This is a genomic window from Pyxidicoccus sp. M6, from assembly GCF_055568925.1.
Window position 1 is genome coordinate 3410154 of sequence record NZ_CM145714.1, and the last position, 57671, is coordinate 3467824.

45 protein-coding genes (1 of these 45 only partly in view) are annotated in these 57671 nt (G+C 68.6%); 24 read left to right on the forward strand and 21 right to left on the reverse strand.

Annotated features, from left to right (window positions below; translation table 11 throughout):
* Both ACVTJA_RS14225 and ACVTJA_RS14230 read left to right on the forward strand, forming a co-directional pair.
* Positions 1 to 949: the end of a Calx-beta domain-containing protein gene (locus ACVTJA_RS14225; RefSeq protein WP_465836903.1), read on the forward strand. 2780 nt of this gene lie to the left of the window's left edge; the window shows 949 of its 3729 coding nt (coding positions 2781-3729); its start codon lies beyond the left edge, outside the window; its stop codon occupies positions 947 to 949.
* A gap of 375 nt (positions 950 to 1324) precedes the next feature.
* Entirely contained in the window at positions 1325 to 2905 is a 1581-nt protein-coding gene (locus ACVTJA_RS14230; RefSeq protein WP_465836904.1) for a hypothetical protein, read from the forward strand.
* An 86-nt stretch (positions 2906 to 2991) separates the two neighbouring features.
* Here the strand turns inward: ACVTJA_RS14230 and ACVTJA_RS14235 are convergent, their stop codons facing one another.
* A complete protein-coding gene (locus ACVTJA_RS14235; RefSeq protein WP_465836905.1) occupies positions 2992 to 3564 on the reverse strand; it encodes a hypothetical protein in 573 nt (190 codons plus the stop codon).
* Between the two features lie 337 nt (positions 3565 to 3901).
* Between ACVTJA_RS14235 and ACVTJA_RS14240 the strand changes: the two genes are divergently transcribed.
* Entirely contained in the window at positions 3902 to 4318 is a 417-nt protein-coding gene (locus ACVTJA_RS14240; RefSeq protein WP_465836906.1) for an STAS/SEC14 domain-containing protein, read from the forward strand.
* 18 nt (positions 4319 to 4336) lie between these two features.
* On the opposite strand, the gene ACVTJA_RS14245 is transcribed toward ACVTJA_RS14240, so the two are convergent.
* Entirely contained in the window at positions 4337 to 5584 is a 1248-nt protein-coding gene (locus ACVTJA_RS14245) for a sterol desaturase family protein (RefSeq protein WP_465836907.1), read from the reverse strand.
* A 66-nt stretch (positions 5585 to 5650) separates the two neighbouring features.
* Here ACVTJA_RS14245 and ACVTJA_RS14250 point away from each other — a divergent pair, with 66 nt between their 5' ends.
* On the forward strand, positions 5651 to 6238 hold the full coding sequence (locus tag ACVTJA_RS14250; protein ID WP_465836908.1) for a Crp/Fnr family transcriptional regulator: 588 nt from the start codon (positions 5651 to 5653) through the stop codon (positions 6236 to 6238).
* Positions 6239 to 6289: 51 nt separating this feature from the next.
* Here ACVTJA_RS14250 and ACVTJA_RS14255 read toward each other — a convergent pair whose 3' ends face one another.
* The 5 genes from ACVTJA_RS14255 to ACVTJA_RS14275 all read right to left on the reverse strand — a co-directional run bounded on the left by ACVTJA_RS14255 (position 6290) and on the right by ACVTJA_RS14275 (position 10671).
* Positions 6290 to 6874, reverse strand: coding sequence for a hypothetical protein (locus ACVTJA_RS14255; RefSeq protein ID WP_465836909.1), 585 nt, complete (start codon positions 6872 to 6874; stop codon positions 6290 to 6292).
* 152 nt (positions 6875 to 7026) lie between these two features.
* Complete coding sequence (locus ACVTJA_RS14260) at positions 7027 to 7215, reverse strand: hypothetical protein (RefSeq protein ID WP_465836910.1); 189 nt, start codon at positions 7213 to 7215, stop codon at positions 7027 to 7029.
* A 12-nt stretch (positions 7216 to 7227) separates the two neighbouring features.
* Entirely contained in the window at positions 7228 to 8190 is a 963-nt protein-coding gene (locus ACVTJA_RS14265) for a VOC family protein (RefSeq protein ID WP_465836911.1), read from the reverse strand.
* A gap of 239 nt (positions 8191 to 8429) precedes the next feature.
* Positions 8430 to 9641 carry a hypothetical protein gene (locus ACVTJA_RS14270; protein WP_465836912.1) on the reverse strand — a complete coding sequence of 404 codons (1212 nt, stop codon included), beginning with the start codon at positions 9639 to 9641 and terminating at the stop codon, positions 8430 to 8432.
* A gap of 127 nt (positions 9642 to 9768) precedes the next feature.
* Positions 9769 to 10671: a LysR family transcriptional regulator gene (locus ACVTJA_RS14275; RefSeq protein WP_465836913.1), complete on the reverse strand. Its 903-nt coding sequence runs from the start codon at positions 10669 to 10671 to the stop codon at positions 9769 to 9771.
* A gap of 136 nt (positions 10672 to 10807) precedes the next feature.
* On the opposite strand from ACVTJA_RS14275, the gene ACVTJA_RS14280 reads away from it, so the two are divergent.
* The gene (locus ACVTJA_RS14280; RefSeq protein WP_465836914.1) at positions 10808 to 11266 is read left to right on the forward strand and encodes a hypothetical protein; all 459 of its coding nucleotides are present in this window, start codon (positions 10808 to 10810) and stop codon (positions 11264 to 11266) included.
* Positions 11267 to 11390: 124 nt separating this feature from the next.
* The gene (locus tag ACVTJA_RS14285) at positions 11391 to 12776 is read left to right on the forward strand and encodes a DUF1254 domain-containing protein (RefSeq protein ID WP_465836915.1); all 1386 of its coding nucleotides are present in this window, start codon (positions 11391 to 11393) and stop codon (positions 12774 to 12776) included.
* 328 nt (positions 12777 to 13104) lie between these two features.
* Here the strand turns inward: ACVTJA_RS14285 and ACVTJA_RS14290 are convergent, their stop codons facing one another.
* Entirely contained in the window at positions 13105 to 14715 is a 1611-nt protein-coding gene (locus ACVTJA_RS14290) for a patatin-like phospholipase family protein (protein ID WP_465836916.1), read from the reverse strand.
* Between the two features lie 439 nt (positions 14716 to 15154).
* On the opposite strand from ACVTJA_RS14290, the gene ACVTJA_RS14295 reads away from it, so the two are divergent.
* The 3 genes from ACVTJA_RS14295 (at position 15155) to ACVTJA_RS14305 (ending at position 18087) form a co-directional block, all read left to right on the forward strand.
* The gene (locus tag ACVTJA_RS14295; RefSeq protein WP_465836917.1) at positions 15155 to 15502 is read left to right on the forward strand and encodes a hypothetical protein; all 348 of its coding nucleotides are present in this window, start codon (positions 15155 to 15157) and stop codon (positions 15500 to 15502) included.
* A 5-nt stretch (positions 15503 to 15507) separates the two neighbouring features.
* Positions 15508 to 17157, forward strand: a complete 1650-nt coding sequence (locus ACVTJA_RS14300) for a hypothetical protein (protein ID WP_465836918.1) — start codon at positions 15508 to 15510, stop codon at positions 17155 to 17157.
* A gap of 111 nt (positions 17158 to 17268) precedes the next feature.
* Positions 17269 to 18087: a WD40 repeat domain-containing protein gene (locus tag ACVTJA_RS14305; protein WP_465836919.1), complete on the forward strand. Its 819-nt coding sequence runs from the start codon at positions 17269 to 17271 to the stop codon at positions 18085 to 18087.
* A 33-nt stretch (positions 18088 to 18120) separates the two neighbouring features.
* Here the strand turns inward: ACVTJA_RS14305 and ACVTJA_RS14310 are convergent, their stop codons facing one another.
* Entirely contained in the window at positions 18121 to 18735 is a 615-nt protein-coding gene (locus ACVTJA_RS14310; RefSeq protein ID WP_465836920.1) for a QsdR family transcriptional regulator, read from the reverse strand.
* 151 nt (positions 18736 to 18886) lie between these two features.
* On the opposite strand from ACVTJA_RS14310, the gene ACVTJA_RS14315 reads away from it, so the two are divergent.
* From ACVTJA_RS14315 to ACVTJA_RS14330, 4 genes are read left to right on the forward strand one after another with little or no spacing between them, the layout of a single operon-like run.
* Positions 18887 to 20977, forward strand: a complete 2091-nt coding sequence (locus ACVTJA_RS14315) for a 3-hydroxyacyl-CoA dehydrogenase NAD-binding domain-containing protein (RefSeq protein WP_465836921.1) — start codon at positions 18887 to 18889, stop codon at positions 20975 to 20977.
* A 21-nt stretch (positions 20978 to 20998) separates the two neighbouring features.
* Positions 20999 to 22177 (forward strand): acetyl-CoA C-acyltransferase, encoded by a 1179-nt coding sequence (locus ACVTJA_RS14320; RefSeq protein WP_465836922.1) that lies wholly within the window; start codon positions 20999 to 21001, stop codon positions 22175 to 22177.
* A 2-nt stretch (positions 22178 to 22179) separates the two neighbouring features.
* Positions 22180 to 23385: an acyl-CoA dehydrogenase family protein gene (locus ACVTJA_RS14325; RefSeq protein WP_465836923.1), complete on the forward strand. Its 1206-nt coding sequence runs from the start codon at positions 22180 to 22182 to the stop codon at positions 23383 to 23385.
* 12 nt (positions 23386 to 23397) lie between these two features.
* Positions 23398 to 24540 carry an acyl-CoA dehydrogenase family protein gene (locus ACVTJA_RS14330; RefSeq protein ID WP_465836924.1) on the forward strand — a complete coding sequence of 381 codons (1143 nt, stop codon included), beginning with the start codon at positions 23398 to 23400 and terminating at the stop codon, positions 24538 to 24540.
* A gap of 403 nt (positions 24541 to 24943) precedes the next feature.
* On the opposite strand, the gene ACVTJA_RS14335 is transcribed toward ACVTJA_RS14330, so the two are convergent.
* The 3 genes from ACVTJA_RS14335 to ACVTJA_RS14345 all read right to left on the reverse strand — a co-directional run bounded on the left by ACVTJA_RS14335 (position 24944) and on the right by ACVTJA_RS14345 (position 28438).
* Positions 24944 to 25507: a protein kinase domain-containing protein gene (locus ACVTJA_RS14335; protein ID WP_465836925.1), complete on the reverse strand. Its 564-nt coding sequence runs from the start codon at positions 25505 to 25507 to the stop codon at positions 24944 to 24946.
* Between the two features lie 226 nt (positions 25508 to 25733).
* Complete coding sequence (locus ACVTJA_RS14340; RefSeq protein WP_465836926.1) at positions 25734 to 27524, reverse strand: serine/threonine protein kinase; 1791 nt, start codon at positions 27522 to 27524, stop codon at positions 25734 to 25736.
* Complete coding sequence (locus ACVTJA_RS14345) at positions 27521 to 28438, reverse strand: DUF2381 family protein (RefSeq protein WP_465836927.1); 918 nt, start codon at positions 28436 to 28438, stop codon at positions 27521 to 27523. Before ACVTJA_RS14345 ends, ACVTJA_RS14340 begins: the two co-directional genes overlap by 4 nt.
* A gap of 728 nt (positions 28439 to 29166) precedes the next feature.
* Between ACVTJA_RS14345 and ACVTJA_RS14350 the strand changes: the two genes are divergently transcribed.
* The 4 genes from ACVTJA_RS14350 (at position 29167) to ACVTJA_RS14365 (ending at position 32193) form a co-directional block, all read left to right on the forward strand.
* Positions 29167 to 30516, forward strand: a complete 1350-nt coding sequence (locus ACVTJA_RS14350) for an AHH domain-containing protein (protein WP_465836928.1) — start codon at positions 29167 to 29169, stop codon at positions 30514 to 30516.
* Positions 30517 to 30525: 9 nt separating this feature from the next.
* Entirely contained in the window at positions 30526 to 31092 is a 567-nt protein-coding gene (locus ACVTJA_RS14355) for an imm11 family protein (RefSeq protein ID WP_465840386.1), read from the forward strand.
* 89 nt (positions 31093 to 31181) lie between these two features.
* Positions 31182 to 31376: a helix-turn-helix domain-containing protein gene (locus tag ACVTJA_RS14360; protein ID WP_465836929.1), complete on the forward strand. Its 195-nt coding sequence runs from the start codon at positions 31182 to 31184 to the stop codon at positions 31374 to 31376.
* A 343-nt stretch (positions 31377 to 31719) separates the two neighbouring features.
* A complete protein-coding gene (locus tag ACVTJA_RS14365; RefSeq protein WP_465836930.1) occupies positions 31720 to 32193 on the forward strand; it encodes a hypothetical protein in 474 nt (157 codons plus the stop codon).
* Positions 32194 to 32732: 539 nt separating this feature from the next.
* Here ACVTJA_RS14365 and ACVTJA_RS14370 read toward each other — a convergent pair.
* The 4 genes from ACVTJA_RS14370 to ACVTJA_RS14385 form a co-directional block, all read right to left on the reverse strand.
* Positions 32733 to 33128, reverse strand: a complete 396-nt coding sequence (locus tag ACVTJA_RS14370) for a hypothetical protein (RefSeq protein ID WP_465836931.1) — start codon at positions 33126 to 33128, stop codon at positions 32733 to 32735.
* A gap of 456 nt (positions 33129 to 33584) precedes the next feature.
* Entirely contained in the window at positions 33585 to 35279 is a 1695-nt protein-coding gene (locus tag ACVTJA_RS14375; protein WP_465836932.1) for a long-chain fatty acid--CoA ligase, read from the reverse strand.
* 36 nt (positions 35280 to 35315) lie between these two features.
* Positions 35316 to 36731, reverse strand: coding sequence for an aldehyde dehydrogenase family protein (locus ACVTJA_RS14380; RefSeq protein WP_465836933.1), 1416 nt, complete (start codon positions 36729 to 36731; stop codon positions 35316 to 35318).
* Positions 36728 to 38716 carry an FAD-dependent oxidoreductase gene (locus tag ACVTJA_RS14385; protein ID WP_465836934.1) on the reverse strand — a complete coding sequence of 663 codons (1989 nt, stop codon included), beginning with the start codon at positions 38714 to 38716 and terminating at the stop codon, positions 36728 to 36730. Before ACVTJA_RS14385 ends, ACVTJA_RS14380 begins: the two co-directional genes overlap by 4 nt.
* 159 nt (positions 38717 to 38875) lie before the next feature.
* Between ACVTJA_RS14385 and ACVTJA_RS14390 the strand changes: the two genes are divergently transcribed.
* Positions 38876 to 39553, forward strand: coding sequence for a LysM peptidoglycan-binding domain-containing protein (locus ACVTJA_RS14390; RefSeq protein WP_465836935.1), 678 nt, complete (start codon positions 38876 to 38878; stop codon positions 39551 to 39553).
* A gap of 143 nt (positions 39554 to 39696) precedes the next feature.
* A complete protein-coding gene (locus ACVTJA_RS14395) occupies positions 39697 to 40686 on the forward strand; it encodes a hypothetical protein (RefSeq protein ID WP_465840387.1) in 990 nt (329 codons plus the stop codon).
* 3 nt (positions 40687 to 40689) lie between these two features.
* Here ACVTJA_RS14395 and ACVTJA_RS14400 read toward each other — a convergent pair whose 3' ends face one another.
* Positions 40690 to 42672, reverse strand: a complete 1983-nt coding sequence (locus tag ACVTJA_RS14400; RefSeq protein ID WP_465836936.1) for a PAS domain-containing sensor histidine kinase — start codon at positions 42670 to 42672, stop codon at positions 40690 to 40692.
* A gap of 249 nt (positions 42673 to 42921) precedes the next feature.
* On the opposite strand from ACVTJA_RS14400, the gene ACVTJA_RS14405 reads away from it, so the two are divergent.
* From ACVTJA_RS14405 to ACVTJA_RS14415, 3 genes are read left to right on the forward strand one after another with little or no spacing between them, the layout of a single operon-like run.
* The gene (locus ACVTJA_RS14405; protein ID WP_465836937.1) at positions 42922 to 45549 is read left to right on the forward strand and encodes a P-loop NTPase family protein; all 2628 of its coding nucleotides are present in this window, start codon (positions 42922 to 42924) and stop codon (positions 45547 to 45549) included.
* A gap of 1 nt (position 45550) precedes the next feature.
* A complete protein-coding gene (locus tag ACVTJA_RS14410) occupies positions 45551 to 48355 on the forward strand; it encodes a hypothetical protein (RefSeq protein WP_465836938.1) in 2805 nt (934 codons plus the stop codon).
* Between the two features lie 39 nt (positions 48356 to 48394).
* Positions 48395 to 50017, forward strand: coding sequence for a S8 family peptidase (locus ACVTJA_RS14415; RefSeq protein ID WP_465836939.1), 1623 nt, complete (start codon positions 48395 to 48397; stop codon positions 50015 to 50017).
* A gap of 21 nt (positions 50018 to 50038) precedes the next feature.
* Here ACVTJA_RS14415 and ACVTJA_RS14420 read toward each other — a convergent pair whose 3' ends face one another.
* Together ACVTJA_RS14420 and ACVTJA_RS14425 are read right to left on the reverse strand one after the other, a co-directional pair.
* Positions 50039 to 51247 carry a right-handed parallel beta-helix repeat-containing protein gene (locus ACVTJA_RS14420; RefSeq protein ID WP_465836940.1) on the reverse strand — a complete coding sequence of 403 codons (1209 nt, stop codon included), beginning with the start codon at positions 51245 to 51247 and terminating at the stop codon, positions 50039 to 50041.
* Positions 51248 to 51374: 127 nt separating this feature from the next.
* Positions 51375 to 52061, reverse strand: a complete 687-nt coding sequence (locus ACVTJA_RS14425) for an SDR family oxidoreductase (protein ID WP_465836941.1) — start codon at positions 52059 to 52061, stop codon at positions 51375 to 51377.
* A 138-nt stretch (positions 52062 to 52199) separates the two neighbouring features.
* Here ACVTJA_RS14425 and ACVTJA_RS14430 point away from each other — a divergent pair, with 138 nt between their 5' ends.
* Positions 52200 to 53054 carry a tetratricopeptide repeat protein gene (locus ACVTJA_RS14430; protein WP_465836942.1) on the forward strand — a complete coding sequence of 285 codons (855 nt, stop codon included), beginning with the start codon at positions 52200 to 52202 and terminating at the stop codon, positions 53052 to 53054.
* A 108-nt stretch (positions 53055 to 53162) separates the two neighbouring features.
* Positions 53163 to 53819: a glutathione S-transferase family protein gene (locus ACVTJA_RS14435; protein ID WP_465836943.1), complete on the forward strand. Its 657-nt coding sequence runs from the start codon at positions 53163 to 53165 to the stop codon at positions 53817 to 53819.
* A 60-nt stretch (positions 53820 to 53879) separates the two neighbouring features.
* On the opposite strand, the gene ACVTJA_RS14440 is transcribed toward ACVTJA_RS14435, so the two are convergent.
* Both ACVTJA_RS14440 and ACVTJA_RS14445 read right to left on the reverse strand, forming a co-directional pair.
* Complete coding sequence (locus ACVTJA_RS14440) at positions 53880 to 55163, reverse strand: hypothetical protein (RefSeq protein WP_465836944.1); 1284 nt, start codon at positions 55161 to 55163, stop codon at positions 53880 to 53882.
* Position 55164: 1 nt separating this feature from the next.
* A complete protein-coding gene (locus tag ACVTJA_RS14445; protein WP_465836945.1) occupies positions 55165 to 57582 on the reverse strand; it encodes a TonB-dependent receptor in 2418 nt (805 codons plus the stop codon).
* Positions 57583 to 57671 lie beyond the last annotated feature (89 nt).

Consider the following 57671-nt stretch of genomic DNA (forward strand, 5'->3'; position numbering starts at 1 on the left):
GCCGGGCACCGACACGGGCCGTTTCACGGTGACCCGTACCGGAGCGACCACCTCGGCGCTCACGGTGCGGTATGCCCTGTCCGGAACGGCGGCGGAGACGGACTACGTCGCGCTGCCGGGCACGGTGACGATTCCGGCGGGCGCGGCTTCGGCGAACGTGGTGCTCACGCCTTCGGACGATGCCCTCGTCGAAGGCAAGGAGACCGTCGTCCTGACGCTGTCGGAGGACGCGGCGTACCAGGTGCACACCAGTGTGTCCGCGACGGCGTCGCTGCTGGATGACGAGCAGCCCGTCGTCACCGTGACGGCGACGGACGCGGAGGGCGCGGAGCCCTCGAATCCGGGGGCCTTCACCGTGACTCGCACGGGACCGACCTCCGCGCCGCTCACGGTGTTGCTGGTGGTGGGCGGGAACGCGTTGGGCACGAGTGACTACCAGGCCCTCGCCACTTCGGTGGTCATTCCGCAAGGCGCGGCCTCGGCGGTGCTGGCGGTGCAGCCCACGGATGACGCGCTCGTGGAGGGCAAGGAGGGCGTCACCGTCACGCTGGTGGCGGATGCCGCGTACCAGCTCGCCACGAGCACCGCGGCGACCGTGTACCTCTTCGACGACGAGAAACCCGAGCTGCGCCTCGCCGCGACGGACTCCGCCGCCGGTGAGGCCAACGCGAATGGCGGCCTGTTCACCGTGACGGCCGTTCCGGCTCCGAAGGCGGACCTGGCCGTTACCTTCACGGTGACGGGGACCGCCACCCAGGGCACGGACTACGCGGCGCTCACCTCGCCGCTGAGCATTCCGGCCGGAGCCACGTCGGTGACGCTGCCCGTCACGCCCATCGACGATGCGGTGAAGGAGGGAAGCGAGACGGTGGTGGTGACGCTCACCGCGACCACCGGCTACACCGTGGGCACGTCGGGCGCGACGGTGTCCATCGCCGACAACGACTGACGAACGCGTGTCATGGGCTCCTGCCCCGGAGCGGATGTGCCGGGGCAGGAGCCCTCGCGTTCTCAATGTCTCATCGCACGGAGGCAAACGGATGGCGCCCGCGGCGCTACACGTATCCGGGCGGGTTGCTTCCTGGCGTGACGCGGGTGTGTTCCATCGAGACGCAGCTTTTCGGGAACGAGGGCTCATTCCGACACGCACCGCGTGTGCGTGCTTGCGGGCGAGAAGTGGCTCGCCGCTTGCTCATGCGCCTGCGCGCTGGCCAACCCCGGCCAACACACATGCGCAGCAAGAAAGGTCGCGATGAGGAACGCTCGTCCTGATGTGCTCGGTGTCTCGAGATTTCTCGCCATATCAACGGCGCTCGCAGCGGGCTTGTTGTGGAGCCCCGCCTACGGGCAGACGCCGCAAACCCAGACGTACAACTACACGGGCGGGCTGCAGACCTTCACCGTGCCGGCGAATGTGGCGGCGCTGACCGTCAGGGCGGTGGGGGCTCGTGGTGGCAATGCGTTCAACAACTCCAATGCGGGTCTGGGCGCTTCGCTCCAGGGCACCTTCAGCGTGACGGCCGGTGATCAACTGACGATTTTGGTGGGCGGCCGTGGCGCGGACGGCACCAACGGCGGCGGTGGTGGTGGCACCTTCGTGTGGCGCGGCACGGGCGCCGCGTCCGCCTCGGCGCTGCTGGTGGCAGCGGGCGGCGGTGGTGGTGCGGGCTGCAACGGCTTCAACGGTTCGGGTGCCGCATTGAGCTCTGGGGGCCTCTCCGGCAATGGCAGCCCTGGCGCGAGCGGCGGTAGCAACGGAGGCGGTGGCTCCGGAGGCGCGGCCGGCTTCCACGGTGGCGGTGGTGGCGGCGCGGGCCTGACGCAGTCGGGAGGCACGGGAGTGGGTGGGCCCGGCTCGGGAGGTGGTGGCGGTGGTTCCGCCATCAGCGCGGGCGGTGCCGGTGGAGTGGGCACGCTCAACGGCAACGGTGGCTTCGGCGGCGGTGGTGGCGCGGCTGGCGCGGCCGGTGGAGCGGGTGGCTACAGCGGCGGTGGCGCTGGCGGTGCCGCGAACAACTGCGGCGGTGGTGGCGGCGGCGGTTCGTACAACGCGGGCAGCAGCCCCAACAACCAGGCGGACCAGGGCACTGGCAACGGGCAGGTCCTCCTGTCCTGGATTCCGACCGTTCCCGTCACCGTGACGTACAACTACACGGGTGGACTGCAGACCTTCACCGTGCCGGCGAACGTGAGCTCGGTGACCGTCAGGGCGGTGGGGGCTCGCGGCGGCAATGCGTTCAACAACTCCTCGGCGGGTCTGGGCGCTTCGCTCCAGGGCACCTTCAGCGTGACGCCCGGAGAGCAACTGACGCTCCTCGTGGGTGGTCGGGGCGCTGATGGCACCAACGGCGGCGGTGGCGGCGGCTCCTTCGTTTGGCGTGGCACGAGCGCCGCGTCCGCCTCGGCGCTGATGGTGGCGGCGGGTGGTGGTGGTGGCGCGGGCTGCAATGGCTACAACGGCTGGGGCGCGGCGCTGAACCCCAGTGGCAACTGGGGCAATGGCAGTCCTGGCGCGAGCGGCGGTAGCAACGGAGGAGGAGGTTCCGGAGGCGCGGCCGGCTTCCACGGCGGTGGCGGTGGCGGCGCCGGCCTGACGCAGTCGGGTGGCACGGGGGCGGGCGGTCCTGGCTCGGGTGGTGGCGGCGGTGGTTCCGCCATCAGCGCGGGCGGTGCGGCTGGCGGAGGCACGCTCAATGGCAACGGTGGCTTCGGCGGCGGTGGTGGTGCGGCCGGCGCGGCGGGTGGAGCTGGCGGGTACAGCGGCGGTGGCGCGGGTGGTGCCACGAACAACTGCGGTGGTGGCGGAGGCGGCGGCTCGTACAACGCGGGCAGCAGCCCCTACAACCAGGCGGACCTCGGTACGGGCAATGGGGTGGTCGTCATCGACTACCGCCAGCCCGCCTGACAGCCCGGCTCCACGTGTTGGCGCCGCACGCCATGAGTAACTGACGGACGTGGGTCATCGGCCCGGCCCTCATCCGAGGGCCGGGACTACCGGAGCACTCGGGTGCGGAAGAGCTCCATTCCCCAGCTCAGATGGTTCACGAGCTGGGTGACCTCCACGGGCAGCCATGGCGGGACATCCGAGGGCTTTGCGTACATGCCAATCCAGAGGTGCCTGTAGACCAGCCTGTCGAGGGCGCCAATGGGAGCCAGCACCCGCACGGAGCGCGCTACCGTGTCGACGAGCTGCCAGAAGTTCATGCACTCGGTGGAGTCAATGGATTCGGCCGCTGGCCTGCTCAGCCATGTCTGGATTGCATCGACATTGCAGTTGAAAAGGACGTGCGTGGGCTCGGAGAGGCCCGCCTGAAGGGCATGGCGCACCAGCGAGTCCGTGTCCGCGAAGCTCGGTACCAGGCCACCCGGTTCGACCCAGACCCAATCTCCCTCGTCATCCTCGAGCCAGAGCAACCAGCGCTGCCTGCCATGGAGCTGGAATGGCAGGAGCATGGGCGAGGCGTACAACCTGGGATTGCGAGGAGCGGGCGCTTCGACTCCGACACGCTCCACCTCGGAGGTGTCGCTGAGCTCCGCCAGGGCCCGGACGAGCTCTCGGGCCATGCGCGCCGCTTCAGCGGCGAGTCGCTCCTGCCTTCCCTGTTCGGACATCCCCCAACTGTATGCCAGGCAAAGCCACGGGCGCGGCGACGCTGGGAGATGGCTCCGTGTCAATCACCCGGACGTGAGGGGCTTCCCCCCGGGCAGGAGCTCGCGGCCGCGCCGGGTGCGATACGGGGGCTCCCATGACAAATGCATACATCCAGATCTGTAATTCCTGTGCATGTCGAGGACGCAACACCGATGTGAAACCCGCACGGAAGAAACAAGGAGTCCCGCGTTGTGAATGAGAGACGGGCGTTCCACCACGCCCGTGAGCGCTGACTCCCGGGGGGACGACATGCATCAGGAAGAGGTGAGGTTCGGTGCGCACCACGCCCATTTCGAGCCGCCAGACACCCTGGTGGCGACCTTCAATGGCCCCATCTCCCTGGACGAAGTGAAGCGCGCGGTGCAGCTCTACCGGGAGAACTACGAGCGCCGGGGGCAGTACTTCTGCATCGTCGACGTCGGCCGCTCCCAACTGGACACGGCCGGACGCAGGTACCTGTCCGAGCATGGCCGCTCCGAGTGGTTCCACGCCGCCATCTACGTGGGCGCGGACCTGATGCAGCGCACCATCGGGAAGGCCATCGCCCTGGCCCTGCTCTTCACCGGCAAGACGATGTTCGAGACGGTATTCGTGCCCACCGTCGAGGAGGCCCGCGCCTGGGTGGACCAGCACCGCGACTCCTTCGCGCGGCGCAAGGCCGGCTGATTTCTCCGGCCCGTCGTCTCAGCTCGGGAAGGGGCTTGCCTGGGTGCGCCGAGCGGCGCCACCTCGCGCCACCCGCATCCAGATGAGCGAGACGAGCAGCCACCCCACGGTGAGCGCGCTCCATGTCTGGGGCGCGCCGGCCCACAAGAGCCACGCTGTCACCGCTCCGCCCATGGTGAGCACCCGCGCGTATTCGAGCGGCACGCTCCAGCGCTTCGACTCCAGCATCCCGCTCCAGGCGGTCGCCATCGCCCAGAGCAGCAGGCTCAGCCAGAGCTTCTGCCACCCCGACAGTGGCGAGGCATGGTGGCTCACCAGGAGCATGAACGGCATCGACGCGAACAACTGGAAGACGAGGTAGCCGCGGACGCCGGGCAGCTCCGTCGAGGTGAACCTCACCTCCACGCCGTCCTGCTTCCAGTACCCCAGCGAGCGCGGCGGCAGGTCCGCGGGCCGCCAGCCGGTGGGCATCACCCAGACGCGCAATTTGTCCCAGAGGCTCTTCGTGGCGACGGCGTCGGCGACGAGCCGGGCCCACGCCTGGAAGTTGATGGCCGTCGGGTCCCACGTGTTCGCCGGGGTGGTGAGGCCGTAGGAGCACGGCTCGGTCTCCTCGGCGTAGGTGCCGAACATCCGGTCCCAGATGATGAGGAAGCCCGCGTAGTTCTTGTCGATGTACGCGTCGTTGCGCGCATGGTGCACGCGGTGGTGCGACGGCGTGTTGAGCCACGACTCCACCCACCACGGAAGCTTGGGGATGACGCGCGTGTGCGGGATGAACTGGAGCACGAGGTGGAAGGCCACCATCGCCAGCACCGCCTCCGGCGGGAAGCCCACCAGCACCAGCGGCCAGTAGAAGAGGAACGAGAAGAGGCGCTGCGTCACGCTCGCGCGCAGGGCCACGGCGTAGTTGAGCTCCTCGGTGGAGTGGTGCGGCGAGTGGGCCGCCCAGCCGATGTTCGTGCGGTGGCCGAAGCGGTGGAACCAGTAGAAGAGGAAGTCGACGCCCAGGAAGAGCGCCACCAGCGACAGCGGCGACGAGGCGTCGAGCTGCCACGGCGCGAACCGGCCCAGTTGCGTGAAGAGGGGCAGCACCAGCAGGGCCACCGCCACATTCACACATTGGTTCATCACCGCCGTGCCCATGCTCGCGATGGAGTCCTGGAAGCTGTAGTAGCCGTTGCGCCGCACCACGCAGTACGCGAACTCCGCCAGGGCCAGGACGATGACGAACGGCGTGGCCACCGCATAGACGTTGATGGACATGCCCCCGGTGTATGGCGCCCGGCGCGGCCCCTGCCTTAACCTCGGTCAACCCGAGGTCCTGTCGACGTGAGATTTCCGAAGCTCTTCGAACGCTTCGCCGCGCTGGTTCCGCTCCCTCCCGAGGAGTGGGCGAAGGCCGAGGCCATGGCGAAGGAGCAGTCGCTCGCGAAACGGGAGCTCTTCCTGCGTCCCGAAGACGCGGCGGACCGGTTCGCGGTGGTGCTCCAGGGCGTCTTCCGCGCCGTGCGCGTGTCGCCGCGCGGGGGCGAGTCCATCAAGGCCTTCCGCGCCGAGGGCGAGCTGATTGGTGCCTACGCGGAGATGCTCCAGCGCTTGCCGTCGATGACGTCAATCGAGGCCCTGGAGCCGAGCCGCGTGCTGGTGTTCCAGGCGCGCGACTTCCAGAAGCTGGAGCAGGGCCACGTGTGCTGGGAGCGGCTGGCGCGCCGGGTGGCGGAGCTCCACTTCATCCTCAAGGAGCGCCGCGAGCAGGAGTTCCTCGACCTGTCCGCGGAGGAACGCCTGGTGCGGTTCTGGGAGGAGCACCCGCACCTGAAGGGACGCGTTCCCCAGCGCGACGTGGCGGCCTACCTCGGCATCACCGAGGTGGCCCTGAGCCGCATCATGTCGCGCCGCCGCAAGCGGACGGAGTAAGCGGGCACGGGCCCGGGAGGCCGTCCTCCCGGGTTGACTGAGGGCCGTGCCTCACTTCACCGGATGCGCCATGCCCGGGCACAGGCCCGGCTTGAGATACTCCGCGTTCTCATGCACCTCCTGGCTCAACTCGGTCTGCTTCGACGGGTCGGTGGCCCTGTAGGTGATGGAGACGCCATCCGGGATGTCCTCCACCCGGGCGTAGGCCGGGACACTCGGCGCACCCGCCGAGCCCGCGAGGCCGCTACCGCCCTCACCCTGGTATTCAATCCCGGGGGGCTGCTCGAGCCCGCGCTTGCCGGACACGCCGTGCTCCTGCTGGCGCGCAATCATGTTCCGGCCGCGGTCGCGGAGGTTCGCCACCTGGTCCGGCTCGGTGGTGGTGAAGTTGAGGGCCACGCCTTCCGCCGTGTCCACCGCCTTCGCCTCGGCGCCGGGCACCGTCATGGGACAGTCCTTCTCGAGCTCGGCCCGAGGCGGTGGCTGTCCGGTCTGCTGCTCGGGAGTCTCCGGCGTCGAGACGGGTTGTGTGCCCGGAGGATATTGCTGAGAGGTCGTCGCGCTCTTGGAGCAGCCGGCCGCGAAGCACAGCGCGGCGGCGGCGGCGAGCGCGGCCGGAAGTCTGGACGAGAACATGGTGGCCTCCTTTGCCGTGAGTTCTACGCGCAAGAAGGTGGGGAGCGATGCACGGCCCGGGCAACGCGGCCCTCCATGCCCGGCTCCCCCGCCTCACGGTGGCAGGCCCATGTCGTCGAGGCGACGCGTGCGTGCGCCGCCGGGGCCGCTGCTCAGGGATACCAGCGCGGCCCGCCGTACCAGGGACCCATCGAGGTTCCCACCGTCACTCCGCCCCACGGCGCGGGCACGGCGACGCCGAACCCCACGCCGACCGAGGCGTTCTCACAGCCGGAAACCATCAGGGCGCCCCCGAGCAGGGGAATCCACACGAGCAGGCGGACGGCCTTGGGCTTGAGCATCGGATGTTCTCCTCACTTCGACGAAGCCGCGGGTTCAGCGGTCTTGAACGGGTAGCGCTGGAGGGCGAGGACGGCCCCGCTCGGGTCGGCGATGATGGCGAGCGAGCCTCCGCGGACGTCGTCCCTGGGCGCCATCAACACGCGGCCCCCGAGCTCCACCACCCGCCCGGTGAGCGCCGCGGGGTCCTCCACCCGCACGTAGGTGAGCCAGTTGGGGCGCACCTTCTCCACGGGCTTGCGGAAGATGCCCGCGCGGGGGTGCGCGCTCTGCTTGAGGACGAAGTAGGGACCACCGCCCTCGTTCCGCTCCTCGACCTCATAGCCCAGCAGGTCCTTGTAGAAGCCGACGGCCGCGTCGGCGTCGTCGGCCAGGTTCTCCATCCAGAGGAACTGACCGGGCTCGGGCATGCCCGTGTCGGCCGGGTCCCCGTGCTGCGAGCGGATGAGGCCCAACGGCGCACCCTGCGGGTCGGCGACCACCGCGGCCCGGCCAATCTTCTGCACGTCCTCCGGCTCCACCAGGGCCTTGCCGCCGCCCGCTCGGACCTGCGCCACCGCGCGGTCCACGTCGGGGACGGAGAGGTAGCCGAGCCACTGGGAGACCTCGGCTTTTCCCACGGCCCCGGTGGGCTCGACGATGCCGCCAATCCAGAGCCCTTCCGCCTTGATGAGCGAGTAGGGCCGCTTGGTGCCCTTCAAGTCCTCGAACTCCCAGCCGAGCAGCTGGCTGTAGAAGCGCTTCACGGCGGCGGGGTCTTTCGTGACGAGGTCGTGCCACACGAACTTCCCGTAGAGCGGCTCGGGTGAGAGGGGTAGCTGCGCATTGCTCTTGGGGTGGGCGGCGCCGGTGGAGCTGCCGGTGGTGGCGGTGACGGCGCAGCCGGCCACGGCGGAGAGGACGCCTCCCAGCGCACACAGGCCGAGCAGCAGCAGTCCACCGTGAAGGCGGGTCCGGGCGCTTCCTGGCAATCGCATCGTTGCTCCTTCCCGCGTCCCGAGTCACTCGGGGCGGACGGCCGGCGGGCTCAAGGAGGGAACGGGCAGGGTGGTGCGGCCGGGCACTCCCATATGGAGCGCGAGGGCAGGCGCGGCAAGTGACGCGCGCGAGCGTCGCGACTCCGGTACGAGAGGTTTCGTCAGCGGCGGACAGCGCCCCGCCCCGGGATGCAGGGGCAGGGCATGACGGCCCGTTGGCGGGCCGACGGCGTCAGTCGTTACAGACCGTCCGGGTAGCAGAACCCGTAGGTGCGGTCGCTGCCGCCACCGGGACGCCCGTAGCTGACGAAGCCGAGCTCCTCACCCGGGCCGCACTCCGAGCGGGCGCGCGCGTAGCGGAAGCAGGTGCCCTTCCCGGTGCGCTTCAGGTCCAGGCAGACGCCCCGCGCGCCCTCGACGCCGCAGAACTCCGCGTAGCTGAGGTTGCACTGCTCGCCGATGTGCGCCGGATCGAACTCGAAGCCGATGGGCTCCATGACGGACTGCTCGATGCACAGGCCGTAGACGCCGCACACCGTGCCGCTCGGACAGCCGGGGTCCGCCGCCATGAAGTCACACGTGGCCTGGCACTGGGGCGCGTCGGTATAGGCGTCGGTGCAGGCGTAGCCCTGCGCGCAGTCCGTCGACGCGAGCCCACCCTCGTACGTGGCCGGCGTGTACGTGCACGCCTCACCCTGCGTCTTCGTGCCGAGCGAGCGCTCCAGCGTGCCGTCATCGGCCGCGTAGTCGTTGGCGACGCAGGTGAGACCCGGCACGTTCGCCGTCAGCGAGCCCTCGCGCGGGTCGCAGCCTCCGGGACGGAGGGTGTTCCACGTCGCGAAGCGAATCCACCGGCACTCGCCTCCCGCCACGGGGGCGCTGCCGGTGTACGGCGCGGAGAGGGGCGCCGCCGCCACCGACTCGCGCAGGACGACGTTGGAGAGCGCGCCAACCGTCTGCTGCGGGGAGACCTTGAGCGCGAGCAGGAGCGCGCCCGACTCGGCGACGAACATCTTCTGTCCGGTCGTCCCCGAATCCTGGATGCCCCACACGCACTGCTCGCAGGTGAAGAGGTTGGTGCCGCCCGCGGCCAGGTCATAGAACCCCGGCGCCGTGTTCACATCCAGCCGGATGCGTGCGAGGTCCGCGACGGCCGGGTCTCCCAGGTTCGAGAACTCACCGCGGTACGTCGGCTGCGAGCCGTAGAGCACCGGCGTCAGCTCCACGCCATTCGACAGCTCGCCCAGGGTGATTTCCGTGCACCCGGCGGGCGGATTCAGCCGCGCGGACTGCTCCTCCACCGTCTGGAGCGCCTCCTGCTCCGTCGGAGCCGGAGTGGCCGGAGCAACCGGCGCTTCCGCCTCCTGGCCGCAGCCCGTCAGCACCGCCAGCAGGGCCGCTCCGATACGCCACTTGTTTACAGATGCAACTCGCAGGACATGGGAATTCATGATGTCGTCTCTCAGTTGTCGATACATCCCAGTTGCCGTTGTTTCCCGGAAACTCCGGGAGCGCCACCGTTATGCGAATGCGAGTGTCGGTTTCAACGCCCCGGGGTCGGTGCGGGGCTGACAGCCGTCACAGGTGGACCTTCTCGGCGAGGAAGTCGAGAAGCGCGCGCACGCGGGAGGGGAGCTGTCCTCCCGCGCCGAGGAAGACGGCGTGCACGGTGTCCCTATCCCCGGGGTTGTACTCCTCCAGCAGCGGCACCAGTCGACCCGCGGCGATGTCGTCCTTCACCTGGAACGTGGCGAGCCGCCCGAGCCCCACGCCCGAGAGCACGAGCTGCCGCAGCGCCTCGCCGTTGCTCACCAGTGCGTTGCCATGCGGCGTCACCCCCAGCTCCACGCCCTGTGCCACGAAGGGCCAGTCATTCACCGCGCGCGCGAAGCCGAACCCGATGCAGTTGTGCCGCTCCAGGTCCTTCGGCGTCTTCGGCGTCCCATGGCGCTTCAGATAGGCCGGTGAGCCGATGACCACCATGCGCGGCTCGCCGAGCTTGCGCGCGACGAGGTCCGAGCTCTTCAGCGGCCCATGGCGGAGGGCCACGTCCGTGCGCTCCTCCATGAGGTCGATGACGGTGTCGGTGAGGACGATGTCCAGGCACACGGATGGGTAGCGGGCCAGGAACTCGGGGACGAGAGGCAGCAGCACCTGCGTCCCGAAGGGCACGCTGGCGTTGACGCGCAGCCGGCCCTGGGGCGCGGCGCTGGTGGCCGCTCCGCGCTCCGCCTCGTCCAGTTCCGCGAGGACGCGGACGCTCCGCTCGTAGAAGGTGACGCCCTCGGACGTGAGCTGCAGGGCCCGCGTGGAGCGGTGGATGAGCCGCACGCCCAGCCGGGCCTCCAGCCGGGCCACGAGCTTGCTGACCGCGGAGGGCGTCATCCGGAACGCGCGCGCGGCGGCGGAGAAGCCTCCGAGCTGGACGACGCGGACGAATACCTCCATCTCCCCCGAGCGGTTGACGTCCAGACGCGACATCGTGACTTCACCTCACAAGTGCTGTGCCCAGGGGCGTGTGGTGCCCGTGTCACGCGGCGCCCATATCAGGTGCGTCCGCGGTTGTCCCCGCGGGGAGGAAACCCCATGCCCCTTGCGTTGTATGCGCTGACGGCCGGTGCCTTCGGCATCGGCGTCACCGAATTCGTCAGACTGGCGGCTGGGGCCGACCATCCTGGGGAGCCTGATCGTCCTCGCCCTCGTGCTCGGCCTGATGACCTTCGCCGTACACGACAAGCTGCTGGCCGTGCTCTTCGTGGGACTGCTCGGCGCTGCCGGCTTCGCAACCGTGTCTCCACTGCAACTCTGGGTATTGGAAAAGGCCGAGGGAGCGGGGCAGAGCCTCGCGGCGAGCATCAACATTGGTGCGTTCAACCTCGGCAACGCGCTCGGGGCGTGGCTCGGCGGCGCCGTCATCGACCGGGGCCTGGGTCTGGGCGCGGTGCCGTGGGTCGCCGCGCTGGTTCCCCTGTCAGCCGTCGTCGTCGCGCTCGGGAGCCTGCGGCTCGATGCCCGCCAGCGGCACGCCCGGATGATGCACGCCTCACCGGAGGCCGTCAGGCATGCCGGCGCCTGAGGGCAGCGTCTCGCGCCTTGCGTGACGCGCGAGGCTGTCTCCACCTTGCTCCTGCACTGAGCCGCCCGCGGCTCCTCCAGTCATGGAGGCGAGCGGCCGGGGGCTCCTTGGAGAGGACGGCCTCATGAACCCGCAGCTTCCGACCCAGGCGCGCCACGCGTTCGAGCACCACTTCCCCACGCCCGACACTGCCCGGACCATCTACGACGAGCAGGACTTCCACCGCGCGGTGGAGGCGTACCGGTTCTTCTACCCGACGGTGTCCGCCGAAGGCATCTTCAATGGCAACCGCGAGGCGGGCATCGGGGACAACAAGGGCCTCGGTGCATTCGCCGTGGGCCCGCGACACCTCATCTTCACCGCGAACTCCGACACGCCGTATGCCGCCGCGGTGGTGGACTTGAAGGCCTTTGGCCCCGTGGTGGTGGAGCTGCCCGCCGGGCCCTTCATCGCGCTCGTCAACGACCACCACCAGCGGTGGGTCACCGACATGGGCATCCCGGGCCCCGATGCCGGCAAGGGCGGCCGGTACCTGCTGCTGCCACCCGGCTTCACGGGGGACGTTCCCTCCGGCTACCACGTGGCGCGGTCGGCCACCTACAAGGTGCTCGTCGCCGTGCGCGCGCTTCCTCAGGGGGGCGACCAGGAAGGCGCGATGAGCGCGCTCCGCCAGGTGAAGGTCCATCCCCTGACGAGCCCGGCTGCCGTGCTCCCCTTCGTCGACCTCTCGAACCGGGCCTTCGACGGCACCCCGCTGCGGTGGGAGGACAGTCTCGAATATTGGAGGCGGCTCCATTCCGTCATCAACGAGGAGCCCACGCTCGACGAGTTCCGCCCGATGTACGGCGTGCTCGCGGCACTGGGCGTGGCGAAGGGGCGGCCCTTCGCGCCGGATGAGCGGATGCGGAACATCCTGGAGGTGGCGGCCCGGGTGGCGCTCGACCAGATGCGCGTGGAAGGCTTCGCCAGCCAGCGCGCGGACCGCCTCGTCTGGGAGGACCGTCAGTGGGAGTGGGTCGGCCTGGTTCCCGACGATGCCAACTTCGAGACGGAGGACTACCTCGACCTCCAGGCGCGGGACCGCTGGTTCGTCCAGGCCATCGTGGCGTCACCGGCCATGTTCCGGAGGAAGGTCGGCGTCGGCTCCGTCTACTACCTCGCCGCGCGTGACAGGGCCGGTGCGTACCTCGACGGTGGCCGGTCATACACGCTCACGGTGCCACAGCCCGTGCCCGCGAAGATGTTCTGGTCCGTCACGGCCTACGACTCGCGGACGCGCTCACAGGTCCAGACGCCCCAGGACAAGGCCGTGCTCGGCTCGCTCCAGACGAAATTCACCCCGAGCGCCGACGGCACGGTGAAGCTCCACTTCGGCCCCGTCGCGCCAGCAGGCATGGAGCACCAGTGGATTCAGACGAACCCGAAGACGGGCTTCTTCCTCTACTTCCGAATCTACGGCCCCGAGGCCGCGAGCCTCGACGGCTCGTGGCGGCTCGGTGACCTGACGTAGCCCGGAATCCACGTGGCGACAGCGCCCTGCCTGCTCACGGCGTGCGCGGGTTGGGCGCGACGTTGTTCGCGATGGCCCGGAATTCCTCCTCGGCGAGCGGCACCTTGCTGGTGACGGGTTTGATGGGGTACGGCGCGGGGGAATCTTCAGTCGCGGTGGAAGGACGACGCAGACATGGGGCTCACGGTGGGGAGATGTCGATGAACCCGTACTGGAGGTGCTCTCTCTGGGCGGGAGCTGGACCGCGATGAAGTCGAGGGGCCCTGAAGCGCCCGCCCATCCGTGAACCACGGCGGTGGAACGTGGTCCACGCCGTCGGGGCAGGACGCTAGGCCGCCGCCACGGTGCGCGCGGCCTCGGGCTGGCGGGTGGTCTGGTTGAAGCCGTCCCACGCCTTGCGCAGCGTCTGGAACAGGTCGTACAGCGGCTTGTCCGGCGACTCGTACTGCCCCTGGCGGTGCTCGATGATGTGGCGCAGCAGGGTGAAGCAGACGGTGGCCTGTCCGGCGGACTCCACCATGGTGAACTGGCTGTCGCTCGTGAACCACAGCGTGGTGGGCATCTGGCACGCCTGCTGGGCCAGGGCCACCAGGTGCGGGCCGGGCTGCAGCCACGGGTACGCCGAGAACAGCTTGGGACGGTTCACCGTGAGCCCGTAGATGAGGTTCGACATCCGCCGGTCCTTGAAGGCGGGCGTCTCGTACACGCGCTTGTAGATGAGCCCGCGCACCCGCTTCATGAACACCTTGGACGTCAGCGCCAGCAGCGACGTGCCACGCAGCACCAGCATCTGCATGAGCTCCGCCACCGTGAGCTTCAGGAGCGACGGCCATGCATTCATGTCCAGTTGCTTCTGAATCAGAGCCTTGACGTCATTCAGGCGGCGACGGACCCAGACCAGCGCCGCCGCCACCGAGGCCGTCAGCAGGCCGGGAATCAGATACAGGAAGAAGTCGTTCGGCTCCCATGTGCCCTCGCGCACCTCCTCGAGCCCGCACCACGTGAGGACGCCCGCACACACCAGCGTCAGGATGAACAGCGCCCAGCCCAGCCACGAGACGCCCTGCAACGTCAGCCAGCCGCGCTTCGTCGGGTTCTCCGGGACGTTGTACATCTCGTCGTCCTGCGTGCTGACGTCCGAGATGAGCAGCGTGGGCGGGCTCTGCGCCTCCCCGAAGGCCACCACCAGGCTGTCCACGCCCTGGTTGTCGTAGATGCCGCCGTCCATCAGCGGCAGCCCGCCGTTGAAGCCCGGCCCCAGCTCGCCGAGCGCGGCGCTGAGCGGGTAGTCCTTCGGCCAGTGGAACTGCTGCGGGAAGACGAGCGGCTCGAACCCCCCCGGGAAGCACGACGACGCGGCGGCGATGTCCGCCAGCCGCACGTGCTGCGCCACCGCGCGCGGCACCTTGTAGTTGACGTTGCCCAGCAGCGCGGCTGGGTTGTTGCTCTTGCGGAAGCGGAAGTCGAGGGCGGTGTGGAACTCGGTGGTGTTGAAGATGGCCTCCTGGAGCTGGAGGTTGCTCGCGCCCAGGACGTCTTCGAAGCGCCGCTCCCCGAAGAGGTCGGGCCGCGCGTACACGTCCGCGGCGGAGCGGATGAGGCTGGCCCAGTTGTGGCTGATGGGCTCGCGGTTCGAGGTGAGCTCGTCCAGCGCGTCGCCAATGACATTCGTCCGCTTCAGGTACGCCGACCACGAGTCGTAGAAGTCCGTGAAGGGCTTGCCGTCAATCTGGCTCACCACCCACGCCAGTCCGGTGAGCGTCCCGCCGGACACGGTGGACAGGCCCACCACGTCGGGCAGCAGCCCCACGGTGTTCAGGAACCGCAGCGTGCCCAGGTGGAACGCCGCCGCGCGGTAGCCGCCGCCTGACAGCGACACCGCGATGGGTCCGAGCGGACCGTGGGGCTTCGAGACGGGAAGCGTGGATTCGGAGCTCATGCGCAAGCATTTCAGCAACGTACATGCCACCGGCGGAAGTGGGCCTCCCCTCGGTCGGAGATGCCCGGCCGGAGGTCGGCGAGGCCCTCGGGGGCCCGCGTCCGATGGGAACGCGGCGCGTCCCGCTCGCACGCGGCAGGTGGGTTCCTGTCGGTGCCGTCACCGGGCAGGCCCGCGCGGGGAGGCGATTCCCACCGGCGTGCCGCACCGATTGCCGGGGCACCGGGTCAGGCCGCTTGCTTCCGCGTCATGTCCCTCGCCCGCGAGCAACCGGAGCACGGCCTCCTTCTACCGCCTCGCTTCGGGCCCGGCCGATGCTTCGGAACAACCAGGATTGTTGGCTATTCGAGAGCGGAGTGGAGGCGTACCATCCACCGGCGACGGACAGGCGTGGAGTGGCCCCTGCCCTGGTTGGTGCGGTTGCCGCGGGAGGAAGTGAATGCTGGTCATCCGTGAAAGCCAGATGGATGCCTTTCGAGGGGAGCTTCGGCGTGCGTTCTGCCGGGATATCGCCGCCGGGCTGCGCCGGGATGAGCCGGAGCGGGTCGCCTCCCTTTCCGAGGAGGCGCTCCTGGAGCGGATTCGCGCCGCCGTCGACCTGGCTCCCCACTACAGCCTCTTCGGGCCGGAGGAAGTCAGGCTGTTCTCCCGCTTCGTCGCGCGCCATGGCGCCGACTTCGCGGAGCGGCCAGAGACAGCCTGGGCTGCGTCCCTGCTGAATGACCTCCGGACCAGCGTCTCGACGAAGCTCGAGGCGCTTCGCCATGACGGCGTGAAAGGCGGTTGAAGACCATGCCCATCGTGAAGGTCTTCCCCGGGCCGCCGGGAACTGTCGACGAGCCGGTCAAGCCCTGCAGCACCGGCGCTGTCTACCTGATTGTGATTGCCTCGGAAGACGACCCCGACGGCGGGGACGTGCGCCTGGGGGACACGCCACTGCGCGTGACGCAGGGGATGAGCTCCCTCGAAGTCACGTCCAACGGCCAGGGCCAGTTCACCATCGAGTTCGACAGCAAGGAGAGCCTCGATACGGCGCAGCTCACCGTGGAGCGACCCGGTACGCAGGTGAGATGCAAGCTGTCAGGCCCCTTTGGAAACGTCAGCAACAATGTCTACCGGGCCTATGCCTTCCTCTCCAGGTATTGGACGCTTCGCATCCAGGTCAAGGACCGCCGGCCCCCGGGGGTGTCCGGGCTCTCGCCCCTCCAGCTCAAGCTCGCGCCACTCAAGATTGAATGGCAGGCGGACAAACTCAGGGCGAACCCGGTGAGCACGGGAGGCAATGGCGAGCCCTTCGAGTGGAAGAAGATGGACCTCGACACGGAGTACACCATCACCGCGGAAGTCCCGGGGGCGGTGCTGGTGGGCTCCTCGCTGTCCGTGATGGGGGCAGAGAAGGAGCGATGCGAGCTTGTCTCCAGCCATTCCTGCAAGCTGACGGTGCGGACCGCCGGAGCGGGAGTGGACCTCGTATTCGAGCTGGCCTTCGAGAAGGTCTTCATCGTCGGGGAGGGAACGAACTTCCGCTATGCCACGCCCCTGGCGAGGAAGCTCCTCGGCGACTTCCGGGACAGGAACAGGAAGAAGCACACCCCCAGACAGTGGGTGTTCGCGTCGCAATATGACGTGGACGAGCCGGCAGAGAGTGTGGAGACGTTGTACGTCTACCGAGATGCCGAGGGGCCCCGAGGCCGGTTCGACGCCACGGACCCCGCGCATTGGGGGCGACTCGGCGCGAAGCATGGGAACGACTTCGCGGCGGCCATCTTCAACAACCCGCATCCCGGCTATGGCCTGCACATGTGCGACGTCATGGGCGTCGTCGAGGACGAGCTGCTGCGAGGCAAGTACATCAGTGTCCACTCGCTGGGCCACGAGGGCACCCTGAATGGCGAGATGGTCACCCGGTTCAAGGCGGCCCCCGAGAGAAACCCCGATGCCAGCTTCCAGCGGGACTTCCTCCTCGAGTGCGGCATCCAGCGCGATGGGGCCGACAGGGTCGCGGACTTCTCCAGCGGAGCCTGGCAGGGGCTGGGCATCCGCGGCGTCTTCGACCCGCTGACCGCCTACGAGCACAGCCTGGAGAACTTCCGGAGCGCCGTCACGCACTACAGACCCACGAGGCAGACCCGGGGGCTCAAGGAGCACCTGCTGCGCAACTACGCGGCGCGGGGCCTGGGCATCTTGAAGTCGGGCGGCAAGCTGCTTCTCCATGGCTCGGCGGCGCTCGGGGACGACCTCAAGGAGGCGGGGTTGACGCATGCCAACGAGGTCAACGGCTTCAAGGGCGTCGGGGCCTGGAAGGACACCCCCTACTTCGTCGAGTACGAATCGAACTTCACGGACGAGCAACAGCACCCGTCCTGGTTCGCCAACCCGCGGTTTGCTCCCGGTGAGCCCAACATCAACAAGGCCCACGTCTACCGCCGGAGCAAGCCCTAGCCTCCAGGGCGCCACGCCATGTCAGCCCACGTCTCCGCTCTCCAATTCCTCTCCCGGCCAGCTCAGCTCCTCGTTGGTACGGACACCGGCCGTGTTCACGTGCTCGACCTGATGCGACAGCGCGTCGTCTCGAGCTTCGACGCCCTGGCCGGTGGCCACATCCGCGCGCTCGCCCGCTCCGAGGACTCGGAGCTCCTCTTCGCGTCGGACCGCGACGGGCGGGCGCTCGTGTGGAGCGCCCGCACGGGAGAACCCATGGATGACCTCCAGTGCGAGGCTCCCATCTCCCATGGGGTCGTGCTGGGGCCGCACACCTACGTCACGGTCGCCCAGGCCGAGGCCTCTGTCTGGTCCCAGGATGGCCAGGGCTCGCTCGCCTCGAATCCCCTGGCGGGTGCCCGGGGGGAAGGGCTCTCCGTGGACGACCTGGTCCTCACACGACAGGGGCTCGTGCTGCTCTCGGGGTTCTCGTGGGAGGTCTGGGAGCCGAATCGGCGTGAGCGCCTCTCCCGTCACGCTCCCGTCCGGGGCTCAGGGCTGCTCCACATGGATGGCCATGTCGGCCTGTCCGCCAATGGGCGGTTCTTCTACGTCTACTGGGACGACGCCTCGGTGTTCGACGTCACCACGGGGGCCCGGGTCCGGGGCCATCCCTTCGTGACGCACGCCCAGAGCGCGGCACTCTCCAACGATGGCTCCCGGTTGGCGCTCGGGCAGAAGGAAGGCGGGCTGCTGTTGCTCGGGCCGGAGGGACAGGAAGCCTGGCGCACGCTGGTCCCCGGCCTGGCACGCATCGACTCCGTGGCGTTCTCTCCGGATGACGAGCTGCTCGTCTTCGTGGATGCGAGGGGCGCGCTCGGTGCCGTGGAGACGCTCCGAGGCGAGCTCATCCTGCCTCCCGCGCAGGCGATGCAGATGATTGCCTCCTGACCTCTCGAAGGATGGCAGGCCCGGAGTGCCGCGTTACTTCGGCTTGCCGCCGAGCAGCACGAGGATGGCGGCCGCTGCCTGGTCGATGGCGGGCTCCCGGCCGCTGATGACATCCGCGTACACGAAGGCCTCGCCGATGCGGACGATGACGTAGGCGAGCGTGTCGATGGGCAGCGGCGGGTTGAGGTTCCCTCGCTCCACCTGGTCCAGCAGGTTCTGTCGCACCAGCTCCACGTTGCGGCTCTGCACCGTGCTGCTCTTCGAGGTGAGCACCCGGAGGGCGAACTCGGCGTCGTTCTCGATGAAGCGGCGCAGCGGGGTGAAGGAGCGGATCTCCTCCATCAGCCGCTCGCTCACGCCCGCCACGTAGGCCGCGCCCTTCGCGCCCCGGGCCCGCACCTCGGCCCGGGCTTGCTCCATGAACGGCATCTGGATGGACCAGATGATTTCGCCGATGAGCAGCTCCCGGCTGCCCACCCAGCGGAACAGCGTGGCCCGGCCCACGCCGAGCTCCTTCGCCAGCGCCCCGATGTCGATGCGCTCTCCGGCCAGCCACTTCTTCTTCGCCAGCTTGAAGGCGTCCAGCGGCGTGGCCTTCGCCTTCGGTGCCCCTTCCCCCGCCAGCTCCCGCGCCAGCCGCGTCGCCACCGGCGCCGCGCTCCTTCTCCTACCCGCCGCCTTGGGTCTCCCTGAAGCCATGAATCGTGGATAGCCAACTTGACAGGAAAACTCAAGGCGAGTCACTTTGTCGAAGTGACTCACCCGGCTCGCGGCGCGCGGCTGCGAGAGAGGAGCTGACATGAGCAGCACCCACTACTCGCAGCACGGCAGTGTGGCCGTCATCCGGTTGGACAACCCGCCGGTGAACGGCCTCGGACACGCGGTGCGGACAGGCATCGTGGAAGGCCTACGGCAGGCGGAGGCGGACGCGGCGGTGAAGGCCGTCGTCCTCATCGGCTCGGAGCGGGCCTTCTCGGGCGGCGCGGACATCCGCGAGTTCAACACGCCCAAGGCGCTCGCCGAGCCCAACCTCGGCACCGTCATCCACTATGTGGAGTCCTCGTCCAAGCCCGTCATCGCGGCCATCGGCGGCGCGTGCATGGGTGGCGGCCTGGAATTGGCGCTGGGCTGTCACTACCGCGTGGCGCAACCGGGCGCGCAGATAGCGCTGCCCGAGGTGAAGCTGGGCCTGCTGCCCGGCGCGGGCGGCACGCAGCGCCTGCCGCGCCTCATCGGCGCGGAGGCGGCCCTCAACATGATTGTGTCCGGCGCCACCGTTCCGTCGGAGCAGTTCAAGGGCACGCCGCTCTTCGACCACTTCGTCGAGGGGGATTTGCTCCAGGGCGCGCTCGCCTTCGCGAAGGTCGTCGTCGACGAGGGCCGCCCGCTCAAGCGCGTGCGGGACCTCACGGCGTCGCACCCGAAGCCCGAGGCCTTCTTCCTCTACGCGCGCACGGCCGTGGGCGCGGCGTCCAAGGGCTACCCCGCGCCGCTCAAGTGCGTGGACGCGGTGGAGGCCGCCGTCACCAAACCCTTCGACGAGGGGCTCCAGGTGGAGCGCGAGGCCTTCGTCCACCTCATCCAGACCTCCGAGTCGCGCGCCCTGCGGCACGCCTTCTTCGCCGAGCGCGCCGCCTCCAAGGTGGCCGGAGTGGGGGAGGACACGCCCGTCCGCTCCATCCAGACGGTGGGCATCATCGGCGCCGGCACCATGGGCAGCGGCATCGCCATCAACTTCCTCAACGCCGGCATCCCCGTGGTGCTGCTGGAGATGAAGCAGGAGGCGTTGGAGCGCGGCCTCGGCTCCATCCGCAAGATTTACGAGGGCCAGGTCGCCAAGGGGAAGCTGAAGGCCGACAAGGCCGAGCAGCGGTTCGCGCTGCTCAAGCCCACGCTGTCCTACGACGACTTCCGCCAGGTGGACCTCGTCATCGAGGCGGTGTTCGAGGAGATGTCCGTCAAGGAGGCGGTGTTCCGCAAGCTGGACGAGGTCTGCAAGCCCGGGGCAATCCTCGCGAGCAACACCTCCACGTTGGACTTGAACCGCATCGCCGGCTTCACGAAGCGGCCGCAGGACGTGGTGGGCGCGCACTTCTTCAGCCCCGCCAACGTGATGAAGCTGCTGGAGGTCATCCGCGGCGAGAAGACGGGCAGCGACGTGCTCGCGACCATCATGCAGCTCGCCAAGGGCATCAAGAAGACGGCGGTGGTGTCGGGCGTCTGCGACGGCTTCATCGGCAACCGGATGATTGCCATGTACCAGCGCGAGGCGCTGCTGATGCTGGAGGAGGGCGCGTCTCCGCAGCAGGTGGACAACGCGATTGAAGCGTTCGGCTTCGCCATGGGGCCGCTGAAGATGGCGGACCTGGCGGGCGGCGACATCGGCTGGGCCATCCGCAAGCGCCAGTACGCCGAGCGCCCGGACATGCGCCGCGTGCTCATCGCCGACCGGCTGTGTGAGATGGGCCGCTTCGGCCAGAAGACGGGCGCCGGCTTCTACCGCTACGAGCCCGGCCGCCGCGACGCGCTGCATGACCCGGTGGTGGACGGCGTCATCGACGCGGCCCGCAAGGAACTGGGCGTCACACCGCGCACGCTGAGCAACGAGGAAATCGTCCAGCGCTGCGTCTTCGCGCTGGTGAACGAGGGCGCGCGCATCCTGGAGGAGGGCATCGCCCAGCGCGCCTCGGACATCGACCTCGTGTACCTGACGGGCTACGGCTTCCCGGTGAATCGTGGCGGCCCGATGCTCTACGCCGATTCCGTTGGGCTGATGAACGTCGTGCGGACGATGGAGGGCTTCGCGGCCAATCCTCGCGGCCACCGTGCGTTCTGGCAGCCCGCGCCCCTGCTCGCCCGGCTCGCGGCCGAGGGCAAGACCTTCAACTGACCTTCGCGGGAGGAAAACCCAATGAAAGACGTCGCAATCGTATCGACCGCCCGCACCGCGCTGGCCAAGTCCTGGCGCGGCGGCTTCAACATGACCCACGGTGCCACGCTGTCCGGCCACGTCATCCAGCACGCCGTGCAGCGTGCCGGCGTGGACCCGGCCGAGGTGGAGGACGTCATCTTCGGCTGTGCACTGCCGGAAGGCTCCACCGGCAATGACGTGGCGCGCATGGCCGCCATCCGCGCCGGCCTGCCGGTGAGCGTCGGTGGCGTCACCGTCAACCGCTTCTGTTCCTCGGGGCTGCAAGCCATCGCCATGGCGGCGCAGCACATCCTCGTGGACGGCGCGGGGGTGATGGTGGCCGGCGGCGTGGAGTCCATCTCCACCGTGCAGGGCAACGTCAACACCACGTACTTCAAGGAGGAGTGGCTGGCGAAGCACAAGCCCGAGCTCTACTGGACCATGCTCCAGACGGCCGAGACTGTCGCTGCCCGGTACAAGATTTCGAAGGAGTCCCAGGACGAGTACGGCGTGCGCAGCCAGCAGCGCGCCGCGGCCGCGCAGGCAGCGGGGAAGTTCAACGACGAAATCGTCCCGCTCACCACCGTCATGGGCACCGCCGACAAGACGACGGGCGCCCTGGGCACCCGTGAAGTGACGGTGGCGGCAGACGAGGGCATCCGCCTGGACACCACGCTCGAAGGCGTGCGGGGCATTCGCTCCGCCGTGCCCGGTGGCGTGGTGACGGCGGGCAACGCGAGCCAGTTCTCCGACGGCGCCTCCGCCTGCGTGCTGATGGACGCGAAGCTGGCGGCGCAGCGCAACCTGAAGCCGCTGGGCTACTTCCGCGGCTTCGCGGTGGCCGGGTGCGAGCCGGACGAGATGGGCATCGGCCCGGTGTTCGCCGTGCCGAAGCTGCTGAAGCGGACCGGGCTGAAGGTGGAGGACATCGGCCTGTGGGAGTTGAACGAGGCGTTCGCCGTGCAGGTGCTCTACTGCAAGGACCGGCTGGGCATCCCCGACGAGCGGCTCAACGTGAATGGCGGCGCCATCGCCGTGGGGCACCCGTACGGCATGTCGGGTGCGCGGCTGGTGGGGCACGCGCTGATTGAAGGCAAGCGGCGCGGCGTGAAGCACGTCGTCGTCACCATGTGCGTCGGCACCGGCATGGGCGCGGCCGGTCTCTTCGAGGTGGCCTGAACATGGACCTGAACGACACTCCCGAGCAGGCGGCATTCCGGCGCGAGGTGCGCACGTTCCTCGCGTCCCAGCTTCCCCCGGCGCTGAGCCACAAGGTGCAGAACCGCCTGCGGCTCACCAAGGAGGACACGGTCCTCTGGCAGAAAATCCTCCACCAGCGCGGGTGGGGCGCGCCGGCGTGGCCGAAGGCCTTCGGCGGCACCGGCTGGAGCGCCATTGAACAGCACATCTTCGAGGAGGAGGCCTCGGACGCGGGCGCGCCCCGGCAGCTCGACTTCGGGCTGCGGATGGTGGCGCCGGTCATCATGGCCTTCGGCAACAAGGCCCAGCAGGAGCGCTTCCTGCCGCGCATCCTCAGCGGCGAGGACTGGTGGTGCCAGGGCTACTCGGAGCCGGGCTCGGGCTCGGACCTGGCCTCGCTGCGCACGCGCGCCGAGCGCAAGGGCGGGCACTACGTCGTCAACGGGCAGAAGGCGTGGACGACGCTGGGGCAGCACGCGGACTGGATTTTCTGCCTCGTGCGCACCGGCACGGAGGGCAAGCCCCAGGAGGGCATCTCCTTCCTGCTCATCGACATGAAGAGCAAGGGCGTCACCGTGCGCCCCACCATCATGCTGGACGGTGAGCACGAAGTGAACGAGACGTACTTCGACGACGTCGAGGTGCCGGTGGAGAACCTCGTCGGTGAGGAGAACCGGGGCTGGACGTACGCGAAGTTCCTCCTCGGCCACGAGCGCACGGGCCTGGCCAACGTGGGCCAGTGGAAGCGGCTGCTCAAGAGGCTGGAGAACGTGGCCCGCCGCGAGACGGCCTCCAACGGCCGGCCGCTCATCGAGGACGCGCGCTTCCGCGACAAGGTGGCGCAGGTGAAGGTGGAGCTGCTCGCGCTGGAGATGACGCTCCTGCGCGTGCTGTCGGCCGAGGCGAAGGACCCGAAGAAGGGGCTGGGGCCGGTGGCCTCGGTGCTCAAAATCAAGGGCACCGAAATCGGCCAGGCCATCTTCGAGCTGACGATGCAGGCCGCCGGGCACGACGCGCTGGCGTACCTGCCGGAGGCGCTGGAGCCGGGCTACTCCGGCCTGCGCGTCGGTGCGGACTACGCGGCGGCGGCGGCGGGCGACTACTTCAACATGCGCAAGCTGAGCATCTTCGGCGGCTCCAACGAGATTCAGCGCAACATCATCTCCCAGATGCTCCTGGGCCTGTGAGGCGAGGCGGACATGGACTTCAGCTACACCGAGGAACAGCAGGCCCTCCAGGACTCGCTCCGCCGCTTCCTGGGGAAGGAGTACGACTTCGAGAAGCGCAAGCACATCTCCCGCTCGGCGGCGGGCTACAGCAAGGAGCACTGGGGCAAGCTCGCGGAGATGGGCGTGCTCGGGCTCGGCGTGCCCGAGGCGCACGGCGGGATGAATGGCACTCCCGTGGACACCCTGCTCATCATGGAGAGCTTCGGCCGCGCCATGGTGCTGGAGCCGTACCTGCCCACCGTGGTGCTGAGCGCCGGGCTGGTGCGCGACGTGGGCTCGGAGGCGCAGCAGGCGGCGCTGCTGCCCTCCATCGCCATGGGTGAGCTCATCATGGCCTTCGCCCACTACGAGCAGGGCAGCCGCTACGCGCTGGAGCACGTGGCCACCACCGCGAAGCGGGCGGCGGATGGGTACGTCCTGAGCGGGGCGAAGTCCCTCGTCCTGTCCGGGGCGCAGGCCGGGAAGCTCATCGTCTCGGCGCGCACGGCGGGTGGCGCGCGCGACGGGGCGGGTGTCTCCCTCTTCCTGGTGGACCCGTCGGCGCCGGGTGTCACGGTGCACGGCTACGTGACGCAGGACGGAGGCCGCGCGGCGGAGGTGAAGCTGGCGGCCGTGCGCGTGGGCGCGGACGCGCTGCTCGGCAAGGAGGGCGGCGCACTGCCCGTCATCGAGCGCGCGGTGGACCTGGCCATCTCAGCCCTGTGCGCCGAGGCGGTGGGCGCCATGGACGCGCTGCTGGAGACGACGCGTGAGTATCTGAAGACGCGCAAGCAGTTCGGCGTGCCCATCGGCCGGTTCCAGGCGCTGCAGCACCGGATGGCGGACATGCTGATTGCCACCGAGCAGGCGCGCTCCATGGCGATTGTCGCGGCCGTGAAGGTGCAGTCCGAGGACGCCGCCGAGCGGCGCCGCATGGTGTCCGCCGCGAAGGCGCTGGTGGGGCAGTCCGCCCGCTACGTGGGACAGCAGGCCGTGCAGCTCCACGGCGGCATGGGCGTGACGGACGAGCTCGCCGCGGCCCACCTGTTCAAGCGGCTGACGGTCATCAACGCCCTGTTCGGCGATGCGGACCATCACCTCTCGCTGGTGAGCGACGCGCTGCTGGTGGCGTGAGCGCGGGCGCGGTGCTCCGGCACATCGGGTGCCGGAGCACGGCCTCCGTGGAGAGCAGTCATGCGTAAATGTTTGCCCCGCCCCGTGGTGATGGGGAGCCATTGCCTTTGTGCCCCAAGACAGACAGGCCGGTTCCACTCGGAGTGGGGCCACCTTGGGCCGTGATGCCTGCACGGTGCGCGGTGGCCGCCAAAGCTTGTACGAAGCGCAATCTTCGGGCCGTGGCGGTCGTCCGCACACTGCAGCCCTTGCGTTGCCGCGTCCACGTCCGTCAGGGTGAAGGTGGCCGCCCGCAGAACGGTCTCCTCTGGGTCTATCCCTCCCCATTCATCCTGCACCCGTGCGATGGCGCCGCCCAACCGCTTCCGCTCCCCTTCGGGGACCAACGCCCACAAGTCTTCCGTTAGCAGGGTGGGCGCGCTGAGGAGGTGTCTCCCCGTGGCGAAGTCCAACAGCACCATTCCCAGCGTGAAGAGGTCCGAGCGCGCATCCTCGGACTGTCCGAGCAACGCCTCGGGAGAGGCCCAATAGACTTCTCCCCGCGGGCCGGGTCGGCGGGTGCTTCGTCCCCTGGAAGCCGCGCGGACGCGAGGCCGAAATCCAATAGCTTCAATTCCCCCGCCAGCGTCGCGCGAATCCGCACCGGGTCAATCGCACGATGGACGATGTTCAGCGGCTTGCCCTTCTCGCTCTGGCAGGTGTGCGCGTGCGCGAGAGCTCCGGCAACCTGGGTGCCCACGTACAGCATGAAGGATTCGGGAAAGTAGCGCCCGTAAGTCAGCGCTACTTCGGTCAGGGTATTGAGCGAGCACCCGGCAACGTACTCCGTAATGACATACAGGGCGCCCCGGGCTTTGTGCATGTCGTAGACGCGGGCGATGTTCGGATGGCACAGGTAGCTGGCGAGCCGCACTTCTTCCTCCAGCCGTCTGCGCGCCAGCTTCAACTCGGACGTGACGGCGGGCATGAGCACCGCCTTGAGGATGACCTTTCAGTGCGCTTCGCCTTTGACGCGCCGGAGCGCCACCAGCACGCGCTCGCCGTGGTGGCCGGGCCCCAAGTCTTCCACGAGGAAGCTACCGGTGAGTAGTCCCGGAAGGGAACGACGCTCCAGGTTGGCGGCTCGGATTATCGCAACTTAATTGCTAGAGCCATCCGGGCCGGTTTTCTGCAAAGGCCCTTTACACCGTGCCTTACGGCCACCGCCCCAGAATGATGCGTGCGGCTGTCTCGGCCTGCACTCGTGCGGCACCGGGCTTGGAGCCGCGCAACTTCGGCTCGCCGCCGTTGAGCCCGAGCACCGCGCAAATGGGGAAGTCCCGTGCCGTGCCCTTGGCGTAATACCTGGTTATCCCTGGCGGAATCACGGCGCGCGTGTAGTGGATGACCACCTCGTCACCGCCCGTCCAGACCTGGCCGTACAGACGCGTGCCTGGGGGCAGACCGTACCGGCTTTCATTCATCACAACGCTTTCAATCCTCCCGTCGCTCAAGGTGACCGAGCAATCCGGACTCGCCTCGCACGATTGCCTCACGTCAACCTGGATGCCGAAGGTGTCGTCGTGCCCCAGCCCTCTTGCCTGCGCGGCCCGCACGGCTTCCTTGGGGCACGTCTCCCGAGAGGGCGTCACCTGGGAGCCGGGGCAGCCCATCAACGCGGCTGCACTCGCGCCCGCCACGGCGCATTGCTTGAGGAATTCCGGGCTGAAGACGGGCGCGGCCTTCTTCGGCTTCTTCGCGGCGGACGGACTCGGGGGCGGATTCGTGGGAGCACTCACAGAGGGGTTTTCCTTCTCGACAGGGGACACCTGGGACGAGGACGGTACTGCACCCGTGGACGGCGCGGGCTGGGAAGGTGGACTGTCTGGGGCTGCCGCACGTGGGAGGCGCGGCACCTCCGGCGCGGCCTGGGACGGCGGAGTCTCCGGCGAGGGGCCCGCGCGCAGCCACGCGAGCGCCGCGACAGCGGCGAGCACGCCAGCGGCCACGGCCCACGCCAGCACGCGCCGCTGTGTCCGGGTGTGGGCGCGCTCTGGCGCCGGGATGCCCTCTTCCGGTGGGGGCTGGACGGGGGCCAGCCACTCCGCGCCACCTTGCTTCGCCAACTCCTCCAGGACGACGGGCATGGCCGCCAACGCCGGCCTCCGCGTCTCCACGTCGCGCACCAGCCACCGTGCCACCCATGCACTCAGTGCCTCGGGCACGCGCGGGTTGACGTTGCGTGCCGGAGGCGGAGCCAGGGTGGGGCTATTGACGTTGAGGCGCGGGGCCTTGCGTGCCGCGGCCTTGAGAGCGGGCTCCGCGTCCGTCAGCGCGTCATAGAGGCACGCCGCCAACGAGTAGAAGTCGTCTTCGGGCGGGAAGTCGTACCGGGCGCTCGGGTCGTTCTGGTGTTCCTTGAGGAAGCGGGCCGCCTCGGGCGAGCGGTAGCGGGTGGTGCCCGGGGGCAGGGGCGCATCCGTCAACTCGGGGGCGCCGGAGTATTCGCCCGCCCCCAGGTCAATGAGGACGGGCTCACCGTCCGCCCTGCGCACCATGACATTGAGTAGTGACACGTCCCGGTGCCTCACGCCCCGCGCGTGCATGTACGCCAGCGCATCCGCCAGCTTGGCGAATACACGGAGGACTTGCGCGAAGGTGGGGCGGGCTTCCTGGAGCCATTGGGCCAGCGTCCAGCCGTCCACGTACTCCAGCACGAGGTAGCCGTAACCCTCCCGGGTGCGCGCCCAGCCGAGCACCTTGGCGATGTTCGGGTGGTCCAGTTGGACAAGGCACACCAACTCCCGCAGTTGGCGCTGGTACGTCTTGCCCGGGTCATCGCTGGACTGGCGGTGTTTGGACAGCTTGAGGGCGTAGGGCCTGCCCTGACTTTCGCACTCGTACACCTCGCCATAGGAGTCGCCGCCCTTCCAACCGCGAATCCGGTAAGGGGCCCCGAGGCGGGCGCCGGGCTTGAGGAAACTGGGAGGTTCCACGTTCATCATGGGCCGCTCTTCTCCTGCGCTGTGTCCTTCATCACCACGCCCCCGACGGATAGGGGGCGCGCGCCGTTCGCGTCCTCAACCATCAACCGGAAGACTTCCCCCACGCTCCCGAACTTCTCGCCAAACTCCACCACCACGCGGCCCTTACCTCCGTTCGCCAGCACTTCCGGCGCCATGCTTACCGTGTGCGCGTCCACGCGGCGGCCGGTAGACGCACTCTCCAACCATGCTCGCCCCGCCTGCCAGGGCTGCCTGGAGTAGTTCTTCACTTGCACTTCGAGCACCGCCCATTCATCCGCAAGGAAGCGGCGGACGGCCAGAGCCGCAACGTCCGCCGTGCCCTCGTCGGACCGCTGCTTGAGCCGGACAACATGTACGCCCCCCTCATCAACTTGCCCCGCGAGGACCCATGCGGCGGGGCCCGTGACCTTGCTGCGCGCTCGCTCGGCGGAGAGTTGCGCCGCGCATGCGGCGATGCGGGCCTCCAATTCGGCCACCTGCGCTCGCATCAACTCCGGCGCGTCGGCGCTGCGGTAGACCATCACCTGCGAATCCGCCACATCCGAAGCCGTGACGAGTTGGAATTCGGGTTCCACGAGGGCGGGCTCATTCAGGAAGGGCACGCGCAGCGTTACTCCATCGCCCAGGTCCCCTTTGGCCAGCAGCGTGACGGAGTTCTCTGAAATGCTCAGGAGCCTGACTCGGGCCGGGGCATCCCGCTTCACGGTTTGCGTGTCAATCTCCGCATCGAACGTGAGCGTGGTAGGGATGCCCGGTGCGAGGCGCACCACCTCGGACTCCGTCGTGAGGGGCACGCGGCGAAATTGAAGGGAGGGGCTGGGAGCTGTTTCCGCTTCCGCCGCCCATGCCGCCATGGACAGAAGCGCCAGCAAGAACCCGGGAAGGTGTGGCAAGGAGCGTAACCTCATGGGTAGATGACGCTACCAGACGGCGGCAAGCTCCGAGCGCGCTCCTGGTGAGGTGGGCAACGCGAGGGTGCACGGGCCAGGTCTTGAGCCGCGAGCGCGTGCATGCCGTAGACAAACTCGCGGGGAGCCCCGAGATGGTGCTCGGCACGGGCGCTGGCGGACACCACGCGCCGGGCAGACCTTCCGGCGTCAGACCTCCATGGCGCGGGAGTACGCGGACCGCAACGGCCTGGCGCTGGACGACAAGCTCACCTTCCGCGACCTCGGAGTGTCCGCCTTTCGGGCAAGCTCAGAAATGGAAAAGGACCCCTGAAGTACACATGAGCTGGTGGTCCGTGTTCGCGGCAGTGCCTCGCTCGGATCCATTGCCGCAACGAGGGGGAGCCTGCACAGCGGCGCGCTCCTTTCTCTGCATTTCTGGTGAGATTTTCGCGGGGCCTGTCGTTCCGTTCCGCTCCGCCCGCCTCCCCGTAGCCCCGTCCTCGCACCGCACCGCGACGATGCACCCCACTCACCCCTGTTCTCTGAAGCGCTCGCGCGCCAGGGGCAGGGGAATTTTGGGGTCTTGACGTCGTCAACATGAAGATGGGTGCCTGACCTCGTGGTTCCTGCGCCTATCTGAGCCCCAGCCCCGGCCTCTTCGCGTCTTGTCGGACTCTTCTGGTATTCCTGGCTTGGTCTCGTGGGACCGAGCCAGGAACTGGAGGACTTGAATGAGAGCGCATGCGGTCATCTGGCTGGTGCTGACTCTTGCCGTTGCGGGCTGCTCGACCACGCGGCTCGTGCGCCTGGACATAGGGGACGGGCCACCCATCGTCCACACGCCCATCCAGGAGGACGGCGCCGGGCCCGTGGAACTGGACGAGGAGGAATTCGAAGAAGCCCTGGTGGAACTCGCCCAGGACGTGCGGCCCGTCTCCAATCCCCTGCGAGAGGCCCGCCAGCTCTTCGGAGTCCCCGAAAGAGGCGGTGTGTACCTGTACCAGCACCGCGGCCCTCGGCTCATCCCCCAGGAAGAGGAGAAGGACCCGGACGGCCCGCGTCTCCTGGAGACCTATGCGGACGACGAGCTGACGCGCGCCTATGGCCGCTGGTGCGAGCGCAAGTCACAGCCCGGCGACTGCCTGCGCCTGCTGGCCGAAGGCCCGCTGCTGGCCAGCGACGGCAAGTACTCGCTGGCCATAGCCATCGCCATGGACTCGGTCTGGGACGAGACGGCAGAGGCCCTGAAGGGCATGGCGGACCCGCAGGCGCTCATGGCGACGGTGAGTGCCTCCGTCAGCATGTACCTGCTCCTCTGGTCGCTACCCGAGCCGGTGAGCAAGGGCCTGGCCGCCCTGCTGACGGCCACGGCCATTGCCTACCTGGGCGTGGACACGGTGTGGACCCTGCTAGAGGGGTGGATAGTGTTGGTGCGCAAGGTGGACCGCGCCACCACCTTCGAGCAGCTCAGCGAAGCGGGCGAGGCGTACGGCGAAGTCCTCGGGGAGAACGCGGCGCGCATCTTCGTGATGCTGGCCACCGCGGCTATCGGGAACACGGTGGGCCTGGCGTCCAAGGCATCGCGCCTGCCGGGCTCCGCGCAGGCGGCCGTCGTCGTGGAGACGCAGGCGGGCTACCAGTACGTGGCCATCGGAAGCGTGCAGTCGGTGGCGATGGCGGCCGAGGGCTTCACCATCGCGCTCGCACCCAATGCGCTGGCCATGACGGCTCGGGGGAAGGGGGGTGGCCGCTCTGAAGATCACCACCTCGCCACGAACAAGAACAGTGTCTCCACTGCACGTGGCGGACCCTGGACACCGAAGTTCGAGAAGATCTTCAAGAAAGCTGGGATGGAACTGGAGGACCCTGAGAACATCGTGCCCATTCCAGGCCACAAAGGGCCTCATCCGCGGGAGTACCACGACTGGGTCTATGAACGTCTGTACGAGGCGACTCGCCATTGTCGTAAGGTCTCTGAGTGCAGGGAAGCACTGACGAGGGCACTCAAGAGGCTGGCCAAGGAAGCCAGCACTCCCGGAACAGAGCTGAATCGACTTGTCACCAAGAGCGCACAGCCCTAGATGCCCACCATGCCCCACCGCTTCTTCAGGTTGAAGGAGGACCTCCATGTCCCAGGCCGCTGGCACCTGGACGACCCTACGGACCGTCAAGGGCGCGAGGTGGACGACCCAAGAGACTTCAATGAGGGGCGTCCGGTCCAGGTCGAAGGGCGCCTGAATGTCCCCGTCGAGCATGCTGGCAACCCGCTGGACTTCACCCTGACCGCATCAAGCGTCCCCATCGTCCACGTCAAGGTGGCAACGCTCTTCACGGAGCTGGCTCCCGATGACATCCAGCTCATTCCCGTGGACATCCAGGGCCACCCGGACCAGTACCTCGTCCTCGTTGCCACGAAGCTCATCCGCTGCATCGACGAGAAGGCGTCCAAGGTGCAGTTCTGGATGCCCGAGGATGGGCTGCCCGAGAAGGTGGGGCACTACTACGCCGTCGACGACATGCACATCGACCCCACGAAGCCCGGCCACACCAAGGTCTTCCGTACAGAGGGCTGGACCATCGCCCTCATCGTCTCCGAAGACATCAAGCAGGCGCTGGAGCACGTGCAGGCCACCGGCGTGAGGTTCACGAAAGTGTAGCTTGTGACCATCGGTATGCTCTCGTCGAACTCTCCAAAGGGAAGTCTCCACATGCTCATGGGCTCTCGGAGATCTGGTCGCGGGACGGTGTGGCCCGCGCCATCGCCCGGGAGTTGAAGCGGCTTGGGAAGCGCATCCGAGCGCTACGCCAGGGGCGCGGGCTGACGCAGGAGCAAGCGGCGGAGGCGATGGGGCTGCACCCGAAGTACCTGACGCGGCTTGAGCAGGGAGCGCGAACGCCACGCGCGGCCCCCTGGTCGCGGTGTCGGTCGCGTTCAAGGTGAAGCTCCGGGGCCTGTTCACCGAGGACGACAGCGACACCGGCAAGGCGGAGAAGGCGGGCGGCCTTGCCGGGGCGCAGCCTGAGCTGAGACAAGGCCCTGTGGCTCCGGGCACTTGGAATAAACCCACCCAGTAGGAGAGGAAAGACTCTAAGGGTTACTCTTTAGAGGGTCTGTAGGTGTTCACCAAACCCTTCCTATAGGTGTTCCAGGAAGGAAAAAAGAAGGGACCATTTCTAGAGAGAATCCTCAGGAGACATTCCGGAGCACCGCGGGTCTCCAGTCGGTCGTGTGGCTGAGCCCTAACCCATGGTCGCCAAGTCAAGGTCAGCAGCGGAGGAGTGAAATGGCAGACTTCGCCTACTGTGGAAACGAGCATGGAGTGTCAGCCATTGACACGCAGCGATTGCTCAAAGACTGGGAAGCCATCTGGTGTCCGCCTCCAACACTCAAACGCCATCTCCCTCTTTGGCAAGTCCCCTATCACCCTCAGGATGGAGCGCGACTTTGGCTCGTATGGAAGGACACGCATACAGGTTCGCATTTGCTATTGGGAGGAGGTCGGGTCTGTAAATCTCCCAGTCAGTGTTATGGCACCACCATTCTTTGGACCAACAAGACCCATCGCGGCGTGCGTGATGCAGCAGAGCGGCTCGGATACCCGAAGGCAGGAAATGCCGCGTCGTTCCTGCGCGTCAGAGACACAACCCTGCCTCACAATGGCTTGCCGGTACTTCCTTCAGATATGCTTCTGCGCACCGGCCTCAATTTGCTGACGCGGGCCGATGCTGACCGCCTGAATGCTCTTGTACCTCTCTGAGCAGATCTCAAGGCCACTTCGGCACGCATGAGGCGAGTTGCCAGGGCTCGCCGTACTCCCCGCTCAGGTCCGCAGCCGCGATAGGGCATGCACCTGCACAGCAGCGCTCGTGGTCCTCGGAATTTCCAGTGAGATTTTCGCGGGGCCTGTCGTTCCCATCCGCTCCGCCCGCCTCCCCGTAGCCCCGTCCTCGCACCGCACCGCGACGATGCACCCCACTCACCCCTGTTCTCTGAAGCGCTCGCGCGCCAGAGGCAGGGGAATTTTGGGGTCTTGACGTCGTCAACATGAACACGGGCGGGCACCCTGGCCCGAGGTGGTGCTCAGCGCGAAACGCCTGCCCAGCGTGGCCGGCTCCTGGTCGCAAGCCGGTGCGCCGCGCGGGCGAAACTCCGGGCCGCGCGGAAGTGCGACGCGCGGGCGGCCGCCATGGCTCGAGGCGGTGCTCGGCGCGGGCAAGCTCCACGGTTCCGAGGTCGCGCTCGGCACGGGCCCTGGCCGCCAGCACGAACCGGGAGGGCGCCACGGTCCGAAGTTCCCTACTTGGGATCCACCTCGGATTCTCTTGTCTTCACCTCGTCCCCTTCAAGCGGTGCGCGCATGAACGCAAACCGCCCAGGCAATTCAACGACCATGAAACCGTTGCCAGCGATTCTGACGCGCTCTGCATCCTTGGCTTTTCCACTGGAGAGCCATCTAGCTGCATCTTCCTGAGTTGCGAACTCATGGGAGACCATGAGCTTGAATGAGGAGTCAAAACAATCCCTGTAGAACCTGCGAAAATCGTCCTCTCTCCTGATGTGACGAGGATATATCAATGCTATCTGCGCAAGCTCGATTGAATCCCTCTCTGGCGATCCTTCCGGGTGCTTTTGTCCAATAGAGTCGAGAGCGCTGAGAATTGCGTCTGTGTCGAAGTCTGGAATGTAGGACATGGCAGCGCCGCGCCTTCTTTTGTACTGAGTGTTAATGCGTTTGTAGACGCGGGGCGGCACGACAGGAGACTTCGACCCCCAACTCGTTCAGTTCCTTCTCGATGTCGGGCAGGACTGCTTCCAGGTTACTCCACCCGCCGCCCCATGCTTCGGAAGCTCGCGGCTGAGCAGCTCGAGCTTTCGGATGATGGTCTTGTAGCCCCCCCCGCGACACGGTGGGCTTCGGCCCGGCCCGCGAAGTTCGAGGCGGGTTGAATGCCGGCCAGCACGGCCGCTACGAATTGGAGGATGCCCGCGAGGCAGCTGGTGAGGCCGCAAGGGGCACGGTTCGCCTGCGCGGCGATGAACGAGCTTCCCGCGATGGCGGAGAAGAGCGAGGTCAGGATTCCCAGGCCGTGATGGAAGCGGTCCAGGTGTGCTCCGGCACATCGGGTGCCGGAGCACGGCCGCTGGCGGCTACCGCTTCGCCAATTCCTGCTCCTGGAGCACCTTCCACATCACCTTGCCGGTGGCCGTCTTGGGCAGCGTCTCCACGAACTCCACCACCCTGGGCACCTTGTAGGCGGCCATCTTCCCCTGCGCCCACTCGGTGATGTCCTCGGCGGTGGCCGTGGCGCCAGCCTTCTTCACGACGACGGCCTTCACCGTCTCGCCTCGGTACGCATCCTTCGCGGCGATGATGCAGCACTCCTGCACGGCCGGGTGCTGGTACATCGCCAGCTCCACCTCGGCGGGCCAGACCTTGAAGCCGCTGGCGTTGATCATCCGCTTCAGCCGGTCCGTGAAGAAGAAGAAGCCCTCCTCGTCCACGTAGCCCAAATCACCCGAGCGGAAGAACTTCTTGCCGTCGAGCTCGACGAAGGCCTCCTCCGTCTTCTGAGGGTCGTTCCAGTAGCCCTTGAAGACCTGCGGGCCGTGAATCCAAATCTCCCCGACCTCCCCCTGCGGCACCTGCTTGAAGGTGATGGGGTCGATGACGCGCGCGTCGACGTTGAGGTAGGGGACGCCGAGACATTGCTGCTTCATGCGCGTGCGCGGGTTGATATGTGATGCAGCCATCGTCTCGGACAGGCCATAGCCCTCCATGTACTGCTGGCCCGTCAGGTCGAGCAGCTTCTGCGCCACCGCCGCCGGCATCGCCGCGCCGCCGCCCGCCACGAGCTTGATTCCGGAGATGTCGTACTCACCCAGGCGCGGGTTCGACAGGAAGTCGATCATCATCGTCGGAATCAGCGTCCAGGACGTCACCTTGTAGCGGGTGATGAGGTGACCGGCAGCGTCCCGGTCCCAGCGCGGCAGCATGACGACCGAGCCGCCGGAGTACACCATGGCGTTCATCACCGACTGCATCCCCGTCACGTGGAAGGTGGGCAGCACCGCCAGCGCGACGTTGTCGGGCACCACCGGTCCGCACCAGGTGGGCGTCGCCACCGCGTTGAACATCACCGAGCGGTGCGTGTGGATGCAGCCCTTCGGCTTCCCCGTCGTGCCGGACGTGTAGGGCATGACAGCGAGGTCCTCCGGGCCGGCCAGGTGCTCGCCTGGCGTGTGTTTCGCGCCCAGCGCCTCCTTCCAGGGCACCACGCCCGGCGTCTGTGGTACGGCGTAGGGCGCGCGCACGAAGTCCGGCACGTTCAGCTCGGTGGGCGCGAGCAGGTAGTCGGAGTAGGCCGCCACCACCACCTTCTGGAGGGACGTCTCGCGAATCAGCGGCGCGACGCGGGAGAAGATTTCCTGCGAGGCGATGGCCACCTTCGCGCCGCTGTCCGCGACGTAGTGCGCCAGCTCCTCGGTCAGCAGCATGGGGTTGACGGGCACCACCATCGCGTCGGCGCGGAGGATGGCGTAGAAGGCGATGAGGAACTGCGGGCTGTTCTGCATGTCCAGCAGCACCCGGTCCCCGCGCTTCACGCCGCATTCCTTCTGGAGGTAGCCGGCGAGGGCGAGCACGTCCGCGTGGACCTGCGCGTAGCTCAGCACCGTGTCATAGAAGACGACGCAGGGCCGGTTCGGATAGCGCAGCGCGGAGACCTGGAGATTCACATACAGGCTCGTCTCCGGCGTGGCGATGGAGTACGGCAGGCCCACCGGCCAGTGGGTGTAGTGGGCGGTGTTCATCGTCCTCTTCGTCTCTGTCTCTGGTGCCATCATCGGACCGACGTCCTCCTGGGGAACGGGGTAGGGCGCCTACAGCTGCACCGCCTTGACCTGGGTGAACTCGAGGATGCCGTACGGGCCCAGCTCGCGGCCGTGGCCGGACTGCTTGTAGCCGCCAAACGGAGCCAGTGGGTTGAAGGCCGCGCCATTGATTTCCACCTGACCGGTGCGCAGCCGCCGGGCGACGCGCATCGCTCGCTCGGCATTGCCAGACCAGACAGCACCGGCAAGGCCATACATGGAAGTGTTGGCGATACGCACCGCTTCGTCCTCGGTGTCGTAAGGCATCACCGAGAGGACCGGTCCGAAGATTTCCTCCCGGGCAATGGTCATCTCCGGTGTGACATTGCTGAAGACGGTGGGCGCGACGAAGTAGCCGCGCTCCAGTCCGTCGGGAGGCCGCGAGCCGCCGCACACGAGCTTCGCGCCCTCCGCGAGCCCTCGGGAGATGTAGTCGCGCACCCGGTTCCGCTGGACGTCGGACACCAGCGGCCCCAGCGCGGTGTCCGGGTCCATCGGGTCGCCCACCTTGAAGTGGGGCACGGCCGCCGTGGCAATGGCTTCCACCACGCCGAGCCTGTCCCTCGGCACGAGCATCCGCGTCAGCGCGGAGCACGTCTGCCCCGAGTTGAGGTAGCACTTCCTCAGCCCGTCCACGACGGCCCGCTCCAGGTCCGCGTCGTCGAGGATGACATTCGCCGACTTGCCGCCCAGCTCCAGCGCCACCTTCTTCACCGTCGCGGCGGCCACCTCGCTCACGCGCCGCCCCGCGCGCGTCGAGCCGGTGAAGGACACCATGTCCACGTCCGGGTGCGCGGCGAGGGCCTCGCCCACCTCCGGCCCATACCCGGTGACGAGGTTGAACACGCCGGCCGGGACGCCCACTTCCTCCATGATGTTGGCGAGGATGAACGCGCTGAGCGGCGTCACCTCGCTCGGCTTCACGACGACGGTGCAGCCGGCGAGCATCGCGGGCGCCACCTTCGCGGCAATCTGGTGCAGCGGGTAGTTCCACGGGGTGATGGCCCCCACCACGCCGACGGGCTCGCGGACCACCAGCGAGTTGCCGAGGCGCTGCTCCCAGGGGAGCTGCTCGACGAGGTGCTCCATGGAGCCGAAGGTGATGGCCGGCAGCCCCGCCTGCACCATCATCGACACCTTGATGGGCGTGCCGAGCTCCCGCGCAATCAGCACGGCGATTTCCTGCTGGCGTTCCTGGAGCTTGCGCGCGATGGCGCTGCACAGGTCGACGCGCGTCTGGAGTGGCGTGGCCGCCCATTCGTCGAAGGCTGCCCGCGCGGCGAAGACGGCGCGGTTCACGTCCTCGGCCGTGCCCGCCGGGACGCGTCCCATCACCTCCTCGGTGGATGCGTTGATGACCTCAATCGTCCCCGTGCCCGCCGGCTCCACCCACCTGCCACCGATATAGAGCCGCGTGTGCTTCATGCCGATACCCTCTCCGTGAGCGAGGTCCGCACTCCCGCCGCCTGGGCGATGTGCTCGGCGGTCCGCGACGCCAGGGCCATGATGGTCACCATCGGGTTGGTGCCGGAGGCCGTGGGAAACGCCGACGCATCCCCAATCCAGACGCCCCGCGTGTCGTGCAGCTCTCCGCGCGGGTCGGCCACGCTCGTCGCGGGGTTGGTGCCCATGCGGCACGTCCCCATCTGGTGGGCCGCGAAGAGGCGGGCGCCGCCAGCCCTCAGCGGGACACGGTGCAGGCGGGCCACGAAGGCCTCGAGGTCATCCCCCACGCGCCAGCTGGGCAGGCCTTGCGCGAGCAGCATGATGCGCCGGGCCCCCGCGGCGTGGTGCAGGCGGACCTGGGCCTCCATTGCGCGCTGCGCGTTGCGCACGTCGATGGCGTCCGTCAAATCGTACCAGGGCACCGTCATGCCATTCGCATCCAGCGTCACGCGCCCGTGGCCCCTGTCTCGCAGTACGCCAATGAAGGTGCCCACGTTCCGGTAGTCGGCCATGAGCTGCTTGTGCTCCAGCCCCGTCGTGAAGGGCACGGCCGACGTGCCGAGCGCGGTGGTGTACTGCACGCCCTCCACCAGGAAGCCGTAGCCGTCCGGGAGGTTGGCGAACTCGTCCACCAGCCCGGCGTGCGGCGGGCCCCACCAGGCCTGCATGTCCGTCCCGTAGTCCCCCATGACGGCGGTACACGGGTGCAGGCGCAGGTAGTTGCCCGTCGCCGGCCCGCCGATGCCCGAGCGCAGCAGGATGCCGGGCGACTCCAATGCCCCCGCCGCGACGACGACGTGCGGCGCGCGCACCGTGACGCGGGCACCCTTGCTGCCGTCGGCGGCCGTCCACCGGGCCTGGACGCCCGTGGCGCGGCCTCCCTCGACGAGCACCCGCTCCACGAAGCAGCCGGCGAGGATTCGCGCACCGTGCTCCGCCGCCTGTCGCAGGTACGTCTTCACCGTGGAGCGCTTCGCACCCGACGCGTCGCCGAAGCCCATGTACCCGGCCCGGAGAGGGTCATGGCGCTCCGGGTCCCAGTTGCGGTGGGCCTTGATGAAGGACCAGCCCAGCGCCTGGGCGCCGCGTTGCATCGCCTCCTGCGGCCGGTTCAGCTCCGAGCAGCGGTCATTGATGGAGAGCTCGCGCCACACGGCGTCGAGGTGCCGGTCGAAGTCCTCGCCCGCTACATCCTCCAGGCCGAACTCCTCCGCCCACTGCTGGCGCACCCAGGGCTTCGTGCGCAGGCAGTTGGTCCAGTTCACCGTCGTGCCGCCGCCCAGGCATGCGCCAGCCATCAGCGACACGTTCAGGTCCGCCGTCGGCGTGGGCCCGCCGCGCCAGTAGAGGTGCTGGTATGCGGGCACCTCGAGCTGGTGGAAGTCCCCCTCGTTCAGGTAGCGCCCCGCTTCCAGCACGACGACGCCGAGCCCGGCCCGGGCCAGGCGCCCGGCGATGAGCCCGCCGCCAGCCCCCGAGCCCACCACCACCACGTCGGCCTCGAGCGTCGTGTCCCCGTCCGGCGTCAGCGGTGAGAGGGGCTTGGGCTCTGGAGGCGCCGCCGCGTAGGGGCCGGGGTAGCCGAACGTCTTCCACGCCGGGTTGCGCCCCGTGGCATCCGGCAGGCCGTACGCGAAGAAGATGGCGAGGGTGAGGAAGGCGCCGATGCCGGCGGCCGCCTCGCGCGAGGCCAACGAGAGGTTGGTGAGTATCTGCTCACGCGACGGCTGCGACATCCGGGCGAAGTCCTGCTCCGCGAGCACGTCGAGCAGTTGGAGCATCCCCGCGCGCTGCTCCGGCGGCATGCCGTCCAGCACCGCGCACAGCGCCTGGTCCGCGCCCACGTCCGTGGCGCGGCGCCTCCAGAAGCCATCCGGGTCATCGGGGCGCTCGATGCGGGGAACAGCGGTGTCGCAGATTGCGCGCAGCGTCATGAGCTGCGGGTCGCTCAAGGTGGCGGGCATGCCAATTCACATGGCACGAACGCCCTGGCGAAAGACCCCTCCCAAAGGAGGGGAATGATGGGCAGCGGACCAAATTTCTCAGCGGAATTCCAAGAGGCCGGGAAATTCGGACGCAACTCTGTGACGCGGGTCACGACAATGGGGTCCGAGGAGACCTGAATGTCCAACTACAAGATCCGCCGTGGCGACACCCTCTCTGGCCTGGCTGCACGTTTCCACACCAGCGTCTCCGCGCTGGCGAAGGCGAACAACATCAAGAACCCCGACCTCATCATCGCGGGCAAGACGCTGCGCGTCCCCGGCAAGGGCGGTGACACGTTCGAGAGCGGCGGCAAGAAGGGTACGGGCACGGGTGGCTCCAAGGGCACCGGCGGCTCCAAGGGCACGGGCGGCACGTCGAACGGCGGGAAGGTGGACCAGGGCCCGTCGAAGGTCGGCAACATCAAGGTGACGCCGGAGATGCGCAAGCTGGCCGAGGCGGGCCGGAAGGCCGCGATGAGCATCGGCGGCTACAACAGCCAGGGCCTGTGCGCCACCGGCGTGAGCAAGGCCATCCAGAACGCGTTCGGCTTCAAGGTCTGGGGCAACGGCAACCAGATTGACAACAACCTGCCTCGCGACAAGTTCAAGCAGATCGACATCCCGCTCTCCGAGGCGCTGAAGATTCCGGGCCTCGTGCTCACCTGGGAGAAGACGTCGACGGCCGCGGGCCAGAAGTACGGCCACACCGCCATCACCACCGGCGACGGCAAGTCGTCCGTGAGCGACTTCATCGAGCGCAACACGCTCAACGCCGGTGGCCGCAGCGGGTTCAAGGTCTTCATCCCCATCCTCTAATCCTTCCGCCGCGGTGCGGAGCATCCACGCCTCCGGGGTCTTCGACCGGGGGCGTTGTTGTGTCTACACAGTCGTGACAAGGCAGTTCCCCCCTCGAGGAGTATTCGATGCGTTGTGTTGTCTCAGTCCTTCTTGCCGTGAGCATGTTCGCGGGTTGTGGCGGTGGTACTTCCGCGCCGTCCACCGAGCCCTCCCAGCCCCCGTCCGTGGAGAGCACGCAGTCGCCGCTCACCAGCACGGACGTCGATGTCGCCCCGGAGTGCCAGGGCATCCTCAACTTCGTGAACACGGCGTCGTACGCGACGCTGGATGCGTACCTGCCGAGCGACGTGGTCACCCGCCTCGTGAATCAGCGCGCGATTGCGCCCTTCACCTCGCTGGCGCAGGTCTCCGCGGTGCAGGGCATGGGCGAGGCCCGGCTCGAGCAGCTCGAGGGTGGCGCCCGCGCGCAGAGCTACATCAACGCGAGCTGCGTGGGCATCATGGACGAGCTCGCCATCTCCGCGGATGACGACGCGGCCGTCGTGTCCCTGGTGAACACCATCAGCGACAGCGAGCTGCACGACGTGCTGCCGGACGCGTGGAACGGCGCGGTGAACCTGCTCAACCTGCGTCCCTTCACCTCGACCCAGGCCATCTCGAACATGGCGGGCATCGGCCCGGTGAGCCTGCGGAACATCCGCAACTCGGCGACGCTGAGCCGGCCCTTCGAGGCGCTCGTCGCGGCGGTGAATGGCAACCAGGGTGGCCACGGGGGCGCGTACCTGGCCCGCCACTTCGACTGGTGGGAGGTGGTGGCCGGGCGCCAGTACCGCATGCACAGCCTGGAGTGCTTCGGGCTCGAGCCGAGCAGCGTCCCGTCCGGGGCGGACGTCCGCCCCTACCTCGCCGACGCCGCCGAGGTGCGCTCCCAGGTCCGTGGCATCGTGTCCATCTCCAGCGGGAACGGCGGCATCCCCAGCAGCATCGTCACCGCTGGCCTGGCGAACCTGGACCGGCTGACCGAGGGTCGCCAGTTCAAGGGCTGCTACTTCAGCTACGAGCCTGACCCCTGGAGCAGCCACTCCGTTGCCATCTTCGTCGACACCGTGAACGGCTTCAGCGTCCTGACCGGGACCTACTGGGCCGAGTAGCCGTCAGCGGCAGGGGAGGGCGAAGTGGAACGTCGAGCCGTGCTCCACTTCGCTCTCCACCCAGATGCGGCCGCCGTGGCGTTCGATGATGTCGCGGCAGATGTAGAGCCCCAGGCCCAGGCCTCCGAAGCCGGAGATGGGCGCGTTCCTCGCTCGGAAGAAGCGCTCGAAGAGATGCGCCTGCTGGTCTTCGGGAATGCCGATGCCCTCGTCCTTCACGGAGACGCACGCCTCGGAGCCCACGCGCCGCGCCGTGACGTGGACGGTGCCGCCGGTGGGGCTGTACTTGAAGGCGTTCTCCACCAGGTTCGTCAGCACCTGCGCGAGCCGGGCGCGGTCTCCCTGGACGACGAGCGGCTCGTCGGGCGCCTCGAACTGGAGTGAGTGCAGGGGGCTCGTGTCGCGGAAGTCCGAGAGGACCTCGCGGATGAACTCCCGCAGCGCGATGGGCTCGCACGTGAGCTCCAGCCTGCCGGCCTGGATTCGCGAGATGTCGAGCAGGTCATTGACCAGCGCGGACAGCCGCGCGAGCTGGGAGAGGGCCTTGTGCACGTGGCGCGGGGCAACGGGGCGGCCGGCATCCGCCGGTCGCTTCAGCATCTGGAGGTGCAGCTTGAGCGGCGTCAGCGGCGTCTTCAATTCGTGGGCGGCGATGGACAGGAAGTCGTCCCGGACGCGGATGGCCTTCTGGGCCTCGCGCAGCAGGCGCTCCCGCTCGGCCTGGGCGCGGCGCTCCGCCGTCACCTCGACCACCACCGCGCCCACGCCCAGGATGGCTCCGCTCTCCGTCCGCACGGGGTAGTAGCTGACGTTCCAGTGGCGCCGCTCACCCGGGGTGGCGGGCACCTCTCCTTCCGTGTTGATGCCGATGATGGGAGTGCCCTTCTCCAGGACCTGCCGCATGAGGGGTTCGATGATGGGCGCCATGTGCGGGGTCATCTCCCGCACCGTCTTCCCGATTTCCTCCTCCCGGCGCCGGCCGTGGAGCGCTGCCAGCGCGTCGTTGAGGCGGAGGTAGCGCAGGTCACGTCCGATGAAGCCCAGGCCGATGGGCGCGTGCTTGAGGAAGGTGTCGAGCACGGCGAACGACTCCTCCAGTCGCTCACGAGCGCGGTGTTCGGCGGCGAGCAACCGCTTCTGCTCCGCCAGGGCGTGGCGCTCGGCCGTCACGTCCCGGTAGCTCCAGATGCGGCCGATGACGGCATCCCCCAGCCGTTGCGGAATGGACCTGCACTCGAGAACGCGGTCGTCCATCAACTCGATGGTGTCGTGGCTCTGCGCGAGGGAGGGGATGAAGCCCTGACGGATGAGCGTGACGAAGCGCTCGGCGTCCTTGACCAGCGGAGCCGCGCTCACGAGTGTCTTCTCCGCGTCCCGCTCCTCCATCATCGCGTCCGTGAGCCCCCATATCTCCTGGAAGCGCTTGTTGAAGGCGGTGATTCGCCGGGACAGGTCCACCACGATGACGCCGTCGGTAATCGAGTCGAACGTGGCGTGCAGCAGCGACGTCTTCTGCTCCAGGTGCTCCCGCGCCCTGCGCTCCTCGGCGGCGTTGGGACAGAGCGACTGCTGCTCCACTTCGGGCTCCGGCATCGAAGGCCTGGCCGTCCGGAGGCGGGCACAGACACCGAGCTGCGTACCGTCCTCTCCGAAGACGGGCACCACCAGCGCACTCAACCGCGCCTCCCTCCCGCTGTCCGCGCACAGCCCATCCGTGCCCACGAGGGCCTTGTCGAGCGCATTCCGGAGCCAGGGCAGGCCGCCGAGCACCTCCTCGGTATGACGACCGGTGGGAGGTCCGCCCCGCCACCCGGCGGCGCCGGCCAGCACCGGGTCCATCCAGAGAATCCGCCCGTCGATGTCCACGACCAGCGCGGCTTGAAGGCTTGCTCCCACCTGGAGCAACTGCTCGACCGGTGAGGGACGGGAGGCGAGGGCGGTCCACGAGTGCGCAGGGCGCTCCCAGGTCACCGGTCTCTCGCTCATGTCGCCCTTCATTCCGGCCGCTCCCCTCCGGCGCCACGGGGCGGTGCGCCTGCTGAGGCAAACATGCGCAGCAGGGCGGCCCGACGCTCACACCGGACAGGCGGCGCGACAGAGCAGTCCAGTTCCATTTCGGCCGGTGGAATGGGGGCAGCCGACTGATGCCTCCATCTCCAGGCTGTTGCCTCGCCATTCCAGGTTCCCCACCTGTCGGAGAGGAGGCCCAGGTCTCCGCCAGGGAGGGGAGCAGGCATGGCCGAGGCAACCACGGAAGACTTCACGCAGTACGTGGACCCCCAGCGCCGCCCGCGTCCGGAGGCCAAGGCGCTCCACTGGGACGAGCTGCTCCCCGCGACCAAGAAGGCCATGTGGGAGGTCATCCAGTGGCTGGATGAGGCCCTGACCTCGAGCCGCAAGAAGCGGCCGGTCGAACAGGGGAGCGCTCCTCCGAGCTTTCATGAACAGCTCGCGACGAGCGTGCTGGTCGCCGGAGACCGCGGCTTCGGCAAGACGACCATCCTGATGACCCTGGCGGATGCGCTGCGCAATCCCACCGAGTTCCTCAAGCCAACGGAGAACGGGGGGACGAAGCAGGACGCGGTCAGGCACGACGGCAAGGAAGCGGAGAATTCGCCGCCCTCCCGCCTCCGGCGGCTCAGTCACAATCTGGTCCTCCTGACTCCCCTGGACATGGAGCCGCTCCCCGCGGAGGCCAACCTGCTGGCCACGCTGCTGGTGCGCGTGCGGGATGCACTGAGCAAGGACCCTTCCAACGAGCGGGAGCGGCTCGCCTCGCCCGTCCTGCTCGAGGAAGGTGTGGATGAGCCCTGGGGGCAAATCGACCAGCTCGTCCGGGACGCCACCTTCATGTGGGAGGACATCCCGGTCCAGGGGCAGGACCCCCGCCAGCGCGCGGAGTACCAGCTCCGGGCGGCGGAGCTGTACGCGCGGTTCCAGGGGCGCTTCCACAAGGCCCTCGAGTCGGTGTCCCGGTTCTTGTCACGGCGCCGGTACGGCCAGGACGAAGAGGAGGAGTCTGGCGTCATCCTGGTGCTGCCCATCGACAACGTGGACCGCAGCATCCAGCACCTGCACCTCATCCTGAAGCTGACGCGGATGGTGGCCAGCCGGCGGCTGTGGTTCCTGCTCGCGGCGGGCCGGCAGGAGTTCCAACTGTTCCTGGAGAAGACCTTCCACAAGGAGCTGACGGAGTCCGGGAGGATGACGTTGGCGCCGGGCAGTCAGGAACAGATTCAGTCCATCGCGCGCCGGCAGGCCGCCGCCGCCATGCGCCGGGTGCTCCCGCCGGCCCATCGCATCGAAATCCAATCCCTGCTCCCCGAGCAGGCCTGGCGGTTCAAGGCCCCCGCCTCGCTCCTGGATGATGCGAGCTCCCGCCCATTCCTCCATGAGCTCCTCACGGAGATTCCCCTGCCCGGTTCCAGGCGCGAGCGTTCCTTCGCCGCGCTGTTCGACCTCCGGGAGTGGCTGAAGCTGAAGGGCGAGACCCCGGCCGACGGAGCGGCGGACGCGCCGGTCTTCACGGAGGCCGCACGGCTCGCGCTCACCACGTCCGCCCGGACCGCCCTGGACCTGTGGCAGGCGGTCCTCTCGGCGCGCGAGCGGAAGAAGGAGCTCGAGGCCATCCTCCATTCACCAAACGGGAGCACCCAGACGCCAGAGGGCACTGCATCGACGCGTCAGAGAAATGCAGAGGAGGAGCTGGACGAGCTGGCCATCCGAATCACGCATCAGATGCTCCTCATGTGCATCGACGAGAGTGACTTGCCGAGCTGGGCCAGTGAGCAGCTCCTGCACCGCATCATCCGCCTCGACGAGAGGAAACGGGCCGTCCTGGACCTGACGAGCACGCCCATAAAACGGCTCAAGCGGACCGTTCTGACGAAGGCCATCAGCATGGACCCGGTGGCCGGGGGCCCGGGCTTCACCCGGAAGACCCCTGCGGACCGGGTGCTTCGCAGCGGGCTCCATCTGCGGCATCTCCAGAGCACCATCCTGGAGCTGCACGACCTCGACTCCACGGGACGGAAGGTCCCCCTGCCCTGGAATGTCGCCGGCTGGTTCATGCTGCTGCATGACCTGCTCATGTCCGCGACGGAGCGGCGCGTGTTGAACAACCAGGTCATGGCGCTCGAGGTGATGCCCGAGCTCGTGGTGAGCCAGCACGAGGCGAAGCTCTGCGACGGGTTCCTGGCCGAGCTCAACTTCTGGTGGGTTCCTCCCGAGTGGGAGACCTTCATCGACTCCGCCGTCTTCCTGCATCTCTGGAAGAGGTGTTTGTGGTCCAGCTCCACGGGCTCCGTTCCCTGGTTCAACGGCCAGCTGCGAGGCATCCTGGCGCTTTGGGTCGATATCTCCTGCTCGGTGGCACTGGGGGAGAGCCGCGACCTGGGCCAGGCGCAGACAATCGGGGTCGAGGCATACGAAGCGCAGGTCGTGGAGCGCATGAAGGGCCTCCTGGATGAAGCGCGGGACGACGCGTTCGGGCGCAACCAGATTGCCCGGCGCTGGCTCCGCTACAGCCTGCCCCTCATGCTGGGCCCGGAGTTCCTGCCGGACTCCGTGGCGAAGCCCCTTCGCGACAGGCTCGATTCCAAGCTCGGCTGGAATCACGAGCTCATCCGGCGCCGCCGTTTCGAGATGGTGCGAGCCGTGATTCAGCGCTCCGACGCCTACAAGCGCCAGGAGCTCCTCTTCAACCGTTCCACGGGGCCGGGGGCGCTGAAGGCCCGCCGGTTCCTGCTGGACTCCTGCAGGGCCTGGATTGATTCCCTCCGGGGCCCATTCGATGAGGCGGCGCCCACGCCCACGCCCACGCTCATCCTGTCATCGGAAACCGAGGGAGTGCGGAGTCACTGACATGAGCGCCCCGCACGCAGCTCCCGGAATGCCCCTGGCGCCCCGGCGCATTCCGGAGGCCTATGTCCGCGCGGAGATCGCCAGCTTCCCCCTGACCAGCATCTCCGCGTTCAAGTCCGCGATGGTGGAGCTGAACCCGCTGCTGGATGGACAGACGAAAGGGAGCACCCAGCAGCTCTGGTCGTACTGCGAGGAGCAGTTGTCGCAACACGCGGGAGGCTGGTCCCTGGACCGTCTCATCATGGCGCGCGACTTCTTCTGGTTCGGCTTCTCCCCTGGCGTCCAGCGGAGCACGGTGCCCCCTCGCGTCTCCATGCGGAGATACCTGCGGACCCTCGCGCGGAGCTACCTGGAGGCGTCTCCCGGGTACACCCGGCTCCGGCGGAGCTACGACGCCAACGCCTTCGATGCCTCCACCCACTACCGCTGGCTCACCTTCGCGCTGCCGGAGGACCTGCTGCTGGCGGCGTCCCCGTCCGAGCCTCCTCCCGTCGGCGTGGGCTCCGAGCCGCCGTTGCTGCTGCGGCACCTGGCGGACCGCGGCGTGGTGGACATCCACCACCACCTCGGCGCCGGCATGGACTTCCCGCTGCTATGGGCCGCCATCCAGGCGCGGCTCGCCGACCCGTCCCTCTCCCCCGAGGAGCTCAACAGCCCCGCCCTCCCGTTCGGCAAGGGCGAGTGCATGTTCCAGTGTCTGCTGGCCGCCGCCGTGGTCCGCTGCATCCTCTGCGAGTTCCTCCTGCGGACGGACGGCTCCGGCCCGAAGCTTCACCGCTTCCTGGCCGACCTGAGCGAGTCCGCGGATTGGCCCTTCGACCGCTATCACCTGCTGAGCCGGACCTTCGACGCGCTGGGGCGGGGGAGGGTCTCCGAGCTGCCAGACCCCTACCGGCTGAGGGACTTCTACCGGGACCTGCACCCGCTGAATGACCGCCCCTCCCGAGCGCCACCCAGGACGCTCGATGACGTGTGGAGGACGTGTGACCCCATCGCCGTGAGGCTGGGCCTGCACAATCCCAATGGGGGAGAGCGGTGGCTGGTGCGCCATGGCCTGCGCTACCTCCGCGAGCACGGACCGGAGGCTGGCGACAGAGCGCGGGACCCGCTCTTCACGCTCCTGTTCTGGCAGTTGCAGCGCGTGCGGTGCATCTACTACCGCACCGTGGTGCAGCGGCCGATGACCGCGGGCCTGCAGTGGTTCGTCCGCTTCTACAACCGCCTGGGTTGGGCTCGCACGCCCCTGGCCGCCGCACGCTCCGAGGTGTCCTATGAGGTGGCGGGCCGGGGACAGCCGCTCTCCGGCCTGGAGGCCCGCATCGGCCCCAAGAACAGCGCGTTCGAGCTGGCCCAGGAGCTCCGCGACCTGACCCGCTCCTGGGGAACCGTCCTGAAGAAGGCCAGCAGCACCGCGCAGGGACGGCGCGAGCCCGAGTTCGGCGTCATCGTCCACCTGCTCAAGCAGCGCGACGTCAGGGACCGCTGGCTCGCGGGCAGTCCTCCCGCGGGTGAGCGGAGCACGCATGCCGAGCCTCGCCCCCGGGACCAGGTCACGCTGGGAGGCCGCTACGCGGCGTTCTTCTCGTGGCAGGCGGGACAGGTCCAGGCCCTGGTGGACCTGCTGCGCGCGGTGCCGCAGTCGCTCTGGTTGCTGCGAGGCCTGGACGTGGCGTCCGACGAGCTGGGGGTTCCCACCTGGGTCCTGGTGCCGCTCTACCGCTACGTCGAGCGCGAGGCGGCGCTCGCCTCCGTGTCTCCCGCCGCGCAGGGCGTTCCGACGCTCCGCTTCACGGCCCACGTGGGCGAGGACTTCCGTCACCTCATGGAGGGACTGCGGCGCATCTATGAGTGCATCCAATACCTGCTGGCCAGCGCCGGGGGCCGGCTGGGTCACGCCACGGCGCTGGGCATCGACCCACGGCTGTGGGCGGAGTCAACCGGGTCGGTGATGATGACGGCCGAGGAGCGACTGTGGGACCTGGTCTTCGAGTGGCGCATGTACAGCCGCTACCGCATCGACCCCCAGCTCCAGATGGAGGCGCCACCGGGCCGCCCGGAGCAGGTGGAGAACCTCATCCGCTCGCTCTCCGGCGGCATCTTCCGCAGGGCCCAGGAGCCCCAGGTGCTGGCCGAGGCGCACCACGTGGTGCACCAGCTCCTGTGTCCGCCCGTCTCCCGGGGGCAGGCGGAAGTGAGCCTGGATGTCTTCGTCCACGCGCTGAACAACCTGGACCCGGACCAGGTGCGCCACTACCGCCAGGTCCTCAACCTCCTGCGCACCTTCCGCGAGGACGAGCGCGTCTTCGTGCGCGGAAGGGATTTGGTGGACATCACCCTGGACGACTCCGAGGTGGCGGCGCTCCAGGCCGTGCAGAACGCCCTGCGCCGCGAGGTGGGCCTGCGCGGCATCGTCGTCGAGGTGAACCCCTCCAGCAACCTGCTCATCGGCGACATGATGGACCTGCGCAGCCACCCCATCCTGCGGCTGTTCCCGCCGGAGCGCCTGGAGGGGTCACCACCGCCGGTGCCCATCGCGCTGGGCTCGGACGACCCCATCACCTTCAGCACCTGGCTGCTGCGGGAGTACTCGCTGCTCTACGAGGCGGGCCTCATGGCCGGGTACTCCGAGCGCGCGGTGCATGACTGGCTGGAGACCATCCAGAAGATAGGCATGGATGCGCGCTTCACGGTGCCCTGGAGGCCTTCGGCCCGGGCTCGTGGAGAGCGCCTGCTGGAGGCGCTGGAGGACTACATGCAGGTTCCCTCCTGCAGCCGGGCGCGGATGCCCAGGCCCGAGCGCACGTGAGTTTCGTGAGCGGCTGACGCCGACCCCGGGGGGCATGTCATGGCAGTGCCGGAACAATTCCAGTCTCCGAAGCTCCACGCGATTGATGTCCAGCTCCGTGCGGGGCTCGGCAAGGTCTGGCTTCAGCAGAAGGTCACCGAGCTGGGCGGAGCCGGATGGCACGTTCGCTCCGTCCCGTTCCATCCCCCGGGCGACGAGTTCGACGTGGTGCCCCGGTCCAAGGTCGAGCCCGCCCAGGCGTGGGAGCTCGCTCGCCAGCTCCGGGCGCTGGAGGGGGTCGTGGATGCCGAGCCCTCCTTCGAGGTGCTCTATGCGGAGCCGCCCGGGCAGGACGTCGCCGGCGCGGACCCCGACATCGCGCCGCGGGCGTTGGCGTTCGGGAGCTCCGGTGGCGCCTCGGAGGCGGCGAGCGATTGCGATTGGAGCATGAAGCTGGTCCAGGCGGAGGAGGCCTGGGCACTGCCGGGCAGCGTGGCGCGCCGGGGACAGGGCGCCCGCATCGGCCATCCGGACAGTGGCTACAGGCCCCATCCCGAGCTCGGTGTCCTGTTCAATCCCACGCCAGGCTGGGACTTCATCGGCCGTGACTCCGTGACGGAGAACGCGCAGGGGGACCATGGCCTCGGCACCGCGAGCGTCATTTCGAGCGCCGACAACCGTCCTGAACGTGACCGCTCCGTCACCGGCATCGCACCGGAAGCAGAGGTCATCCCCCTGCGCGTGACGAGGCCACACGCCTTCGTTCCGGCCCCCGTCCTCTTCGAGACCGGCGCGGCGCGGCTTCGTGACGCCATCCGGTATGCGCTCACGCTCGCGCCCCCCTGCCACGTGGTCAGCATCAGCCTCGGATGGCTGCCGGATGCGGGCCTGCACCGAGCCGTCCAGGAAGCGGTGGCCCAGAACGTCATCGTCATCGCCGCCGCGGGCAACTACACGGGGCGCGTCGTCGTGTGGCCGGCGGCCTATCCCGAGACCCTCGCGATGGCGGCCTGCAACGCGCAGCGTCTGCCCTGGTGGGGTTCAGCTCGGGGCCCCGCGGTCGATGCCACCGGTCCGGGAGAGGACGTGTGGACCGCCAACATGGAGCAATACGTGGCTGCGAGTAACGGCACCTCGCACGCGGTCGCCACCGTCGCAGGCATCGCGGCGCTCTGGCTCGCGCACCATGGCCGCGACAACCTGCTCGCGCGCTACGCGGGCGGCCCGCTGCTCAGTGAGGTGTTCCGGTACGTCCTGCGGGCGAGCTGCACGCCCTGGGAGCAGGACCCCAGCCTCTGGGGCGCGGGCATCGTGAACGCCTGCGAATGTCTCAAGGCACCACTGCCGGACCCGTCCAGGCTCGCGGGCGCGAGGGGGATGGCCATGCGCGCGGAGACCGGCACCACGAATGTGTTGGAGGAAGCCTTCCCCGCCATTCCCGCGCCCGAGCTGTATGAGCACCTGGCTCGCGTGCTTGGCGTGCAACAGACGGCGGTCGGGACGATTCTCGCCGAGCACGGGCGCGAGCTCCGCTTCTGGCTGTTGACCCGGCCAGACTTCCGCCGCTCGGTCGCCGAGTCCTTCATTCCGTCGATGCGGACGGCCATGAGGGCGGAGCGTGCCACGCTGCCGCGCTTCTCCCCCGGGCTGCGTGAAGCCCTGCGTGAGCATGCGAACGTTTGACCCGGAGCGGGGCCGTTCACTTTACCGCGCATCCCCCATGTCCAGCTCTCCGGCGAGCTGAGGGGCTTCGAGGCGCTGGCTCGTGGGAGCGCAGACGACGCCGACACAGTCGCCAGCGCGGTTGCCTCGCGCGCGGTTGCCGCCGCCGTCGATGACGCCGGGAGCGTTGATTCCCCAGCCCAGGTTGCCGATGGCCACGTTGTCGGACACGGTGAGGGTGCCGGGGAACGTCACGAGCAGGCCATCGCCCCGGTTGAGGAGGAAACGGTTGTCGCTGACGGTGCCGGTGACGGAGGGCTGCAGGAGCTCCGGCGGCTCGGCCACGAGCAGGCCGCTCTCGTTGCCCCACCACGTGTTGCCGCGGACATCGAGCGAGCGGGCGCGGGCCTCCAGTCCGGTGCCGTTGTCGATGAACCAGGAGCCGCGGAGCACGAGGTCGAACGGTTCCCAGGCCGGCTCCCAGTCCGGGGCGAGGGCGCCGTTGTTCGAGAAGACCGTGTCGACGAACGTCGCCCCGAAGCAGGTGCCATAGCCGAACTCTCCGAGCGGAACGTAGCCCACGACCTCGTTCCGGAGGAGCATGCTCGACCGGATGCTGACGCTGCCGTAGGGGCACCAGAACACGAGCTCGTTCGCGGTGAACGTCGAACCCTCCACCTCGACGTCATGCAGGTTCGCGGCGAACGCGAGCCGGTTGCCGCTGAGCAGCGACGACCTCACCCTGAACGTGCCACTGCCCGCGTCCTGCTCACTGCCCAACCCGGTGCCGTTCCGGAACAGCCGGCAGCGGGTCAGGGTGAAGGTCGTGAAGCTGCCGTTGCGGTTGTAGACGGCCACGCCGTTGTCCCGGAAGGTGAGCCCGGTCAGCCGCACGTCGTCGGCGGAGTCGACGATGTAGCCGTAGGTGAAGCCCTGGATGGTGCCGTTCCTCACCGTGCTGTCGGCCTCGACGAGGATGCCCTGAGACAGTTCCGTGCCGGTGCCGGAGCGGCGCACGGAGTGGCCACCCAGGTCGAGGACGACGCCCGCGCGGGCGATGCGGAGGGCGGGGACGTCCGTGCCCGGACACACGAGGTCTCGGGTGAGCCGGGTGTTGCGGGTGATGGTGTCACCGCACCGGAGGCCGCGGCTCGTGTCCTCCCGTCTGCTGTCCGCCCGTGCTGCGGGCGCTACCAGCAGCAGCACCGCCATGCCCAGGGCAATGGCGGTGACGTCGTATGCGCGTTGCATGTGCCTCCCCTTCGAGGGCTTTCGCCCCGTGTCGGGGAGGCTAGGCACGCGCTCACCAGCGGCTTACCTCGCCACCGGGGTCATCCCGCTGCCGGAACCTGGACAGTCCCGACCGGGCAGGGCGCTACTACGGGAAGTTGATGGAGACTTCCGAGCGGCGCTTGTACATCGCCCACACGGAGTCGGCGATGTCCGACGCCTCGAGGTTGCCGTGGCCCGAGTCGAACGCGGTGCCCCGGACGGTGCCGCCCACGACGACCTCGCCCACGTAGACGCCTTCGCGCGCGAGCCGGTGGTGGAGCAGACCCACCGTCTTGAGCTGCGCGGCCTTTTCAATCGCGAGCCCCATGACGCCCCACTGGCCCGCACCCGCCTCGATGCGCGGGTTGAAGTAGGCGAGGGCGCCGCCGGTGACGAGGACCGCGCCCTTCTGCTGCTTCAGGTCCGGCAGCGCCTCCTGCACGCCGGTGATGAGCCCCACCACCGCGACGTCGAACGCGGCGCGCAGCTCCTCGGTGCTCGCGGTCAGCAGGTCGCGAGCGCGGTTGGAGTACGCATTCCAGTGGAGGACCGCGATGGGCCCGAGCGACGCACGCACCTCGCGGATGAGCGAGCGAACGGACTCCGGGGACCCGAGGTCACACGGAAAGGCCTTGGCGTTGATGCCCTTGGCCGACAGCTCCTGGGCCGAGGACTTCAGCCGCTCCGCGCTGCGCGCGACGAGCGCGACGGCGAAGCCTTCCTTGCCAAACCTGCGAGCCACTGCATCGGAGATGCCGGGCCCATGGCCACACACGACGATGGTTGGGGTCATGGCCGCCGACATAACACGCTGCGCTGAGTGGCGAGGCTCCGGGCCAGGGCGCACGGCGTCGGCTCGACGTCGATGACATCTCCGGGACTACTTGTGCCCGGCTCGCTCGTGCGACGGCACCCGTGATTGAATCCCCGCATGGATACTCCCGTGGCCCGTCGCGGCCCGCTCCACGCCCTGTATGCGTGGATGGTGCTGCTGTCCTTCGCAGGGTCCGCATGTGCCACCACCAGCGCCTCCGATGCCGTGAGGGTGCCCCCCGATTTCGCCTCGCGCTGTGACGCGGGCGAGTCGGGCGCGTGCAACGCGTGGGGCAGGCAATTGCGGGACGAGGGGCGGCGAGAGGAGGCGGCGGCCGCCTACGGACGTGCCTGCCAGCGTGAGGACACGGCGGCCTGCCTGACGGAAGGCCGGCTGCGCATGGAGCTGGGGGACCTGGAAGGGGCCGAGCCACCGCTGCGCAAGACCTACGAGGCCGGCACGGAGGAGGGCGCCGAGGCCCTCGCGGACCTCCATGCGGCGCGGGGTGACGAGGTTGGTGCGGAGCGTCTTCGCTACGAGGCGCTCTCCATCGACAAGTCCGTGGTGGAGGCCGTCGTGGCGTACCGCTTCGGGTTCACCGGGGGCAACGGCCTGGCGCTCGACATCAACGTGCAGCCCATGGCGTTCCTCGCGCGGCGCCTCAACGTGGGCGTGAATCTCGTCGTGTCGAACGGGCGCTCGGCGCAGGTGGGGCTGAACGGGTACGCGGGCTACCAGCACTTCGTGACGGACTGGGCGGCGCCCTACGCGCGGGTGCTCGCGGGCAGTGTCCTGGACTCCCGGCGCGCGCGAATCGATGCCGGCCTGGAGGTGGGGATGAAGGTCTTCGCCGGGCCGCTGGGGCACGTGGCATTCGCCTTCGGCAACTCGCGCGTGAGCTCCACGTACATGGCGCTGGAGGTGGGGCTGGATTGGATTGTGGCCCTCTACATCCTCGCCCATGCGCCCTGAGGCGCCTCGGCCCGGGGCCAGACGCTCGAGCCCTTGACTCCGCGGGCCGCGCCCAATAGTTAGGCAGTGACTTAACTATCTGCCGGGGCCATTTCGCCGAGGTGTGCCATGTCGCTGACGCTGTATCAGCATCCGCTCGCGTCCTTCTGCTGGAAGGTGCTCATCGCGTTGTATGAGAAGGGCACGCCCTTCGAGCCGCGCCTCGTGGACCTCGGCAACGAGGCCGAGCGCGCCGCGTTCCTGAAGCTGACGCCCCTCGGGAAGATGCCGGTGCTGCGCGACGAGGCGCGGGACAGGACGGTTCTGGAGACGAGCATCATCATCGAGTACCTGGACATGCACCATCCGGGGGCGAAGCGGCTCATCCCCGCGGAGCCGGAGCTCGCGCTGCGGACCCGGCTGAGCGACCGCTTCTACGATTTGTACGTCCAGGACCCGATGCAGAAGATTGTCGGCGACGAGCTGCGGCCGCAGGGGAAGCGCGACCCGCATGGCGTGGCGCAGGCTCGCGCGGCGCTGCGGAACGCGTATGCCTTCATCGAGAAGGAGATGGCCACGCGGCAGTGGGCCATGGGGGAGGACTTCACGCTGGCCGACTGCGCGGCGGCGCCCGGGTTGTTCTACGCCGACAAGGTGGTGGCCATCGGTGATGACCACCCGAATACGGCGGCGTATCTCGCGCGGTTGATGGCGCGCCCCTCCTTCGCCCGCGTGCTCGAGGAGGCGAAGCCCTACTTCCACATGTTCCCGGGCAAGCGCGAGTGAGTTGCACGGCATCGGGCACCCGCGCGCGAGGAGGCTGACCCGGCGCGGGCGCTTCATGCGTCACTCGAAGAGGGACAGCTCCGAGAGGGAGGCCACGCTCAGCACCGACCTGCCCTGCCACAGCGACACCAGCCGGACGTACCGGACCGAGGGACTGCCGGGCAGGGGAATGTCGAGGAAGTGGTGACTGCCTCGCGGAAGGGGCGGGTCCCAGGGGCTGTCCGTATCGCTCGCGCTCCGGAAGGTCCGGCTGTTTCCATCCATGGAGTTTCCGGGCAGCGACCGCCGGGCGAGCTCCGTCCACTGTGCACCGTCCTCACTGCCCTCGATGGCCAGCTCCTGCCCGCTCGTCACGAGATTGCGGATGACCACGCGCGAGATGCGGGCCGGCGCCTCCAGGCTGACACCCACGCGCTGCGGGACGGATGACACCTCACCCGGCCACAGCTCGTAGACGCTCCTCTCGGTGAGCACTCCATCCGTGAACGGACAGGGGGCGTCGAGCGCCGGATGACACCCGGCGCCCCGGCTGAGCGGGCGCAGCGTGCCCGTCGGAATGGGCAGACGCTCGCTGCGCCATTCGAGCCGGAAGCGGAGCCAGGCCTCGGGACTCGTCACGGGAGTGCGGTTCCACGCACCCGCGCTCACCACGCGCACCTGTGCCTCCGGGGAGTCGAAGTCCTCCAGCAGCCAGGGCGGCAGCGGCCTCGGAGACGTGGCGGCGTCCTCGTGCCAGACGAGGCCCTCCCTTCCGTGGAGCTGCAGCGCCGCCACGGGAATCATCGGGTCCTCCAGGCTGCTGCCCGGGTCTTCTTCCTCCGGCAGTACCTCGGGTTCGACCACCGCACCGCCTGGCAGCAGCGGGACGGGTGGCAGCGGGGCGAAGCTCAGCACCGGACCCGTGGCCGTCTCCTCGCGAGCCAGACGTGCCTCCCAGACGCGCATCACCGGGAGCGCGGAGTCACCTCCGCCGTTGGTCAGGGTGAACGAGATGAAGGTCGCCCGTTCCTGCTCCATGGGCGTCGCCACCCGGAAGCGTTCGCGGAACGTCGGCCGCAGCCTGGAGTCCTCTCCATCCACCTGCGGGACGATGTCCCCCGCGAGGAATTCCAGCGCGAAGGCGCCGTTGTCATGCGTGGTCACCGTCCCGTACGGCGTGAAGTCGAGCGGGCGGGCGAGGTTCTCGCTCCGTCCTCCCTCCAATGACAGCTCCGTCTGTCCGTAGGGCGAGCCATCCGCTCGCAGGGCCATGCCGTAGATGAAGACGGGGGAGTCCGGGTAGACGTCGCAGCCCGCGCCGCAGAGGCTCACGCACAGGAGCGCGGAGAAGAGAGAGGGGCGCATGTCAGTAGGTCCCTTTCAGTCCCAGCATGGGGAAGACGATGGGGAAGGCCTGCTCCTTGCGCAGGAGCCGGGTGGGGGTTTCCGCGTTGGGCCGCTCGGCGGTGTATTCGTAGAAGAGGACCTCCTTCTGGATGGAGGCGTTGAGCAGGTCGAGTGAGAGCTCGAGCGTGAGGTCATCCAGGGCCCACGCCTTGGCGGCGCGCAGGTCCACGCGCCAGAAGGACGGCATGCGCGTGGCTCGGTCCCTGTCCTGGCGCACCCACCTGGGATTGCCCTCGCTGTCCTCGCCGGGGCGCATGGGCTGCGGGGTGAGCTCGCCCGTCTCGGGACGGCCCGTGTTGAAGTGCACCACGGCTCCCACGGTGTAGCCCCCGCCGAGCTTCCGGCTGATGGCGGCGTTGAAGACGTGCGCCTGCTCGAAGGCGAACGGCACGGTGGCCCGCTCGGTGCCGATGAGCTGATTCCGGTCGTCGTAGCGTGGGACGTCCATCCGCCGCCGGCTCTGGAGGTAGCTGTACGAAGCCCAGCCGAACCAGTCACCGCCGAGCGCGTGGCGGACCATCAGCTCGACGCCATACGCCTCACCGCTCGCGGACGGGTCCGTGTCCATGAGGTCTCCCCGCCGGCGACTGTCGAAGACCTGCTGGAGGCTGAACTCCACCGTGCGTTGCAAGGGATTGAAGAAGACATCCGCGCTCAATTCCCATTGCTCATGGGGCTTCCACTCGGCGCCCACGTCGAACTGCATTCCCTCCTGCAATCCATAGCGGAGGCCGGATGCGTCCATCACCGGGAGCTGCAGGAGCACGGTGGGCGGCTGGTGGAAGAGGCCCGCGCCGCCCTTGAGGACCAGCGCCTCCGTGAGGGTGTAGCGCACCGTCAGGCGGGGCTCCACCGTCGTGCGGTGGAGCTCCCCGAGCAATTGATAGACATCCGCGCGCACGCCGGGGACGACCACCCAGCCCGGTGAGGGGCGCCACTGCAGCTCGGCGAAGGCGCCGCTCATGCGCGCTTCCGACGTGGGGCGGGTGAGCGGGTCGTCCTCGGAGAAGTACTCGGAGCCGGCGGAGGCCTCGCTGCCCGTGGCGACCACGGTGGCGCGGAGCTGTTCCACGTCCCCTCCCACGGTGAGCTGGAGCGTCTCGCCCAGGGGGTGCGTCCAGCGGAGGCGTCCCGCGAGGCTCTCCTGCTGGAGGGTGAACTCACCGAGCCTCACGCGCGGAGGGCCCCGCTCGGCGAGGAGGCCCATCTCGTCCACGCCGGCCGTCAGGCCCAGCTCCAGCTCACCTCCGGCGAGCGGGAGGAGTCCGCGCAGGTCCACCCGGTGGAAGCGGGTGACGATGCCGGCGCCATTGGTGGGCAGCAGGGGCGTGCCGTCGGGGAGCTGGCCCGGCTCCTCGGGTGCGTGCTCCGCCAGGACATCGGAGCTTCCGAGGGCCAGCAGGCGCACCCGCCCGGGCCCCACCTTCTGCTCGAGGCGGAGCTGGTAGTCCCAGAACTCGGCGCTGTAGGTGGTCGAGCCCGAGGTGGAGAGGGCATTGAGCAGCAGCGAGCTCAGCGCGCCGGTGTAGCTCATGCGTCCGGCCGCGCTGATGCTGGTGCCGGTGGCGTTGATGGGCACCTCCAGGAAGGCGCCGCTGTTGATGAAGTCCACGGTGGCCGTGGCGTGGACGCGGTCCTCGCGCGGGCGCGAGAGGCGGCCCTCCACGGCGCCACCGAGCAGGCGCCCGAACCGGACGGGCGGCGTGCCGGGGTAGAAGTCGATCGTGTCGATGAAGTCGGGCTGCACCACGGCCGGGCCGAGGAGCAGGTGGTAGAGCATCGGGACGCGGACGCCGTCGATGAAGAAGCCCGTGGACGCAGGTTGACCGCCACGCACCACCGGGTAGCCGAGGCCGGACGCGAGGCTGCCCACGCCCGGCATCAGCATGACGACGCGGAACGGGTCCCCCTGCGTCCCGGGCACCTCCCGAATCTCCTGCTCGTGCAGGCTGATGCGCGTCACCTCGGTGCGCGGGCGGTCATCCCTCACCACCGTCTCGTAGGGATTCACCTTCATCGGTTCCAACCGGTAGATGACCTCGACCTGCTGTTCCTCGGTGACGGTCTCCAGGAAGGTGGCGGGCTTGTACCCGGGGGCGCGCACCTCGACGGCGTGGGTGCCCGCCGGGAGCCGGAGCACGAAGCGGCCCTCCGCGTCCGGCTGCACGGCATCCGGAAGCCCGGAGACGAGGAGGGCGGCGTTGGCCAGCGGGCGGCGCGTCCCCTTGGCGCGCACGACGCCCTGCACCCGGGCCGTTCTCGCCCGGGGCGCTTCGGCCTGGCCCTGGGGGACGTCCTGCGCCAGGACGGGGTGGGACGCGAGCAGGACCCACAGTGCGAGCGTCCACCCCGCCCGGTGGAACGGCATTCGAGACATGAAACCCTCCGGTTGGCGGAACAACGATTTCCGCGCGCCAGACCGGCCAGGCTTCCTCGTGAAACCCCGCCGTGAGATTTCCTGTCCGC

Coding starts and splice junctions, on each gene's coding strand:
- ACVTJA_RS14235 (WP_465836905.1), bottom strand. CDS start 3,564: ATGGCCCGAGAGCTCGTCCGGGCCCTGGCGGAGCTCAGCGACACCTCC.
- ACVTJA_RS14240 (WP_465836906.1), top strand. CDS start 3,902: ATGCATCAGGAAGAGGTGAGGTTCGGTGCGCACCACGCCCATTTCGAG.
- ACVTJA_RS14245 (WP_465836907.1), bottom strand. CDS start 5,584: ATGTCCATCAACGTCTATGCGGTGGCCACGCCGTTCGTCATCGTCCTG.
- ACVTJA_RS14255 (WP_465836909.1), bottom strand. CDS start 6,874: ATGTTCTCGTCCAGACTTCCGGCCGCGCTCGCCGCCGCCGCCGCGCTG.
- ACVTJA_RS14260 (WP_465836910.1), bottom strand. CDS start 7,215: ATGCTCAAGCCCAAGGCCGTCCGCCTGCTCGTGTGGATTCCCCTGCTC.
- ACVTJA_RS14265 (WP_465836911.1), bottom strand. CDS start 8,190: ATGCGATTGCCAGGAAGCGCCCGGACCCGCCTTCACGGTGGACTGCTG.
- ACVTJA_RS14270 (WP_465836912.1), bottom strand. CDS start 9,641: ATGAATTCCCATGTCCTGCGAGTTGCATCTGTAAACAAGTGGCGTATC.
- ACVTJA_RS14275 (WP_465836913.1), bottom strand. CDS start 10,671: ATGTCGCGTCTGGACGTCAACCGCTCGGGGGAGATGGAGGTATTCGTC.
- ACVTJA_RS14285 (WP_465836915.1), top strand. CDS start 11,391: ATGAACCCGCAGCTTCCGACCCAGGCGCGCCACGCGTTCGAGCACCAC.
- ACVTJA_RS14290 (WP_465836916.1), bottom strand. CDS start 14,715: ATGAGCTCCGAATCCACGCTTCCCGTCTCGAAGCCCCACGGTCCGCTC.
- ACVTJA_RS14295 (WP_465836917.1), top strand. CDS start 15,155: ATGCTGGTCATCCGTGAAAGCCAGATGGATGCCTTTCGAGGGGAGCTT.
- ACVTJA_RS14300 (WP_465836918.1), top strand. CDS start 15,508: ATGCCCATCGTGAAGGTCTTCCCCGGGCCGCCGGGAACTGTCGACGAG.
- ACVTJA_RS14305 (WP_465836919.1), top strand. CDS start 17,269: ATGCGACAGCGCGTCGTCTCGAGCTTCGACGCCCTGGCCGGTGGCCAC.
- ACVTJA_RS14315 (WP_465836921.1), top strand. CDS start 18,887: ATGAGCAGCACCCACTACTCGCAGCACGGCAGTGTGGCCGTCATCCGG.
- ACVTJA_RS14320 (WP_465836922.1), top strand. CDS start 20,999: ATGAAAGACGTCGCAATCGTATCGACCGCCCGCACCGCGCTGGCCAAG.
- ACVTJA_RS14325 (WP_465836923.1), top strand. CDS start 22,180: ATGGACCTGAACGACACTCCCGAGCAGGCGGCATTCCGGCGCGAGGTG.
- ACVTJA_RS14330 (WP_465836924.1), top strand. CDS start 23,398: ATGGACTTCAGCTACACCGAGGAACAGCAGGCCCTCCAGGACTCGCTC.
- ACVTJA_RS14335 (WP_465836925.1), bottom strand. CDS start 25,507: ATGCCCGCCGTCACGTCCGAGTTGAAGCTGGCGCGCAGACGGCTGGAG.
- ACVTJA_RS14340 (WP_465836926.1), bottom strand. CDS start 27,524: ATGATGAACGTGGAACCTCCCAGTTTCCTCAAGCCCGGCGCCCGCCTC.
- ACVTJA_RS14350 (WP_465836928.1), top strand. CDS start 29,167: ATGAGAGCGCATGCGGTCATCTGGCTGGTGCTGACTCTTGCCGTTGCG.
- ACVTJA_RS14355 (WP_465840386.1), top strand. CDS start 30,526: ATGCCCCACCGCTTCTTCAGGTTGAAGGAGGACCTCCATGTCCCAGGC.
- ACVTJA_RS14365 (WP_465836930.1), top strand. CDS start 31,720: ATGGCAGACTTCGCCTACTGTGGAAACGAGCATGGAGTGTCAGCCATT.
- ACVTJA_RS14370 (WP_465836931.1), bottom strand. CDS start 33,128: ATGTCCTACATTCCAGACTTCGACACAGACGCAATTCTCAGCGCTCTC.
- ACVTJA_RS14375 (WP_465836932.1), bottom strand. CDS start 35,279: ATGATGGCACCAGAGACAGAGACGAAGAGGACGATGAACACCGCCCAC.
- ACVTJA_RS14380 (WP_465836933.1), bottom strand. CDS start 36,731: ATGAAGCACACGCGGCTCTATATCGGTGGCAGGTGGGTGGAGCCGGCG.
- ACVTJA_RS14385 (WP_465836934.1), bottom strand. CDS start 38,716: ATGCCCGCCACCTTGAGCGACCCGCAGCTCATGACGCTGCGCGCAATC.
- ACVTJA_RS14390 (WP_465836935.1), top strand. CDS start 38,876: ATGTCCAACTACAAGATCCGCCGTGGCGACACCCTCTCTGGCCTGGCT.
- ACVTJA_RS14395 (WP_465840387.1), top strand. CDS start 39,697: ATGTTCGCGGGTTGTGGCGGTGGTACTTCCGCGCCGTCCACCGAGCCC.
- ACVTJA_RS14400 (WP_465836936.1), bottom strand. CDS start 42,672: ATGAGCGAGAGACCGGTGACCTGGGAGCGCCCTGCGCACTCGTGGACC.
- ACVTJA_RS14405 (WP_465836937.1), top strand. CDS start 42,922: ATGGCCGAGGCAACCACGGAAGACTTCACGCAGTACGTGGACCCCCAG.
- ACVTJA_RS14410 (WP_465836938.1), top strand. CDS start 45,551: ATGAGCGCCCCGCACGCAGCTCCCGGAATGCCCCTGGCGCCCCGGCGC.
- ACVTJA_RS14415 (WP_465836939.1), top strand. CDS start 48,395: ATGGCAGTGCCGGAACAATTCCAGTCTCCGAAGCTCCACGCGATTGAT.
- ACVTJA_RS14420 (WP_465836940.1), bottom strand. CDS start 51,247: ATGCAACGCGCATACGACGTCACCGCCATTGCCCTGGGCATGGCGGTG.
- ACVTJA_RS14425 (WP_465836941.1), bottom strand. CDS start 52,061: ATGACCCCAACCATCGTCGTGTGTGGCCATGGGCCCGGCATCTCCGAT.
- ACVTJA_RS14430 (WP_465836942.1), top strand. CDS start 52,200: ATGGATACTCCCGTGGCCCGTCGCGGCCCGCTCCACGCCCTGTATGCG.
- ACVTJA_RS14435 (WP_465836943.1), top strand. CDS start 53,163: ATGTCGCTGACGCTGTATCAGCATCCGCTCGCGTCCTTCTGCTGGAAG.
- ACVTJA_RS14440 (WP_465836944.1), bottom strand. CDS start 55,163: ATGCGCCCCTCTCTCTTCTCCGCGCTCCTGTGCGTGAGCCTCTGCGGC.
- ACVTJA_RS14445 (WP_465836945.1), bottom strand. CDS start 57,582: ATGTCTCGAATGCCGTTCCACCGGGCGGGGTGGACGCTCGCACTGTGG.